Below are 57,671 nucleotides of genomic sequence, written 5' to 3' on the forward strand. Positions count from 1 at the left end.
GAGTTTGATCTGAAGACACTGAAGCGTTACCGCAAGGATTCATTCTACTGGTACAAGAAAGTGATTGCCACAAACGGTGAAGATCTGGCAGATTGATACAGGAATGATAAAAGGGCAAATGGTCATTGGGCTGTCTGCCTTTTTTCTTAGGCATAAATAAACCTTCAATGTAGGAACCCACTTATCAAGGGAATCCTATCACATTCCGTGTAAGACTGAAATCGTCAACCGCGAATTTTGTTGGTAAAACAAGAATTTAATATTACATTTTAGGAAAAAAATTGAAAAAAGGTATTGACCTTGAGTCGGGTTAAGGGATTAGACTGAATTCAGGATCGATTCTAACTACATAGGAGGAATACACTATGACCATCAAACAAGCATCGGAAATAACAGGGATATCCATTGACAATCTTCGCTATTATGAACGGATTGGACTGATTCCCGAAGTTCCCCGTAATGAGTCGGGGATCCGCAATTATGATGATATGAGCATAAGCTGGATTGACTTTGTTATGCGGTTTAAAAGAGGCGGAGTGGCGTTAGAGGCAATTCGGGAGTATGTGCAGCTTGCATTAAAAGGGGAAGAGACGAAGCCGGCAAGGAAAGATATCCTGCTGGAGGCGAAGGAGAACCTGGAGGCAAAGATGACGGAAATCCGGGAAAGTCTGGATGTGATCAACTACAAGCTGGATACCTACGACCAGAAATGCGGTCCCATCACCATGGAAATGGTAGATGCGTGGAAAAAATCAAAAGGTCAATAACGATAAAACATGATTGATAGAAAAAAATCAGGAGGATTTTTAAAAATGAAGAAAGATATTGGAAATTCACTGGCACTTTATCCTACCCCATTAGTCGTGGTTGGAGCCATGGTAGAGGGCAAGCCGAACTGGCTTTTAGTCGGGCATCTGGGAATAATGGGGCATGACCATATTATGGTCAGCCTGGCAAGCGCCCATTTCACAAACAAAGGCATCAAAGAGAATCAAAAGCTCTCTGTTGCAATTGTAGATGAAGCGCTGCTGCCAAAGGCGGACCATGTAGGCTGTGTCAGCGGAAGCAAGGAAGATAAGTCGGGGGTTTTTGCCTACCACATCAGCGAGGCAGGCGTACCGATTATTGACGAGGCACCTGTGGTGATGGAGTGCAGTGTGGAGGATATATACGAGACAGCAGGATTTGAAAGCTTCATCTGCACAATCGATCATGTTTATGCGGATGAAACAGTTATCAATGAGAAGGGGAAACTGGATTACCGCGCATTAAAGCCCGTGCTCTTTGAAATGCCAACCTATGAATACCTGCGTACCGGAGATATCATCGGTAACTGCATGACCATAGAGAGCGGAAAATAAAGAGAAGTATCATAACATGAAAATTAAGCGGATGCGTAAGGAGAAGATTGATTCATGAAAAATTTTGAATATAATGTGCCGGTTGATATCCTTTTTGGAAAAGGACAAGAGGAAAACCTGGCCGGTAAGCTGCAGCCTTTTGGAAAAAAAGATTCTGCTGACTTATGGCGGGGGAAGTGTTAAAAAAAGCGGCTTATATAATCGGCTGACTGCCATTTTAAAAGATTTTGTGGAAATTTTAAAGATGTGCCTTTAAGGGCAGACTGGAGGCCGCCGGTACGTTCCGGCGGTCTTCCTGGAGAACGGAGGTATTCGGTGATAAATAAGAAGCTTGTCGCTTTCTTTTCAGCCAGTGGTGTGACAGCTATCTCACACCGTACCAGGTGGTGTTCTTAGGGTTTCTTAAAATGGAGTATAGTATTTAGGTGTGTATAGAGTACATACAGTGAGAAAAGATGAGATATTGGTACAGAAGACACAGTTAATAGGAAAATATGTGTATACAGTAAATGAAACAATTAGCATGACTGGTATTAGAGAGTGAATCTAAGGACCAGTCTTTTTTATTGATAAATAGATATTGTTAATCTACTTATGGGTGCCAATATAATGGGTTCATTATGTCAAATTATTCTGGTATGTGATACAATAATTATATATTTCTTTTACACATGGAGGAAAAGAATGGATTGGAAAAATATCAGAGTATATAATGGCTCTCAGAATAATGCGTTTGAAGAATTAGTATGTCAATTGGCACGAAAAGAAAAAAGAGAACAAAATAAAAAATTTATTAAGTTGGTGCGCCAGATAGTGGAATAGAATGTTGCTGGGTCTTGGAGAGTGGCGATGAGATTGCATGGCAGGCAAAGTATGTTTTTGATATAGATAATACATTGAAAGAAGCAAGCAGTTCCTTTACAACAGTTTTAAAAGGTCATTCTAGAATGGTAGAGTTTATTTTATCAATACCATTTGATTTGCCTGATCCGACTTATAATAGAAACGGTAAGCCGATAAAGAGTGCGAAGAAAAAATGGGATGATAAAGTAGTGGCGTGGAAAACTCATAGAACTTTTATTCGGATGAAGCAAAACGGGGAACGGATGTTCTGCATTGGTATAAATGATTCGTAGGGGGAGTGATGATATACATAAATTATGGACATATGGATAATAAAAAAGGTAAGGAAAGCGATATTTATATTGGGAGGAAAATGAATGGCAGAAAACCAAAACACAGAATGGAAGGAATCCTGGCGTGATGAGTATTTGAAATGGATCTGTGGTTTTGCAAATGCTCAAGGCGGTAAGATATATATCGGAACCAATGACAACGGCAATGTCATTGGTGTGCCAGACAGCAAAAAACTGTTGGAAGATATCCCAAATAAAGTGCGGGATATTCTTGGCATTATCGTAGATGTCAATCTGCTGACACAGGCTGGGAAAGATTACATTGAAATATGTGTGAATCCGAGCAGTTATCCGGTAAATTATAAGGGAGAATATCATTATCGCAGCGGCAGTACAAAGCAGCTACTTAGGGGAGCCGCCTTGACGGAGTTTTTACTGTCTAAAACGGGATATAAATGGGACGCAGTTCCGGTGGATGGTGTTACAGTTGAAGATTTAGATAAAGAGAGTTTTGACATTTTTCGGCGAGAAGCTCTGCGCAGCGGTCGTATGACAGAAAAAGATTTGAACATGAGTAATGAACAGCTTCTGGACAGCCTCGGCTTTCTTGAGCATGGGAAGCTGAAACGTGCGGCGATTCTTTTATTTCATCGCAATCCGGAAAAATGGGTTACGGGCGCATATATCAAAATCGGATATTTTGGCGAAGGTTCTGATCTGCGCTATCAGGATGAGATTCATGGCTCCTTGTTTATACAGGCGGACAGGGTCATAGAATTGATTTATCTGAAGTATATGAAAGCCATAATATCCTACGATAACGTTACCAGAATTGAGACATATCCTCTTCCTAAAGCGGCAGTTAGGGAAGCGGTATATAATGCGATTATCCATTCCAATTATGCGGCGTTAATTCCAATACAGATTCGGATACATGAGGATGCGGTATACATCAGTAATGATTGTGTCTTTCCGGTAGGCTGGACAGTAGAAACTTTGATGGAAAGACATCGTTCACAGCCTTACAATCCCAATATAGCCAATGGATTTTTCAGAGCAGGATATGTGGAAACATGGGGACGAGGAATAGAAAAAATCTGCGAGACGTGTAAAAAACATGGTGTTCCAATGCCGGAATATACACTTCATTTAGAAGATATTATGGTAAAATTTACGCCTTTAGGACAGCAGAATGTTTTAAAAGATCACAATGTCCTAATAAATGACCGATTAAATGTCCTGTTAGATGTTTCGTTGGAGGAAACAGTATTATCAGCAATGAGAGAAAATCCTCACATCACACAGGCACAGCTTTCCAAAAAACTGAATCGTTCTGACAGGCAGATAAGACGGGTTATAAAAGAACTGAGAGAAAAAGGGATTATTGAGCGTATTGGTAGCCGCAAATCAGGACAATGGGTTGTTAAATAGCATTTTACTCAGAGAAAAAGATATGAAGAAAAAACTTCCGTTGAATCAAGGGATCTAAATAAAGGAATATCTTACATTGGGGAAATCGCTGTGTTTTGAAAAAGACAGTTAAAAAGACCGCTGAAATCAATATGCTTTTTAGGTATGATGAAGTATGTAATATAAGTATTTGATATTATAGTTTCCGTGAATTATAATCATGCTAAGAGAGGTGATAAAGATGGCGGACTATATTCGTGATAGCAAAACAGTTGTACAAAACCTAAAAGATGCCGGATGCAGCGAAGAAGTGGTGGAAGAGTTTATGGGACTGGCAGAAGCCGGAGAGAAGCAGCGGCAGTTCAAACTCTTAGAAAAGCAAAGAAGAACCCTGTTGGACAAAGTTCATCACAGTGAAAAACAGATTGACTGTCTGGATTATCTGGTCTTCCAGATGAAAAAAACACAGGAAAAGTAATTTCTTTAAAAACAGTAACCATAAATCAAATCATGCCGCCTGAATCTATACTACCGGATTAAGCGGTTCTGAGAGTATTCCACCTGAGACAGGAATCGGTGCTCTTATCAAGGAGGATTAAGATGTTAGGAAATTTCAGTTATTCAAACCCGACAAAATTATATTTCGGTGAGGACTCGTTAAGATACCTGAATGAAGAACTTCCCAAATACGGCGATAAAGTTCTGCTGGTGTATGGCGGCGGCTCTATCAAGAAGAATGGCATTTACAGCCAAATGATTCAGATACTGGCGGATAACAAAAAGACGGTCAGCGAGGTGCCGGGAGTCATGCCGAACCCTACCGTAGAAAAGCTGTATGAGGGATGTAAAATAGCAAAGGAAAATCAGGTTGATTTAATCCTGGCTGTTGGCGGCGGCTCCTGCTGTGATTATGCAAAGGCGGTATCCGTTTCCACGTATTGTGAAGAAGATCCCTGGGAGAAATACTTTGCGCGCATGGAAGATGTCAGCAACCCGATTATCCCTGTAGGCTGCGTGCTGACTATGGTGGGTACCGGATCAGAGATGAACGGCGGATCCGTGATTACGAATCATGAAGCCAAGATGAAGATTGGCCATATTTTCGGGGACAATGTGTTCCCTAAGTTTTCAATTTTAAATCCAACCTATACCTTTACACTTCCGGAGTATCAGATGGTGGCAGGGTTCTATGATATCATGAATCATATCACAGAACAGTATTTCTCCGGTACAGATGATAACACTTCCGATTATATCATGGAAGGGCTGCTGAAATCCCTGATCCATAGCTCCAGGATTGCCAAAAAGGATCCGGCCAACTATGAGGCCCGCAGCAATATCATGTGGATTGCCACCTGGGCGCTGAATACACTGGTTGCCTGCGGAAAAACCAGCGACTGGATGGTGCATATGATCGGGCAGGCGATCGGCGCCCATACCAATGCTACCCATGGCATGACACTGTCTGCCGTGTCCATGGCATATTACCGGCATATCTGCCCTTATGGCATTGCAAAATTCAAACGTTTTGCCACCAACGTGTGGGACGTAAATCCGGAGGGAAAGACAGATGCAGAGGTTGCCGGGGAAGGGCTGAACCGCATGGAAGCCTATATGAATGAATTAGGTCTTGTCATGAATGTTAAGGAATTGGGCGTTACGGAGGATATGCTGGAAAGCGTTGCCGATAGCACTATCCTGTTCCAGACAGATTATAAACCGCTTACCCATGATGATGTGGTCCAGATTCTGAGAGAGAGTCTGTAAACAGCTCCAATACCGATAATATAAAAATGGAATAAGTATAATAAGTAAAATATCAGCTTTACTTTGTAAATCGGGGACCGTTGGGACCTGTTTTGCGAGGGCTGATATTTTTTTGTGTTTAGAAAAAGTTTACTATTTCGTTAGGTAGATGTTATATCTATTTGTTAATCTAAAAATATCTCCCTAAATGCTTTATTGTATATTTACATGTTCTATGAAAATAGAAAATTTATATGATTAACCATGCTTTATTGGCATACGAGTATATTCAATATAAGTATTTGATATTTTGGGAGCCATGGATTATAATCGCATAAGAGTTGTAATGAATCGGCCCAAGCGGTTTCCCTAAGGGAAAATAATTCAGAAATGAAATCTGTGATTACAAAAAAATAGTAGGAGGTGAAGTGGGGAAAAGCTTAAAGATCGTGAAGCCTGGAGAGCAGAAGCCACGGCAGCGAAGCCGACAGAGGTTAAACAACGGCTGGGCTGTCACGACCAGAAGGACAGGATTGTCTGTAAAATTTTATGTACTCAAAAAGGAGTGAAAGGAAGGACTAAAATGAAAATGAACAGATTAAAAAAATATGTTATGGTACTTGCAGCGGCGATTGGTCTGTCAACTGCAATCTCAGGAGTGGCTGTCGCAGCAACCGCCGGAGAGAATGCAGCCGTCTCACAGCTGGAAGTACGGTTTGGTGATAATGGCTCCGCATTTACCATGAAGCTTGAAGATAATGATACCGCTGCGGCGATCAAAAAGCATGTGGGTACTGCGGATTGGCGCCTTCCTATTTATCACTATAATGATTATGATAATTGGGAGAAGATGCAGTATTATGACATTTCACGCCGGTATGATATTCCGTCTGATGATGCAAAAACAGTAACCTCCGAAAAGGCAGGCGAGGTATATTATTCCCACCCCAACAGAATTATTCTGTTCTATGAGGACGCAGAAGTGACTGGGGAGTATACAAAGATCGGGGAAATCGAAGCTACCGATGACTTTAAAAAGGCGGTTAAGGACAACCCGGTTTTGAGAGGCTGGGGCAACAAGATTGTGCAGATAAAAAGTGCGAAGTAACCGTTCCATATGATGTATATATAAAACCGGAACCGAAAAAAGCTTCTATCTCATGAAATACAGGCATTCATAGCAGAGTGTCTGTATTTTTTATACGAAAACAGGCTATCTGAATGATAAAAGTCATGGTTTAGAAAAAGTTTATTATTTTGTTAGGTAGATGTTATTTTAATTGTTTATGATGGCTTATGGAAAGATGAAGTACAGGAAATTGAGAGAGATAACCCTGACAAACAGGAATTCGGCATGAATGCTTTAGGAAAATGGAAGTATGCTTTTTTATATGCTTGATAAGCATATTCGACTATTTAATATAGGCATTTGATATTAAATGGCTGATGAACTATAATAAAAACAACGAAAGGGTATCACAAAAGACAATACAAAAAATGCTTGTAAAATCAAATGAAGCAGACAAAAGAGCGAGTAAAGGAGAGAGGAAAATGGCCAAGAAAATTTTAGTGATTTCTACCAGCCCACGTTTGGGAGGAAATTCAGAGACACTGGCGGATGAGTTTATGAGAGGAGCAAAAGAGGCCGGCCATGAAACTGAGAAGGTCTGTCTTTACGATAAGACCATTGAGTTCTGCAAAGGCTGCCTGGCCTGCCAAAAGACAGAAACATGCATTCTTCATGATGATGCGGCCGTGATTGTGGAACGCATGCGGCAGGCAGATGTAGTCGTATTCGCAACGCCGGTGTATTTTTATGAAATGTCCGGCCAGATGAAAACACTGTTAGACCGTACAAATCCACTTTTCCCCGGAGAATATTCCTTCCGTGATGTATACCTTCTGGCAGCCTCTGCCGATGAAGCGGAAAGCTCCATGGATGGTGCGGTAAAAGGTCTTGAGGGCTGGATCAGCTGCTTTGAACTTTCACGTCTGGCCGGAGTTGTGCGCGGTACCGGGGCTGATAAAAAGGGAGACATCAAGGGACTGCCGGAGGTTTTGGCAACGGCCTACGAGATGGGAAAGAACGTTTAATTGATTGGATGACCGGGGAGTTGAAAATATGAAGAATGTTCTATTAAGTACATGTCTGGCGATTTCGCTGATTCTAACGGCATGTGGGAATAAGAGGGCTGCGGTAATTGAGCCGGAAACAACTGCAAACCGGGAATCCGCCGTTATAGCAGCCACGGAAGCGGAAAGCAGAGGGGAGACAACAGAGACAATTCCTGAAATCCAGGAAACTGGCCTTGGCATGGAGCCAACAGAAACATTGCTGACAATCAATATATCCGTTGGAGGCAGAGTTTTTCCGGCAAAGCTGTACGACAATGCAGCCACAAGGGAACTGATGGCCCGAATGCCCCTGGAACTGGATATGAGTGAGCTTCATGGCAATGAAAAGTATTACTATCTTCCGGAAGTGCTGCCGACAGATTCTGAAAATCCGGGAAGCATCCACACCGGTGACCTGATGCTCTATGGATCGGATTGCCTGGTACTGTTTTATGAGGATTTCCAATCCTCCTTCAGCTATACACGGCTGGGATATCTGGAGGATCCGGCAGGATTATCAGAAGCGGCAGGAGCCGACAGTGTCACCGTTACCTTTGAAACAGCAGAATAAAAAATTAAGACGATTGAACTAATAACATGAATGATTGACCGGGATTACATACAGGAGAATCCACGGCCGCCATATAAGAAAGGAAATATAAAATCATGAGAGAGATTACACAGGAATTTTTAACTGGAGAGAGAGCCTTATTCCAGGGAAATAACTTAAAGATTACCGATACCACGTTTGCCGACGGGGAGTCCCCATTAAAAGAGAGCAGCAACATTGAACTTTACCGCAGCATGTTTAAATGGAAATATCCGCTGTGGTATAGCCGCAATATCAAATTAGAGGATTGTGTGCTCTTTGAGATGGGGCGCGCAGGCATCTGGTATACAGAAAATATTTCCATGAAAAACTGTATTGTCGAAGCGCCAAAGAATTTCCGCCGTACAACGGGAATTGACTTAGAACAGGTCACTATGCCGAACGCAGGTGAAACCCTCTGGAACTGTGACCAGATTAAAATGAAACAGGTTTCGGCAAAGGGCGATTACTTTGCCATGAACAGCAGCAATATTTATATTGATGGCTTTGAACTGGTAGGCAATTACTCCTTTGACGGTGTAAAGAACATGGAAATCCATCACGCGAGACTGCTCTCCAAGGACGCTTTCTGGAACAGCGAGAATGTGACGGTCTATGACTCCTTTATCTCCGGTGAGTATCTGGGCTGGAATGCAAAGAACCTTACCCTCATTAACTGTACCATTGAGAGCAACCAGGGATTTTGCTACATTGACAATCTGGTCATGAAGAACTGCCGGCTGTTAAATACAACCCTGGCTTTTGAATATTCCACGGTGGACGCAGAGGTGGTAAATACCATTGACAGCGTATTGAATCCATCCGGCGGCAGAATCCGGGCAGCGAATATCGGGGAACTGATTATGGACGCCTCCAAAGTGGATGTCACAAAGACCGTTGTCCAGACGGCAGCATTAAAGGAAGAAGCATTAAAGGAGGCGGCATTAAAGGAGGCGGTATAATATGCCATATAATTTTGATACCCTGACGGACCGGCGCGGGACTAATTCCATGAAGTGGGATGTTCCGGAACAGGAACTGCCCATGTGGGTGGCAGATATGGATTTTGAGACGGCTCCCGAAATTCGGGAAGCATTAAAAAAACGGGTGGACCATGGGATTTTTGGTTATACCGTTGTGCCGGATGCATGGCGGGAAGCAGTGGCCGGCTGGTGGGACCGCCGCCATGGATTCCGGATGGAGAAAGACTGGCTTGTATTCTGTACCGGTGTAGTCCCGGCGATTTCCAGTGCGGTCCGGAAGCTGACGTCAGTTGGGGAGAATGTACTGGTTCAGACACCGGTCTATAACATCTTTTTCAATTCAATCCGGAACAATGGACGCAATGTGATGGAAAACAGGCTCTCTTATGACGGAACGAATTACCATATCGACTGGGAGGATTTAGAGAGAAAGCTGTCTGAACCCCAGACAACACTGATGATTCTCTGCAATCCCCAGAATCCGGCGGGCTGTATCTGGACCAGAGAAGAGCTTGGCCGGATCGGAGAACTCTGTGCGCAGAATCATGTGCGTGTACTATCGGATGAAATCCACTGTGATCTGACGGAACCGGGATACGAATATATCCCCTTTGCCTCGGTATCGGAGGTAAACGCCCAAAACAGCATTACCTGTATTGCCCCCACGAAGGCATTTAATCTGGCCGGTCTGCAGACGGCAGCGGTGATTGTCCCAAATGCTGATTTGAGACATAAGATTGACAGGGGCTTAAATACCGACGAAGTGGCGGAGCCCAACGCATTTGCGATTGATGCGGCGGTTGCGGCATTTACCCGGGGCGATGAGTGGCTGGATGCCCTGCGGGCTTATCTGGCAGAAAACCGTCTGCTGGTGAGGGATTTCCTGGAGAAAGAAATCCCGAATGTGACGCTTGTTCCCTCCCACGCCACCTACTTACTCTGGCTGGATTGCAGCAGGGTGATTGGAGATGCGGCAAAGCTTGGCCGTTATCTGCGTTGTGAGACAGGGCTCTACCTGTCGGCCGGTGTCACATATGGGGGCAATGGAAACCAGTTTCTGCGTATGAATACCGCCTGTCCAAAATCACGGATCACAGATGGGCTGGAACGGCTGAAAGAGGGCGTAAAAGCTTATGAAGCCTTTGTGGCCAAAAGCTGTTAAACGATTGAATATTCTGGGAAACAATCTGGCGGTGCGGCGATTGCTGCACTGCTAAATTGCAATGAGGCGCTGTGACGGACTGTATTTGTCCGTTCATTTCGTTATTGCAGGGGTTATGAAAGGAAGGAATAGGGGATGTATTACAGGAAATTTCACGATTTAAATATTTCAGCGCTGGGATTGGGGGCTTTGCGTCTGCCCATGGAACCGGGAAATACAGGCCGTATTGACCGCAAAGAGGCACAGCGCATCCTTGATCTGTCGTTTACATGCGGTATTAATTACATAGATACTGCTTATACCTATCAAAACGGGGATTCAGAGCGCTTTCTTGGAGAAGCGCTGTCCGGGTATCCGCGGGACAGCTATTATCTTGCCACAAAGTTCTATGCCGCAGCCAATCCAGACATTGAACAGGTTTTTGAGGAACAGCTGAAACGCCTCCGAACCGATTATATTGACTTCTATCTTTTCCATGGCATGGATGAAAACTTCATCTCGGCCTATATGGACAAAGAGAGAAATTATCTGGGCTATCTCCTGAAGCAGAAGGAGGCCGGGCGGATCCGGTATCTTGGATTTTCCTCCCATGGGGCGCCGGATACGCTGACTCGCTTTCTCGACTGGTATGACGGTTTTGATATGGCCCTGGTTCAGATGAATTATCTGGATTGGACCATGTTAGAGGCAGCAAAGCAGTATGATATATTGACAAACCATGGGATTCCGGTCTGGGTTATGGAACCGTTAAAAGGCGGACGGCTGTCCGGCCTGAACCGTGAGGCGGCAGAAATTTTAAAAGCTGCTGCCCCGGAGCGTTCCCTTTCGTCCTGGGCATTCCGGTTCCTGATGGGGCTTCAAAATGTGCAGACGGTTCTAAGCGGGATGTCATCTGCAGAACAGCTTCTGGATAATGTGAGGACATTTGAAAAACCGGATCCCCTGTCGCCATCAGAACAGGAAGTGCTTAAAAGGGCGGCAGGAGTATTTTTAAAGGATCTGGGCGTCCCCTGTTCCGGCTGCCGTTACTGCTGCCCGGTATGCCCGGCCGGTCTTGATATTCCGCTTCTGATTAAAGGCTATAATGAGCGCAGAATCAGTGGAGAAACATGGAGGATTGCCAGCCTTGGCCGTGCTGCCGGGCCGGAACACTGCCTGGGGTGCGGGGCATGCCGGAAACACTGTCCGCAGAAAATTGATATCCCGGGCATTATGAAACAATCCGCTTCTTTGTTGGCTGGGAAAAAATAAACCACACAATACGGTTATGAAAATGGAGGAAATGGTATGGCTGAATCCATCAGGCGCGAGTTCATCTATCTCTGGTATTACTTTGATCTTCAATTCCGCCAGATCTTTGCTTTTTGGGCGCTGGGTATCTTGATTGGCTCAGTGGTATCTGTTTTTCTGAAAAAACAGATACACAGCCGTATGGCGGGCCTCCAGAATAAAAAAATAGGATTATGGGGCATTCTCCCGGCATCGGCCCTGGGGATTCTTTCTCCCCTCTGCATGTATGGAACAATACCTATTGTCGCTTCCTTTTCGAAAAGCGGTATGCGTGAGGACTGGATTGCTGCTTTTATGATGAGTTCCATTCTTTTAAATCCACAATTATTTTTCTACTCCTTTGCCCTCGGTACCGAAATAGCGGTGCTTCGCCTGGTTGTCTCATTTATGGGAGGCTGTATTGCCGGTATACTTGTATATCTGTTTTTTAAAAAACAAAATTTTTATAAGTTTACCGAATTTAATCTGCCGGAGAACAGGGACCGTGATTCCAACATGGTTTTGCGTCTGATTAAAAATATCTGGCGCAATGTGAAAGTAACATTTCCTTATTTTTTGCTGGGCGTCTTGCTCACCGCTCTCTATCAGAGGTATATCCCCTCACAGTGGATTGCCGGTCTGTTTGGCTCCAACCGCGGTCTGGGGGCTTTGATGGCGGCGGCTCTGGGTGTTCCGCTCTATACCTGCGGAGGCGGGACAATCCCGTTAATCTCGGCCTGGCTGGGAGAGGGAATGAGCAAAGGAAGCGCAATGGCATTCATGATAGCGGGACCGGCGACGAAGCTTACGAATCTGGGAGCTGTTAAAATTGTGTTGGGGATGAGGAATTTTATTTTGTATATGGTTTTTTCAATCCTGATGTCAACCGCCTTTGGTCTGGCGATTAATCTGTTTTTATAAATATGGAGGTGTACGATGAAAGGAATAATACCGGTTATGATTCTGTTTTCCATACCACTCCTTGTACTTGCAGGGTGCAGGAATCAATCATCAGGCAGTCATTCAGATCCAATACAGGAGAGAGATGCTGCAACAACCCATGAGCTCACACAGGAAATACAGGAGAGTAATTTCATGGAAGCCAGCGCCATGGTGCTAGAGAATTTGTCCGGAAATCATCCGTATGATTCCGTATTTCCTCAGCATGAGCCCTATGGTACCGGTGTGGGTGCGAAACCAGGCCGCGTGGTCTGGACTTATAATCCACAGTCAGTTGACTGGGATGGCTCCGGTTACTGGTGGGAACCAGGCCACTTCAATGAGGAAGTGATACAACAGATGGTCAATCAGGGAATCGCAGAACTGGCGGGAGCGCGGGATGTCCGTACCGGCTGGGATATCCTGTTCAGGGCCCACAATTCTATCAGACAGGCAGATGGCGGCTATGAGAGCGGGCAGAAGATTGCAATAAAGACCAATATGAACGGAGCGGGCGCCTATGGTGATGATACAAAGGGAGAGACGCAGGAGAGCTATACGAACCCTGTACTATTGAAATGCCTGCTGAAATCGCTGGTAACAGAGGCAGGTGTAACGCCCGGTGATATCACTGTTTATGACGCGGGGAGGGTGATACCGGATTATGTGCGGGAACTTTGCAGCGAAGGTTCCCTGGAGGGGATTCATTTCCGTTACCGGGATCTGCTTGGTGAAAACGATGCCAAGCCGGATTTGAATACTCCGGTGGTCTGGTCCCGGAATGTAGCTGGGGAGGTCAATTATCTTCCCGTTAGTGTAACAGAAGCCGATTACCTGATCAATCTCGCAAATTTGAAAGGCCATGTTTATGGTATTACCTTGACTGCAAAAAATCATTTTGGTTCTATCATGAATTCCAGCCGCATGCGGGCGCCGGAGGCAGCAGGCGTTCACCGCTATCTGACACAGAATCGGATGGAGGCCTACACGGTACTGGTTGATTTGATGGCAAATTACCAGCTTGGCGGTAAAACCATGTTATATATGCTGGATGGAATCATTTGCGCCCCGGGAGAAAGCGTTCCTATCACCGGTGATAATTCCCGCTGGCAGCAGACGCCCTTTGAGAATGGCTATACTTCCAGTGTTCTGTTTTCACAGGATGCCGTAGCCCTGGATTCAGTTGGAGCTGATTTCCTGATTAACGAACCCACTGTAACCGGAAGAAACGCAGCGCTCCGGGATAATCCAAACGTAGAAAACTATCTTCATGAAGCTGGCTTGATCGCCAATGCGCCCTCCGGGACGACTTATTATGATGGAAATGGAAAACCGGTGAGAAATCTAGGTGTTCATGAGCATTGGAATAATTCGATTGATAAGCAGTACAGCAGAAATCTGGGAAAAGAGGAAGGCATTGAACTGATTCGGATTAGCGGACAGGTAGATAAGTAAGGCATTGTACAGATAAACTTCTATCATTGAACAGGTAAGAAAGGTGGTTATTATGACTATATCAGAAGCCAGCAGCCGAATCGGCATCACTTGTGATACATTAAGGTACTATGAAAAAATAGGGCTGGTGGAACCGGTTGCGCGTTTAAATGGCGGGCGCCGTTCATACTCAGAGAGTGATTGTGTGTTTCAGTTTCCCTCTGTGGTCGGAACAGGATTATTCTACAGACAAAGGCAGAAATATGAAACTGAATGCCACTGGTCCGGTCACGGTTGCATTGATTGATACAGGAGTTGATGCAGGAGTTGATGCAGGACATCCGGAACTGCAGGATGCCGTATGGATAAATAATGGTGAGATTCCCGGAGACGGAATTGACAATGACATGAATGGATATGTGGATGATGTAAATGGCCTGGTGGCCACTGGTGAGATTTTGGATGCTTACGCGGCAATTACGGAATAGTAGAAGGAAAGAATATGAGCATAATTTTAATGTATACAAAAATAAGAATAGCAATTAAAACACAGTTGAAATAAAAAGTTTAGGCAATGTTTATTTTTTTGTTATCCGCATGTTATAAGATTCATCTATACTGTGTTCATACCCGGTGAGGGTAGCTTTCTCATAAAGCATTACACTCTAGTACAACTAATTGCATTAAAAAACGGTTTCCATAGGAAGCCGTTTTTTATGCCTATTTTTAATATCAGAAGCTCTCTTATTTTGACAGAAAAATGTAAGTGCCATACTGAAATGTACCATAGGGATTATATTTTATTTTTGCAGAGATCCGGAGCTTATCTTTACGGGTTGAATTCTGGGAAAAAGTGATGCTTTGTAATGAAACAGAAAACAAAAATAGCCGTAGTCCTTGGCGCTGCGCTGGTGTTGTCGGCGGCAGAGGCATTTACTTCCATGGCAGCATGGGAGCAAAATGGCGGGAACTGGATTTTTACAGATAACAGTGGAAACCGCATAAGGGACAGCTGGAGGCAGTCTGGAAACGATTATTATTATATGGACCACAATGGTATCATGGCGACTAACCGTTGGAACGGCAGCGGCTTGGTGAGGTGAATCACAGTGAACCACTGCCGGAGATTGCCTTTGATGAGGTTTATACACTGAGCTCCGCATCACAGTAGAAGCAGTTTTGTTTCTGTTGAGATAAATATAGACATGTCATAACCATATTTCAGTGGATTTCTGATTGTAATACTGCAAGCCTGTTTTAATGAAACCGGCTTGCAGTATTGTTTATACAACAGGATATAGTAGTGGAAAGGCGCTTGTGTCCGGCAAGAATTTATTTATTGTTTAGAAATTTGTTATCAGTATGTTATATCATGCGTTTATACTGCTTCATGTTTGTTAGAGCAATTTTATAAAGCGTTTGTTTTTTCACTGAATGGGGGGCACTTTTTTAATAAGACGCTTTTTTACCCTGCAGGTTTTAGATGGTGAAAGATATCAGCAGGCATTCCAGTCCCAGGTGGAGCGGAATGAGATTTACCCGGGAAGCAGGGGCATCATTTATGACCGGAATGACATTGTAGGAAAGACCGGGATTGAACAATCCATGGAGCAGGAGCTGCATGGCAGGAACGGCGGAGAGCAGTTTGACAGCTTGACTGGTGAGTATGTATTTGGGGCTTGGGGTGTAGTATTGAATGTGGGGCTTCAGAGGGGAGAACGGGCTCATGTGTAGTGTGGTTTGTAATGAGGTTGAACGGAGCAACATACGCTTAATCCTTGAACAACAGATGAAGCCGGAATAATCTATATGATACCTGGCTGGAGCCATGGTTTCATCTTCCGGATAATGATAGACAGAGGTGACGTACATGAATAAGATATTAATTGTAGATGATGATGAACAGGCCGTGAAGTTGGAAAGAGAGCACCTGGAAGCAGAAGGATATGAGGTCAAGGTCCTGGCAGATAGCAGTCATGTTGTTGGCGAGGTAAAAACAGGCCGATACTGTGCACTACTACTGGAGGTTGTACTTCCCGTTGGAAACGGATTTGAACTATGCCGTAAAGTGCGCGTGTTTTCAGATATTCCGATTCTTCTGGTGACTGTCAAGGAGAAAGTTGAGGACAAGATACGAGGTCTTACCCTTGGTGCAGATGACTATATTTCAAAACCCTTCAGCCCTGCGGAAATGGTCGCAAGGGTTCGCACGCATATTCAAATCCATAATATGCTGTTAGAGAAAAGAGACAAGAAGGAGGCAGACATAGAAATTGGGCAGTTAAAAATATTACCGAAAGAAAGGCGCGTATATGTAAAGGGGAAAGAAAAAATACTTTCAAATAAGGAGTTTGAGCTGCTGCTATACTTTGCGCAGAATATAGATGCTGTAATTTCTAAAGATACGTTGCTTGAGAAAATATGGGGAGAAAAATCCACTGATAAGACAGCTACAGTAACAGTGCATATAAACCGATTACGGGTAAAGATAGAGAAAAAGCCGAATGCCCCTCGATATATCCAGACTATATGGGGGGCTGGATATCGGTTTAGGTCCATGTAGAGTTGTTCTTTATTTGTATATTTGTATGATACGATTAATAGTTAATTTGTTTTGAAACGGCTTCTATATATAATAGAGGCTGTTTTTATTTGTATGGAGTAATTTTACAAAAGCTGTTTGTAAGAAAATCGAAAGGGGAGTTTAGAAAAAATTTAGCGGTATGTTAGCCCCGTGTTATTTCTATGCTTTAAGATGATATTGTTAAAAAAAACTAATTAAGGAGTTGAAGAATCATGAAGAAAAAAACAAGAGCAGCTGCGATTCTCAGTGCAGCAGCCGTACTATCAGCGGGAGCCGCCTTTACTTCCCTTGCGGCATGGCAGCAGGAGGAGGGAGCCTGGGTTTTCACAGACAATAGCGGAAACCGTGTAACAGACAGTTGGAGACAGTCCGGCGGAAATTACTATTATCTGGACAACGACGGGGTTATGGCAACCGACCGCTGGGTGGATGATTCCTATTATGTGGACGCCAATGGTGTGCGGGTGTCAAACCGGTGGATCCAGGTGGAGGAAGGAACCGAGGATGCTCCCAATTCTGATGGCGGCTGGTATTACCTGGAATCCAACGGCAGGGCAGCAGCCGACGGCTGGAGAACCATTAATAATCAGCGTTACCATTTTGACTCGGACGGAATCATGCAATATGGCTGGTTTAACGATGAGGACAACTTGTACTATCTGGGTGATGAGAATGACGGCGCGGCAAAAATAGGCTGGCTGCAGCTAGACTATGATGAAGATGATGGACAAGAAGATGGAGAAGTTGCCATGGTAGGTGATGGCGGAACCTGGTTCTATTTTCAGGCCAATGGAAGAGCGATAAAGGCAACTGGAGACAACAGCTATGTAAATAGGACAATCAATGGCTCCAGATATTATTTTGATGAGAATGGGGCCATGGCAACCGGCTGGGTAGCGATGGGAGAGAGAAGAGAGGGAGATGCAACAGGAATCAGTACTTTGAAATATTTCGGTGACGCTGACAGCGGCCAGATGGCCAGGGGCTGGAGATATTTAACGGATGATCCGGAAGATACGGATGATAATAATAATGACTTCAGCTTTGGACCGGCCACGTCAAGCAATGCAACCCCAAGCAATGCGAGCTACGATGGTGGGGACGGTGCATGGTATTACTTTGACAATAATGGAGTACCGGAATACCTTAATGAGAATTCCAGATCTATTACAGATGCCACTACCAGAATCAATGGAAACAGATATTTTTTTGACGAATATGGCCGGATGAAGAGCGGTCTGCTTGGCTTTACATTATCGGACGGAACAACAGTAAGCGCATACTTTGGCGCTGATGATAGCGATGGAAAGATGAAGACCAGCCGTCAGACCAATGTTATGGAGGAGGACGGGGAACGTTCCACCTTTTACTTCAGCAATAGCGGCAGCTATACAGGAGAACGCAGCGGATATCTTTACTATCAGGGCAAGCTGGTGCAGGCAGAAGACGGTGAAGATTTTCAGGTATTTGAGGTTGGCGAGCGTCTATATCTTGTAAATGAGGCTGGAAGAGTCCAGGACTCCAACCGTATATACAGGGTAGATGGAGAGTACCGGTATGAAGTTAATAACGGAACAATCTATACAGTAAATGAGAACAGAGAACAGATTGGCGAGGTGACCAGCGGTGAGGCACTGCCAAGCATTGCTTATGAGGAAGTTTATATATTGAATTCTGGAGAGTAATATACTTACTAGATAAAAATAGAGCCGTTCACATTGCAACGGCTCTTTTTTTGCAGTTAGAAGTGGAAATTTATATAAAGTTTATCTTTTTGTTATCCCCTTGTTATTTCTCTGGTCTATGATATATTCATACCTGATTCAAGTAGCTTTCTCATAAACTTTTTAAACTAAATTCAATACAATTTCACACATGAAAAATGCGGATTCTTAGAGGGATAGGAACCGCATTTTTTGTATTGGTTCAAGTGAATTGTATATAGATATAGTTTGTTTTATACTGATAAAACATAATAAGATTTAACTAAACTATTTTTGGGCAGTGCGCATGGGATGTTTCCTGCTTATACTGGCCGCTGCGATTTACCGCGGCTTAAATGCAGTGCACCAGGAATTGGATGAAACAAATGAGCAAAAAAAGAACGAGAAAAAGAAAAAAAGCTTCTGCGTATTTTTACAGGGGCGTCCCTGGCATGTATAGCTGCGACCACCTTGTATTACGGCGCGCTGATTTATCGTAGCGCCCAGCCCTACAACGGGAAACTATCATGGTATTTAGATGATTTGGCACACAAACGGACGGTTGTCATTGAACATGGAAATCTATATGATCATGGCATAGAGGGATTTCTCGGCGATTTGGTTCAGAAGCCGAATCTGCCGGATGAACTGTATCTGGCTACCAGCTTTAATCTTCATTTTTATGTAGATGGAACAATCCATACAGTAGAGACATTTTTATGCGGAGAAGATGAGAAGGGGGGGCTTTCATTCCTATCTGATTACTTATGACAGTGACAAATCCGACAGGTCAACGGTTTATCTGGACGGCACCGTATCGGATCCTCTGAATGAGGAAAAACGATTCCAGCCCATGCGGACCGTACTGGGGCAGGTAAATCTGAAGACAGCCGTGAGCAAGTGGGATGCCGAAGAATATGGAATTCTGTACTACGGAATGCGCCAGTGGGACGGCTCTGATGGTATTCTTTATATTAATGAGTCCGGAGAAACCAGGAAAGCCGGTATGGATGATGATAATATAAGCGGTTACAGCGTATCTCTGTTCGTTCCGGGCCGGGAAGACGAGGTGACGCCGCTCCGCTCTCTCCTGACAGAACCGACAGAAAACCAGGGGAATCTAGGCAGGGAAGATGCAGAAGCTCAAGAGATCCGGGAGTCCTTTGAACCGGAAAATATGAAAAGGCGCTCCAACTGGCTGAGCAGGATTGGATAGGAGAGAAGGAAAATTTGCCCAGTACTGTCACAGCAACCTGCGGTATCTATATTTTCGGAATCTGGGCAAGCCAGAGGAGGCAAAACAGGAGGAGGCAAAACAAAGGCAGATTTTACAGGCCAGGCCGGGACTTAAGAAAAATAAGGGCGTGTTCTTACACACTCAGACTATCAAAATATGGTTTCTCCCTTAAGAAGTATCCAAGAGAAACGCTGCCAGAGTATCCCAAGTATGTCTGTGCAGGAAATCACCGGAGATTCAGAAATATTGCATTCCCAAGAAAATCAGGAAATACTGGAATCTTCCGTGCCGGAAGAGGGAGTACAGAATGGAGAAAAGGAACAGGAGCAGTCAGAACGAGAACGGACTGATGAGGTAAGTAATCTGGCTCCCGCATATAGCCTGACTCTGCCTGAAACATGGAAGGATCGGGTCATTGATAAGAAAAGTGGGACTAGCGGGCAGGGCTTTTACCAGAAAAGCTCTTACGAACGTATGGGAGACGGCCTTCTGTTTTATATAGAAATATGGCAGAATGGGGAATATATCAATATGCCGGACTATGAGATATGGGGGCATGCAGGCCAGGTATTAACCCGGGAGCAACTATACAGCCAAGTCTGGGACAATGATAATACGTATAACGTAGACAACCTGGTAAAAGCCCATATGAAGCAACCCGTTTCCACCCAGGCATTGAGGAAGAAATTATCCTGGCAGAAGACATCAGCCGTTTGTATGATGCGCTGGACTCTTTGGAGGTAGAAGAACGGCTGCTGATTGATGAACTGTTTTTCCGAGGCGTCTCAGAGTGGGATCTGGCGAAACGGCTGGGGCTCTCTCAGCAGGCAGTCAGCAAGCGTAAGAAAAAGCTGCTTAAAAAGCTCCGTGAAAAAATAGAATAAAATATAAGTTTTACACTCCCCGGTCCTCATTGCCGTACAGGGATATACCGCTTCAATGTTTGTATTAATTCTACCACATTAACGGGTTTTGCAATATGGCCGTACATTCCTGCTTTTTTGCATAACTCAATGTTTTCCGGTAATACCTCTGCGGTCATGGCCAAAATCGGTACTGCCGTCTTTTCAACTGACATTTCACTGCAGATTATCCGGGCGGCCTCATAACCGTCTCTCACCGGCATACAGATATCCATTAAGATCACATCAAACTGGCCAGAGTACTCTTTAAATTTTCTACAGGCAATTTCCCCATTCTCCGCTTCGACTACTTCAATTCCTGTTTCATCCAAAATACTTTTGATAATTTCGCGGTTGATCTCCACATCCTCTGCCAACAGCATACGGCGCCCCCGAAAAATATCTTTTTCCGGCTCCCGAGCAGCAGCCGACTTGTTTAACACCTCTTCATCTTCACCCGGACACCGGCCGGCACACTCCCGCGTTACGGTTCCTTTTTTTACGCAAATATCAAATTCAAACGAAGAACCCTTACCGGGAATTGAATGGACCCATATGCATCCGCCCATCTTTCCTACGATATTTTTAGAAATCGCCAGTCCCAGTCCGGTCCCTCCAAAACGTTTGGAAATACTGGTATCTGCCTGCTCAAATGCCTGGAACAGATGGGCCTGCTGTTCCTGCGTTATCCCGATACCACTATCCTTGACCGCAAAGCGCAGAACCACATCCTCCCCTGATTCCTGCTGCAGCTGAATCGACAACTCAATATTTCCCTCATTCGGTGTGAACTTGGCCGCATTGGAGAGCAGATTGGTGATGACCTGAGACAGCCTTTGCTGATCTGTAATAATTGCAGACGGAACATTCTCCCCTACAACAATGGAAAAGTTCTGAGATTTTTGGTCAAAACGGATTTGATTAATGCTGATTAATCGCTGCAGAAGGTATTTCAAAGAAAAATCAGATTCTGACAGTTCTAGCTTACCCGCCTCTATCTTTGACATATCCAAAATATCGTTAATCACTCCCAGCAGATGTGAGGAAGCGTCATCAATTTTAGACTGACATCCCCTGATTCGCTCCAGATCATCACTTTTCATGGCAATTTCATTCATTCCTATAATCGCATTGATCGGAGTACGGATTTCATGGCTCATCATGGAAAGAAAGTCGCTCTTTGCCTTGGCAAGCTTTTCAGCCTCCTCTTTTGCCTGAATGAGTTTCTCTTCCGCCTGCATGATTTCAAGCATCTTACGGTTATCCGCGGCCTTTAGCCGTCCAACCAGAACCACGATAGCCGTAACCGCCAGAATGATTATCAGCAGCTTTTGCCATGCCGCATCATCCTTAGTAAATACAATAAAAAAATAGGCAGAATATACAACCGCGGTCCCTCCGCTCATGCCGCCACTGATATACCCCTCCAGATATGTAAAAACAACAACCGGAATAATAAGGAGCATCATGGGATTAGGTATATGAAAGGCATATGCAGCCAAAATTGCAATAAAAGTAACGGGAATACTTAATATCCTATAAAAAACCGGATTGTGTCCCCACCCATAGGAAAGGGTACTGGTATTTTTCTCATCCGGCATATGTTTTACCTCCAATCGTCATCAGATTCAAATAACTGTCCTATATCATGACTCACTCTGAACTCGCTCAAAATAGCCTTTTAATTATAGTTCAATCAGAACAAAAACGCAAGGTACCATGTCATAACTACCTGCTAAAAAAATAGCAACCGTATTTGTCTATTGCTTTTATTGCAAAGCCCTATGTCCTATGGCAGTTTCGCGCCGCAGAATTCGGGATTTTCACGAAAAACGCGTGAAAACACCTCGCGGAATACATCCCGAGTGAACAGTAGCCGAGAAGGATGCCGGTATGATGTAATGCTCTCGTGTAAGGCTTTAAGGAAAACAGGATGTGGATTTTGTCTGTGGTCTGGTATATAATGGAGATATCGATGTGCGGAAAATGGTTATATGATAAAGCTCTTGGTTCTTGGGGCTTTATCTTTACATAAAGTGAGCAGCCACAGACTTTGATTATCAAGGTAGAACAAAAGGAATCCGGCGGCAATTAAGAGAGGTGGAATGGGATGCGGGAAGGAATCTGGAGCAGAATAAAATCATTGCTGGGATTTGGAGCAGAGATGGAGGAGTATGAAGAAATTTTATGTGCCCTTCATCAGGATGTGAAAAAGAGAGACTTCATTTTTTACCTTTTCATCATTGGGTTTGAATTGGTCATGGTGGCATCCATTTCCCTAAGACCGGGAGGGCCTTTTTTAAAACCGCGCAGGGAGGCCTATTTTATCATGTACCTGCTCCTGATCGCAATGACCCTTTGCGTGATTCTGTCAAAACATTGGGTTGACAAAAGCAAAGAAAAGGCCGCCCGCCGCTATTTCATAATCGAACATACTTATATGGCTTTTTTTGTATTTTGGGGAATCGCCATTACATTAAACGACCAACTGGGCGGTAATGGGCTGACAGTTTATACATATGTTGTACTGCTGGTAGCAATCATGTCCCTGATGAAGCCGTGGATGTCTGTGCTGCTGTTTTTAACCAGTGTGATCCTTCTCAACGTGCTGCTTCCGTATTTCCCGAATCCTGCTGGACTGGACCAGAGCTTTAACAATCTTATGAACAGCCTGTTTCTTTCGCTGGCATCCATCGCTGTCTCCGTCAGCCTGTACAATTCCAAGATACAGGCAAAGAGAAATGAAATTCTCCTGCGCAGACAATACCGGCAGGTCGAAACGGAGAAAATGGCATTAAGCAAAGAGGCGCTTTTAGACGTCTTGACCGGCCTTCAGAACAGGAACAGCTATAAAAGGATGCTCCAGGACTTCGAAGGTTTCGATTGTGTTTCCGTTGGCTGTATTTATATTGATGTGAACGGGCTGCACGAGATTAATAATCATCTGGGGCATCAGGCAGGGGATAGCATGCTTAAGACCGTTGCGCATATTCTCCAGAAAAATTTCCGGTCCGGGGAAATATTCCGGATCGGGGGTGACGAATTTGTTATTATCTGCCGCGACATAGACCGCCAGAGCGTGGAGCAGCGCCTGGATACGATTTGCGAGCAGGTAAAACATGCAAAGTATTCGCTTTCGGTGGGCCTTGAATGGCGTGACAGCAGGATTGACATAAAGGATATTATACAGAAAGCGGAAGATAAGATGCAGCAATACAAAAGAGATTATTATGCATCCCAGGGCGGCACCCGCCAGAGACGAGATCTGAACCGGCATATGGAGCGGATTCTGTCAGAAAAGAAGGATGCCGACCGTTTCCTGAGTGTGTTTGCCCCTGTGTTTAAAGGCGTATACTTTGTGAACCTGGAAACAGACACCCTGCGTCAACTGTTTATTCCTGATTATTTCAGCCAGATTTTGGAAGAATCGGATGGCTGTTTCAGCAAAGCCCTTCTTATGTATGCGAAGCAGTTGGTGGAACCGGAATATACAGGGCTATTTGAATGTTTCTGCGATTACAGCTATCTGGAAAACCTGTTGATTGAGGAGGATATTCCCGGTTTTACCTACAAGAAAAAGGACGGCAGCCACGTGAGACTGAGAATTTTATGCTTTAATCACTATCCTGGCAATGAGAAGGAAACCCTGTGGATTTTCTCTGATATAGAAGCCAACGAATTTCTTTGACGAAAAATGTCAACGCTCTCAGGACTATGGCCAAATGAACAGAATCTCTCTGCTATTTGGCTTTTGTCCTCACCCGGATTTCTGTGACTTCCGCCACGCTCCACTTACAAAAAACACCTCGTGGAATACTACCTGTGAACCAATGTCAGTTAGTTAAGCTAGAGGAGTAGATTTTTATTGGGGTCTAACCAAAATTCTCCTCAAATTTGGAAAACTTTAAATAAAGGATTGACATAGCTTCCAAAATATGCGGCCGCCCTTGTTTCAGATTGGTTTTTAGACGAAACAAGGGCGGCCCTTTAATCAGAAGTAAAATTGCTTTTGACTAAAGGAGGAACGCTTATGTCTTTACACCAAACGATTCAATCTTTATTTCACTCCGCTGTCCGCAGCGTGATCTCCCACATCTCGGATTTTGTCCTTCGACCCGGTAAAGATTTTACCAGGAACAGGAAATTCACAGCTGCGCAAATTATCTCGTTTCTTATTACCATGGGGGCATCCTCTACAAGAGTGGAGATGCTTGATTTCTTTGGAATGGATGCCCTTATGCCCACCTCTTCCGCTTTCCGACAGCAGCGGGCTAAACTCAGACCGGAGGCTCTTTCAGAAATCTTCCATACATTCAATACGGCCTATTTCTCTCTTGGCACTGTGAAAAAAACTATCGCGAGCGGTTACCGCTGTATTGCCGCTGACGGCTCCACGACTTCTTTTTTCAGCAGTGACAAGTTTCATACAGAGGATTATTTCGTTTCCGAAGGGCCTTCTGCAAAGGGCTTTTACAGTCTCCATATCAATGCGCTCTACGACCTGGACAGGAACATGTATGTTGCCTCCCTGCTCCAACCCGTTCATAAAAAAGACGAATTCCTGGCATTCTGCACCATGGTGGATACCTGCCCGGTTCTTTCTGATAGGAAAGACATCTACATCGGTGACAGGGGGTATTGTTCCTATAACAATATGGCCCATATCATTGAAAAAGAGCAGTACTTCCTCTTCAGGACCAAAGATGTCCTTTCCAAAGGCTTGGTCGGTAATTTCAAACTCCCCAAAGAAGGCATGTTTGACGAGACCGTAACGGTCACCCTTGTAAGAAGCCACTCCCGAAAAATCCGGATTCCTGACGGGAACTACCGCCGGTTCGTAGATCGGGCGGCCTCCTTTGATTTCCTGGAGTACGGTTCGGATGGCACCTATCCCCTCTCGTTCCGTGTTGTCCGGTTTCAGCTTCCGGATGGCTCTTTTGAATGTCTTGTGACAAACCTTCCGGAGGATGAATTCCCGCCGGCGCGGCTGAGAGACATTTACAATGCCCGATGGGGCATTGAATCCTCCTTCCGCAAACTGAAATATACGATCGGAATGAGCAATTTCCATTCCTGCAAGCCGGAACATGTGGAGCAGGAAATATGGGCAAAACTGATCGCTTATAATATAACGGAAGCCATGATACAGTCCGTAATCCTTGAAACGCATGATACAAAACATGCCTATAAGGTGAATTTCTCCATGGCAGTCCATATTTGCAGGGTCTTCCTCCGCCTGGCCGCAGAGGAAGACGTCATTGACACGGTGGCTTTGCTGCGTAAAGAGCTCCTCCCGATTCGACCCGGCAGGGCATATCCCAGACTTAAAACGGCCCATTTTCGTCGGCCAAAATATTTTGTCTACAGAGCCGCATAATCCAAAACCACCCTACTTATCATAGCTGATAAAAAAAGCAGGCGCAAGTCTGTTTCCTTGTTGTGCTCAAAAATCAGACCACACGGCAATACAGCTTCGGATACCAGAGAAGTTCTTCTGTATCGATATAATTTTCCCAATGCCCAACCGAATGAATCTATAAAATCTAAATCGTCATAAGCTTAACTAACTGACATTGACCTGTGAACAGTAACTAAAATAGATATGATTATAAGGCCGATCCCCTTCTCATTTGCAATTATTCGTAAAAAGTTTTATAATAAAAAGAGAGAAGGTGATTATATGCGTAATATAATTATAATTTCAAAAAATGATGAACTTCTGAATCAATTGACTACTATGTTAGCGCGTGCCGGCTACTCGCATGTATACTCGTCATCAGACTGCACAAAAATTCTATCATTGGCGTATCGCTTAAATCCAAAACTGATAATAATTGATATGGAACTACCTCCTGTAATCTTTAATGATCTGTTCAAACTTTTTTCTCAGCCTATGAAAAAAATAATGCTTTTTATTGCGCCCCATCGAGATATTGACCCTAATCTTTTAAGACTAATCAAAAAAGGATATTCTCATTTTGTGATACATCCTATCAATGAACGATTACTGATCAATCAGGTTAAAGAAATTATGAATCAAGATAATTCGTAAAAATTTGTTAGCTATCACGTATCCCTGGCTCCAGTTACATGAAGTCAGGGATTTCCATTTAACGGCCGCGGAGGGGGACGGCGGTTCCCCTGCCCTTCTGGAACATTGATGGGGCATTTCATTGCATGATTGCATAAAGAGTGGTACAATCAATTCAGTACCCAATGTGAGCAGGGTATATATGAAATCGAAGCGATTGGCCTTTACATCAATCAACATCAATTAATTGTTCAATAGATCATGAAAATACCAAAACGTGATGTTAAACAATATAAAGAAAGCGAGACAGGCGGAACCGGTCAGAGATAGTGCTGGAGGGCGGATGGAAAAAAATAATGGACTTTATGAACTGATTTATGAATATTATGAATCCCGCATTCTTTTCGGCGTTTACCGATATGGTGAACAGCTGTCATCGGTTCCGCAAATCTGCGCTTCTTTCCAACTGGCGCGGAACACGGTTCAGGCGGCTCTTAATAAACTGGAGAAAAAGGGTTATATCAAAACGGAAGAACGAAAAGCTGCGAGGGTTGAATATCGGGGAACGGAAGAAACATTTAAAGAAAATGCCGCAAAGTATTTTGTGCCCCGCAAAGAAGGAATCATTGATTTCCAGTATGCCGGTGAACTGCTTTTTTCACCGTTGTGGAAGATTGGGCTGCATAGCCTGAAACTGGATACGGGGAGCGGCAAATACTGGAATCAGCAGACGGCCGGAGTGGTATCAATGCCGGCAAAGGTATATTTCGATGTACTGCATACGTTCCATAATGATTTACTTCTTAATCTGTACTGGCAGTGCCTGCGTTATCTCAATTTCCTTTATCCCCGGCGAAACAGGGAAAAAGCCGGTAACTCCGCGGGCAAATTATTATCACCGGATAAAATTGATAATCTGAAGCAGGAGTTTGATGATTTTTTTACAGAAATACAGGATGAAGTGCTGGATTTTATCGAATCTTCAAGTAAGAATTACTGTACGGAGCCGGCTGGCCAGATACCTTTTACATGGACAATCTACCGCCGCCGGCCTCAGGTGCGTTATACCCTGGCCTCTTTAATTATCCGCGAGATTTTATGGGAGCGTTACCCTGTCGGCAGCTATCTGCCTTCCCTGCCCAAAATGGCGGAACAGTATCAGGTATCCTTAAGCACGGTTCGCCGTACACTGGAAGTCCTGCATTCCCTAGGCGTGACAAGAACCTATATGGGAATCGGAACAAAAGTCTGTCTGGAACCCGTAAATGATAAAATAATGAATGAGTCGGAAATCCGCGAAAATTTGCGGCTGTATGGGGAAGGGCTGCAGATTTTGGCCATAACGGTCCGCGGCGTGGCGCTTTTTACCCTGGAATCGGTTTCAAAGGAAAAGAGAGAGGAATTACTGCAGACGATCAGAAGACTTCATGGAAAAACGGGCAGTATTCTCTGTATTGATGTACTCTTAAGTTTTATTGCCAGAGAATGTCCCTCGGCGATTATACGGGAATGCTATGACAAACTGCGGGAACTGGCGGCCTGGGGGTATATACTGTCTGCCGTATTAATAAGAAGCGGACAGTTGGATAACGGTTTCAGTGATTTTATCTGCCGGTTGGAAGAGGATATGCAGACCGGCAATTTTACCGCATTTGCAGAACGGTGGCAAACATTTATTGAAGACAGGATGAATTTCTTTTACTCAAAATTTCCGATCTGTAATTCATGACAGGATATAAAATCCGGTTTGCCGTAATGTTGAGGAGAAAATATGAAGGGGTATAAAAAACGCTCTATAATCATTTTATCAGGTGTTGTCGTACTTTTGCTGTTGAGTGCGGTATTTATGTTTATCATGCTTGGCCGTATTACGGAAAAAATGGAACATAGTTCCAATCAGAGAATGCTTGACTCCACAAGGATCGTGCAAAGCAGCATACGGCATCAGCTGCGCAATGATGAGGAACGTTTAAATTCCTTTGCCGGTCTGTATGCATTAAGCGGCGATTCTTTAGAACCGGGCAGCATCCTTGCTAATTATGCCAATGCGACGGACTTCTACCGGTTCTTTTACATAGATCTAAACGGCGCCGGTATCGACAGCACCGGTGAGGCGGTAGATGCCGGTTCTCTGCCTTTTGAGGAGACGGCTCTGTCGAAGGGGCAGAATGGCTATTCTGATGCATATATCGGCGACAGCGGACGTCTGCAAATTACGTTTCAGTCTCCCGTTTGGCTGGATGGTGAACAGATCGGCGCACTCTACGCGGATAAGACGCTGTCCAGCTATCGGGATCCATCCCTTTTCACATTCAGCGGCGGCGCCGGGTATGCTTTTATTGTGGATGGCAGCGGTTTCTGGCTGATTGAAAGCACGGGCTCGGAGACGGATGATGTTTATGCTTTCCTGGGAGAAAATGGGAATGGCCCTGTCATTCAGGAAACATTGAGGGATTTGTTACGGAACAATCGGGCCGGAACGATGGATATAAAATTCCATGGAGAGGACAGCATTCTATGCTTTCTCCCAAAGGGAAATTCATATAAATGGTATCTTCTTTCAATCATGCCGAAAAGTGTCCTGCAACAGGAATCATCTGAAATAATCAATATGGTAGTTATTTCGTTTGCCGAGCTTGCAGGTGCCCTGCTGTTGATTACGGTGCTGCTTCTCGGCCGTGAATCCATGAAAGGGAGGGAACAGGGACGCATTTACAGGGAACGTCTTTTTCAAAATATTTCCTCCAATATTGATTTTGCTTTCCTTCTTTATACGCCTTCCGGCCGGAGAGTAGAAATGGTGTCAAATAACGTCGATGCATTATATGATGTCGAACCGGAACAGGTCGCTGCCCGGCCGGATATTCTGTTCGAACGGTGCGGAGTGCCGGAGAACGATGAATATCGGAATGCATTTCTAACCGGTGGTCTCAAAGAGAACATACAGAAAGAATACCGGACAGGTACGGAAGATGAACTTCAGAGATGGACGGAGGTGCACTTCCTTCTGGCGGACAACGGGCAGTATCTGGCAGTACTGAGGGATACAACAAGGGAACATCATATGCGGGCAGATTTGGCAGACGCCCTGTTGCAGTCTCAGGAAAATAACCGGGCCAGAACGGCCTTCTTTTCGTCCATGTCCCATGATATCCGCACCCCGATGAACGGAATCATAGGCATGACTGCAATCGCCCGGGTGAATCTTGGCAACCGGGAAAAGGTGGAAGACTGCCTTGATAAGATTTCCGCAGCATCGGATCATCTGCTTGCCCTGATTAATGAAGTGCTTGATATGTCACGGATCGAGAGCGGAAAACTCAGCTTAAAGTGTGAACCGGTCAATTTACCGGAACTGATTTCCAACGTGCTGCTCCTGATTAAACCGGAATTAATGAAAAAAGGCCACACGATGATCGTTAAATCTTCCGTGCTGGATTATGATTTTGTTATGGGGGACGCGCTGCATATACAGAAAATTCTTATGAATCTGCTATCTAATGCCGTCAAATATACCCCGGATGGCGGTGAGATATCCGTCGGGTTAAGGGAGAGAAAACGAAAAGACCGAATGATCGACATTATTTTCGAGGTGGAGGATAACGGAATCGGCATGGAGGAAGATTTTGTGCAGCGTATTTTTATCCCGTTTGAAAGGGCGGAGGACAACCGTCTCAGTAAGATTACCGGCACCGGGCTGGGAATGGCAATTACGAAAAATATCATCGATATTATGGGCGGTACAATCAACGTTGAGAGTATACCCGGCGCCGGCTCCAGATTCACAGTCATCCTGTCCCTGCCGCTGTCGGAATCCGGTGGTGTGGAGACTGAATCCCTGGCCGGATATACCGTTCTCGTTGTGGACGACAGTTCTGATACATGTGAAGGAATACAAACCATGTTAAAGGAGGCGGGCGTCTCTGTGGACTGCTCATTGAGCGGCCGTGAGGCGGTAGAGGCGGCAGAGAGGGCCCATCGGGCGGGCAGTGACTATTTTGCAGTTATTGTGGACTGGAAGATGCCGGAGATGGATGGGATAGAGACCACGCGCCGTATCCGTGAAAAACTCGGATCAGACATACCAATCATCCTGCTGTCCGCCTACAACTGGGAAGAGGTGGAGCAAGAGGCCTTAGAGGCAGGAATCAACGGATTTCTTACAAAACCCATATTCCGTTCGGAACTGATACAGAAACTGCGGTTGTATATCATGGGGACTTCCGGGAAAATCCAGGAAGCTTCCAGTCCGATGCCACAGTATCAGTTTAAGGGGTTTCGAATCCTTCTGGCGGAGGACAATGAGCTTAACCGCGATATCGCCGTGGAACTTCTTAATTTAGCAGGAATTGAAGTGGACAGCGCAGAGAACGGCCTGCAGGCGGTCAGGAAGATAGAACAGCGGGAAGCTGGATATTTCGATATGGTTTTAATGGATATCCATATGCCGGTGATGGACGGGCTGGAGGCGGCAAAGAAAATCAGGGAACTTCCCGGCCTTGATAAGAACGATATTCCGATTATTGCCATGACTGCCGATGCATTTGAGGAGGATATCCAGAGATGTAAGGATGCGGGGATGGACGGCCATATTGCTAAGCCGGTTAACATTGAAAAGATGTTTGCAATAATCAGGATGTACTATGATAGAAAAGTGGGGGGACAGGGAAAATGCAAAAAAGAAGATCCGGATTAGTCACAGCCGCCCTGGTGCTCTGCCTGCTTTGCGGCGGCTGCACGGGAGCGGAGAAGAATCCCAAAGTTTACCTGGATGAGAATGAAGCGGAGGTTGCGGTATCTCTGTTTGCCCAGGGGGCGGATATATCTGACCTAATTAATGACTGCTGTACCAATGTTATCAATCCCAAATATGACATTAATCTCATTGTGTACAGCGATTATGCCAATTTTTATGCAGATGAAGGATATTCCTACCGGGAGCTGCTGTTAAAGCGGTTGGAGAGTGGACTGCCGGACGACCTTTATGTTATAACGGCGGAAGATGTGCTGGAGATTGACAGGAAGGGCTATATTTATGATTTGTCCGCTCTTGCGTGTATTAATAATCTGTCCGAAGATGCTCTCCAGCAGAGTACATGCAATGGGAAAGTGTTTTCGGTTCCCTTATCCTATACAAGTTTCGGCCTGCTCTGGAATGTGGACATGCTTCACCGATACGGTCTGGAAATACCGGAGAATGTGGACGAGTTCTGGAACGTATGCGAAACACTGAAACAAAACGGGATTCTTCCCTACGGAGGCAACCGAGATTTTGGAATCAGTGTCCCGGCTATGTGTGCGGGATTGGGGCCGCTGTATCGTAATCCTAAAAGTGAGGAACTGGTGGAAGCGCTGGCCGACGGCGAAACTTCTGTCAGCACCTATATGAAAGACGGCTTCCAGTTTCTTCAGACTATGATAGAAAATGAATACCTGGATGTGGAAAGGACTCTTACCACGCTGCCGAATACGGAGGAAGAAATATCCTTTTTTGCAGAGGAGAAATGTGCTTTTATCAGTTCTATCTGCCGTAAAACGGCGTTTTCACAGGATTTTCCTTTTGAAGTGGAGATGACGGCGCTGCCCGTTCTTCCGGATGGCGCTGTCTGTGTTGTAGGGGCGGATCAGAGGCTGGCCGTAAATCCAAGATCCGATCGTTTAAATGAGGCATTGATGATAGTGGAAAACATGTGCACGATCGAAACGTTGAACGGAGTTGCAGAACGATTGGGCAAGGTTTCTTCGGCACAGGGAAATAAAGCGGCAACCCTGCCGCAGGCCGACAGGCTTGTAGCATGCCTTTCTGCCGGCCGCCAGGTTCCTAACCAGGATTTTTCACTGCATTTTAATACCTGGAATACCATTAAAGAACTGTGCGTCAAGCTCTGCGAAGGCGCAAGTGTGGACGAGGTATGCAGGGAATACGACGGGCGTCAGATACAGGAAATTGCTCTGTACGGGAATAAATAAAACCTGTTATTTAGCTGTCAGGAGAACCAGACTGCATATCAGGGTTAACAAATGGCGCCGCCGTGTATGGTAAATTACGGTGAGATATGTATCACCGGAGAAAAAAGTGCAGAAAAAACATATATTCTGCCATTTTATCTGTCACAAACGTCACATTTGAAACGTTTAATAAATGGGAGTCCCCAACCCCGAGTATTTTTTTCATTTGTAAGAGCACCGGTTTCCTTCGGCCGGTGCTCCCTCTCCTTCAGGAAGAAGCCGGCAGGAGCAGGAACCGGGGGGCAGCCTATGAAGTTCGCGAAAAGCGCTCATCGTGTTATTGTTTACAGCGCAATGCGGTGTGAACAGCAACAAACAATAAAAGAATAATGCAGGCGGCAGGATATGATCTTGCCGCCTGTTTAAATGCCGGTTAAAATAAGAAGTAAATCCCATTGATCTATTCAGCGTCCGGCTGACGGAACCGTGCATATGCCCAATGAAGGTAACAAGAATGAAATGCTGAAGCTGATGAAAGACATATGCAGGGAATTCAACGAAGAGAGGAGAATGAAAATTTGATTGAAAAATCCGAATGTGAACTGATTTTAAATCTTGATAAATTGCATACGACGGAACTCGGGGTAAAACGGATCATAAGAAATCTGTCTTTAGACACGGAGGATGCGGTTGCCTGGTGCAGGGAGAAGATACAGGCCCCCGGAACCGTTATCTTTAGAAAAGGCAAGAACTGGTACGCGGACACGGGGAACTGTGAAATAACGGTAAATGCCTGCAGCTATACGATTATAACTGCCCATAAGATATCTACTGCCCATGAAATAAAATAAATACCGGCAAAGCCGCTTAAGGAGAACCGGTATCCGGGAGTGAAATTTCTTTTTCATAAGTGATTGAAACACGCCTGTCTTTTTGCTATAGTAGATCTAGATATTACCAAAAATGCGCTTTTTTTACCGGTTCTTAATAAGAAGCAGTTTTGGTTGGAAGAAAATTACGGGTATCTGTCCGAAGACTGATAAAATAAGAGAAATTGACAGAATACCTGTATGGAGGATGACATGCCGGACATGATAAAGCAAGAGATGTTTACAGCAAATACGATTATGGATCTGCTTTCCGAGACCACAGATGATTATTTATTCCTGTGGGATATTAAAAACGGAACTTTTTATATATCCGAAAATGCATTTGAAGATTTAGACATCGACCGCCTGATAGAGACAGATGTCGTAGCTGAATGGTCCAGGATTATGGTACCCGAAGATCTTCCCGTATGGCTTGAGGACATGGAACGAATCCAAAAAGGCGGCAGGGATTACCATGACATGGAGTACCGGGTCCGTAATAAATCCGGCCGTATCATCTGGGTTTCATGCAGGGGGACGGTAAAAAAAGATAATCAGAGCAGGCCTCTTTTCATGATTGGCAGGATCTCCAATATCGGGAGACAGAACAAATTCGACAATGTCACCGGGCTGAGGAACAGGAGCCAGTTTGAAATGGATCTGGAACTGCTTTTGAATCAGGACAGACCGGCTCGGGGAATCATAGTTGTTCTGGACATTGACAATTTTAGAAATATCAATGAGAAGCACGGTTACGCGTTTGGCGACCGTGTTCTCAATATTATTTCCACGCTGATTTCCTCGCTGCTGCCGGAAGGATGTCCGCTGTACCGTCTGGATGGAGACGAGTTTGTGTTCTTTATGCAGGGAGGTTCGGAAGAGAATGTCAGAGGAATTTATGAAAATATTCAGATATTTATAGGCAATCATTTCACGGTGGATGGGCAGCAGATTCCGGTATCCGTTTCAGCCGGAGCGTGTTTCTTCCCCAAAGACGGCATAACTTATCAGAAGCTGTTCAGAAATGCGGAGAATGCGGTTGAGATAGCCAAGATGAACGGTAAAAACCAGCTGGCTCTCTTTTCCGAGGACATCTATAAACGGAAGATGAGGATTATGGAACTTCAGGAGAGCCTGCATTCCTGTGTAAAGAACGGCTGCCGGGAGTTTGAAGTATATTATCAGCCTCAGGTGGAAGCAGAGACGGGAAAAGTGGTGGGGGCGGAAGCCCTGCTCCGCTGGCATTCGCCGGAACACGGGGAGGTTTCTCCGGTGGAATTCATTCCTCTTCTGGAGGAGAGCCGCTCTATTACTCAGGTCGGCAAATGGGTATTGGAGGAGAGCATCAGACAGCGTAAGATGTGGAAGAGCAGGTTCCCGGGATTTCTGATGAGTGTAAATGTCTCTTACATCCAGTTAAAAGAAAATGATTTGTTGGCATATCTGAGGGAAAAGTCCAAGGAAGGGCTGGAAGCGGAGCGGTTTATCCTGGAATTGACGGAAAGCTGCTGGGTGCCCAATTTACATATAATAAACCAGGAATTCAGAGGGCTTCAGGCTATGGGATTCGGAATAGCAATCGACGATTTCGGAACGGGATATTCTTCACTGAGCCATTTAAAAGGACTGCCTGCCAACGTTCTGAAGATTGACCGCAGTTTTATAAAGGGGATTGAGGAAGGCAGTTACGAATATATCTTTTTGGAGTACATTATCAAGCTTGCACACAGTATCTCAGCACTCGTCTGTGTGGAAGGTGTGGAAACGGAAACGGAGCTGGAGGTTGTGAGACAGGCGTCGCCTGATTATATACAGGGCTTTCTGTTCGGCAGACCTGTCAGCGCTTCGGAATTTGAACGTCTGTATCTGTAGGGCGCGCCGCAATAAGCGGGGAGGGGTCACATGTACCAATGCGAAAGTCAAATCACGATATTTGGCAGGAATCCGATGATTGAAACCGTGCTGGGCCGGCTTGAGCCTATGGAGCATTTTACCCATAAAATTGCTGCGGAATCCGCACCGGTGCCTGAATTACTGAAACAAAGCGATGTAGTGATCTGGAATCTGGAAGGGGAAACGCCGCCTTCTGAGATACGTACGATGTGCAAAGAGGGGGCGGTGCTGGTTTACTGCGCCTGGCATGAGGAAATTGATCATTTTTCATCCCCTGATTTAGAGGCTGCAGATGAATTTTGGGAGCTGCCGCTGAACGGGGAGCGGGTCAGGATCAGCCTGGCACGTATCATGGAGCGGATTAAGCTCCGCTATGACTTATATATGACACAGACTTATCTGGATACGGCTATTGACAGTATCCCGGATATGCTGTGGTTTAAGTCCCTTAAAGGAACCCATGTAAAGGTCAATAAGGCATTTTGCACAGTTGTGGGAAAGACAAGGGAGGATGTGACGGGGCGGGATCACTGCTATATTTGGGGAGTTTCCCCGGATGATCTGGAGAACGGAGAGGCGTCCTGCCGAGAGTCTGAGGATGCGGTAATTAAGGCGCTCCACACACTGCAGTTTACCGAGGCGGTAAAGTGTTCCAGGGGTCTGCGCCAGCTGCGCACCTATAAAACACCGATCCTGGACAGAGACGGAAAAACGGTTCTGGGAACCGTTGGAATCGGCCACGATGTCACGGATCTTGTCAATATGAGCGCGGAGATGGAAATTCTTCTCCAGAGTATGCCTTATGCAATTCTTTTATGGAATAACTGCGGGAAAATTATTAATGCCAATATGAAGTTTGAGGAATATTTCCATACGGACAGGCAGTCGGTCATTGGACATGACTATAATGAGTGGACGGCGCACGCGTTTGAAGAAAGGCATTCAATTAACAGCGAAGGATATGTCGAAGCCAAGGTAAGAATTGAGGACGGTTCCGGCAAGATGCTTGAAATCCACGAAAGTTCCATCTACGATGTGTTTCATAATGTGGCCGGAAAGCTGTGTATCTTCCGCGATGTAACGGTGGAACGTGATTTGGAACGGCAGATACGCCACAGCTCCAATACGGATTTTCTGACCGGGCTTTACAACAGGCGGTGTTTTTACCAGTATATCCATAATAACCGCGGCGATAAGACGGTCAGCCTGATGTACATTGATCTTGACCGTTTTAAAGAAGTCAATGATACCCGCGGCCATAAGGTGGGGGATGCGGTATTAATGTGCACCGCAAAGATTCTTATTGATTTCTTCCCGGATGATTTTGTGGCCAGGCTGGGCGGAGATGAATTCCTGATGGTTCGGCTGGGGGAATGCAGCATCTCCCAATTGGAACAGGAGGCAGAACAGCTCATTAAAAAGATCCGGGACGATTTTTTCGGGAAGGAAGAAGTCGGCCGTTTATCAGCCAGTATCGGAATTGCCCAGAGCGCTGATCCGGAGATGGAAATCGATCTGCTGCTGCAGCGCAGCGACCAGGCCCTCTATCAGGCAAAAAATGAAGGTAAGTCCTGCTACCGAGTCTATCAGGAGAATTAATGCGGTGTAACATCCGGATGCGGCAATGCCGGACGAAGGTTTTCTTCTGTCGGATTTTGTGATATGATAGGGGAAAATGGGAAGGGAGAATATACATACCATGTATTTAAATTCAGAAGTGATCAGTGTGATAGTATCCATCGCCGCCGTAATAATCGCGGTATATGTCCTTATAAAGACAAACGGTTCCAGAGAGAGAAATTGCCGCAGCCTATATCTGTACGAGCAGTATGCCGGGAGCATTGGAAAATGCATTTCAGACAATACGCCCGAAAACAAAAAAGAGTATAAGGTGAATTACTATCAGCTGTACGTTTACATCGAGCCCACGCTCAGAACCCAGATGGAAACCATAGACGAACATATGGACGGCGGTGACATGGAGAGCGTAAAGGGCGAGTTATCCGAGTTGAGCAAAAAATATGGCGAGATATATGATATTACCCAATTCAGCCCACGGCGGAGAACGCAGAAGGGCAAAGCTTTAATACAGATTAATATCAATAAATGAATGCCTGTGGGCAGGGAACAACAGCGGAATCTGGAAGTAAAAGTGGAAGAAAACTAAATTTTTAAAATATTTTGAAAAAAGTTGTAAAAACCTGTCACAAAACAAAAATTAAAACGTTTATATAAGGTAGACTTTTCCAGGTCTATCTTATATTCTTTCAAGGAGCCAGGCTTAAACGCCTGGCTTCAACCCTATTCTGAGGAGAATTCCATCCTGAACATAATCCATTTTTCATTTGAATTATCTCCTTCAAACATTTCAGGTATACCATGAGCGGTTTATCCGATCCCGGTTAGAATGAGCAAAAATTTCGATAAATATATTCAAAATAAAGATTAGTTTTATCAAAACGAATCCTGTATAATGAAAGCAAACGGCAAAATAAAAAATTCCGGCCGTCAGGAGGTTGGGTTATGGATCTCAAATGGAACGCGGATAAATATACACAGGACTTTTCATTTGTGCACGAATATGGCAATGACGTCATTAAACTGATTGACATGGAGAACAGGACATCCGTACTGGATTTAGGATGCGGAAACGGAGCTCTTACAAACAGGCTGGCAGAGCTGGGGTTAAATGCAACCGGCCTGGATGCTTCTCCCGAACTGCTTAAAATCGCCGGGGAAACTTATCCAGAGCTTACTTTTTACCAGGGAGATGCGTCCGATTTTACACTTCCGGAAAAGGTAGATATCGTCTTTTCCAATGCGGTGCTTCACTGGATTGCCGAAGAAAAACAGACGGATGTGCTGCGCTGTGTGTACCGGGCGCTGAAAGACAACGGGCAGTTTGTCTTTGAATTTGGAGGATGCGGAAATAATGTCCTGATTCACGAGGCGCTCAGGCAGGCTTTTACAGACAGGGAACTTGCTTACAAAATGCCTTTTTATTTCCCTACCATCGGCGAATATGCCTCTTTGCTTGAAAAAACCGGCTTTAAAGTGGTTTACGCCGTATTATTTGACAGACCAACCGAACTGAAGGGGGACGACGGGCTGTATGACTGGATTGACATGTTTATAAAGACTCCCTTTGACGGAGCGGATAAAGAGGTGAGAAGTGAAATCATCAGTGATGCGGTGGAACGGCTGAAGGAAAAGCTGTACCGTGAAGGAAAATGGTATTCGGACTATGTCAGAATAAGATGTAAGGCGGTAAAGGATAAAGGTTAAAGAGACAGATAACAAAACTGTAAGTGCAGAAAAAGGCAAAGCGGGTTCACAGAAAAAATATGATTGCATTTTAAACAAGATGTGAAGAAGATGAGCAGATATGCCTGACACGCAGGGAGGAATAAAAGATGGCATCCATACTGGGAATTGATATCGGGACATCGGGAACAAAAGTTATGCTGCTGGACGAAAAGACAGGTGTCCTAGGAGTGGAGAGCGAGAAGTACGATGTTTCCATACCTCAGATCGGGTATTCGGAACAGGAGCCGGATTTGTGGTGGGAGGCTGTGCTGGCCTGTCTATCCCGCCTCGGGGAGAAGCACGGCAGGTATTTTGAAGCGGTCTCTGCCGTGGGATTTTCAGGGCAGATGCACGGTCTTGTGATGACAGACAGAAACGGCCGTCCGATTCGACCTGCCATCCTGTGGCAGGATCAGCGCTCGGGGGAAGAGTGTCTGGAGCTTGAAGAACGGATCCCGGAGCGGATCCGAACGGACAGCCTGCGCAACAGAATTTTTCCCGGATTTGCACTGCCGTCGCTTTGCTGGGTGAAAAAGCACGAACCGGAATGTTTTGACAGAATTTACAAAGTCATGCAGCCGAAAGATTATATCCGTTATAAGATGACCGGCTTATTTGGTGCGGAGGCCACAGATGCATCGGCTTCGCTGATGTTTGATATCGTAAAACGCGATTGGGCCTGGGAACTTCTCGGCTTGTGCGGCCTGCCGGAAGAAATCTTCCCGAAGTGCAGCGAGTCGGGTGCGGTTCAGGGACGGATAAGCCGCGAATGTGCTGCGCAGACGGGACTCGGTGAGTCGGTGCAGGTCATCTTCGGCCTGGGAGATCAACAGGCCCAAAGCATAGGGAACGGAGTGTTTAAAGAGGGTACCTTTATCTGTAATATCGGAACCGGGGGACAGGTATCTGCTTTTTCCAAAAATCCGGTCTACGACCCGTCGTTCCGGACCCAGACTTTCTGCCACGGCGTGAACGGGGGTTATACCATATACGGCGCGGTCCTGAACGCCGGGATGTCCCTCAAATGGCTGAAAGACAACATTCTGAAAGTGGAAGGCTTCGACATGCTGAATGCAATGGCAGGGGAGGTTCCCGCGGGAAGCGAGGGCCTGATTTTCCTGCCTTATCTGACAGGGGAACGGACTCCGCATATGGATACCCATGCCAGAGGGATGTTTTTCGGCCTCCATCTGGCCCACACGGGAAAACATATGGCGCGGTCCGTTATGGAGGGCGTAACCTTCGCGCTGCGTGACTGCATGGAAATTCTGGAACAGACGGGAAACCGCTGCGACCGGATCATATCCTCCGGAGGCGGGGCATCAAGTCCCGTGTGGCTGCAGATTCAGGCAGACATATTAGGAAAAGAGATTTTTGTCAGCAGTGTAACGGAGCAGGCCTGTCTCGGCGCCTGTCTTCTGGCCGGTGTGTCCGCGGGCCTGTTTACCGGCCTGGAGGAAGCCGCCGCACGGTTTGTGTCGATGAAGAAAGAGACATACAAACCGATTCCGGAAAACGTCCTGCTTTATGACCGGATTTATTCGTCATATCGGAGTCTGTACGGCAGAACGGCGGATTTAGTTGTCTAGCCGAGCTCTAAGTCCTCCTCTAAGATGGCGTCCGAGTCATATGAATGATTCTTCAGGCCGGGTCGGAATGGATCGCGATCGTCCCGGCTGCGTTCTTCGTTCTCAATCATCCCCCCTTAAGCATATTGCATTTTTAGGAATTCAGTGGTAGGATATAAAACATATCGAGTTAAGAACATCCGGTGCCGTTGTCCGTGTTTTGCGGATAGCGGGTAATAGGGAAACAGGTGAAAAACCTGTGCGATCTCGTCACTGTGAGTAAGGAGCGCGCAATCTGCGTTATGTATGGCCACTGATCCGGGTTGGATTGGGAAGGCGATTGCGTGTGCTGATGTACAAGTCAGGAAACCTGCCGGATGTTGGTACAGGAATAAACTTCCAAATCACGAGCAATTGGTTGTGCCGATTTACGGTTTTCAGGCCGCGAATCTCTGACTCAGACGGGAAAAAATCTTTTGCACCGGGGAAAATGCATCCTGCGGTGTGAACAACCGTGCATGTTTCTATGATGCAGGGTGATTTAGTGCCGCGTATTTGTGCGTGAGTGCCGCCGGTTTGAGATTCCATCAGAGGATGATGGCATATTCCTATACCTTCTATATTCCGATATCGTGTTGCAGAAAAAAAGGAGGATAAGGAACATGAAGATCAAAAAACTGGTGGCATTATTTGCATTTGCAGCTTTGTCGGCCGCAGTGGTGACAGGCTGTTCAAGCGGGCAGAAGGAAACGGCCGCGGACGTGACGGCGGAGACTGCGGAGGAGACCGCCACTGAGGAGGCTGCGGCCGCGGAGGAGACAGTGGAAGCGGAAGAAGAGGACGAAGAGAATTATGATACGGGGGATGCATCATTGGATAATGCCAGAAATCAGGATGGAATTGGTGAGAACGAACTTATGGTAGTCAGTTTTGGCACAAGCTACAATGACAGCAGACGTCTCACCGTAGGGGCAATCGAGAATGCAATGGAAAATGCATTTCCAGATTATTCCGTAAGAAGAGGTTTTACAAGCCAGATTATCATCGACCATGTTAAATCACGCGATAACATTGCTATCGACAATGTGGGCGAAGCGCTCGGCCGCGCGGTAGATAACGGAGTTAAGAACCTTGTGATTCAGCCTACTCATCTGATGAATGGCCTGGAATATACCGATCTTGTCAACGAGGTGGCTGAGTATTCCGATTCGTTTGAGAAAGTCGCAATAGGAGAACCGTTACTCACTTCCGATGATGATTTCAAAGCAGTTATCAAAGCTGTCACAGAGGCAACCGCTGAGTATGATGACGGAGAAACAGCCATCTGTTTCATGGGCCACGGCACGGAAGCGGATTCCAATCAGGTATATGCGAAGATGCAGGATATGCTGACGGAATCGGGATATAAGAATTACTTTGTAGGCACCGTAGAGGCAGCGCCAAGTCTGGATGACGTCCTTGGGGCAGTCAAGAAGGGTGAATACAAAAAGGTGGTTTTAGAGCCTCTTATGATAGTTGCAGGCGATCACGCCAACAACGATATGGCAGGCGACGAGGAAGGTTCCTGGAAAACGGCGTTTGAGGGCGCAGGTTATGAAGTGACCTGCCTTGTCCGCGGACTCGGTGAGATGGAGCCGATTCAGCAGCTTTTTGTAGAGCATGCAAAGGCAGCAGTGGACAGCCTGAATAAGTAATAACGGAAACTGGAATAAGAGAAATAAATCAGGAAGAAAAACGGGCGGTCGGGATATTTTACTGATCGCCCTTTTAAAGGTGGAAGACAGATGAGAATTCAGAGAAAAGGGTGGCCGGCGGCGTTTCTGGCTCTGTGCCTCCTGACGGCAGGCTGCGGTTCCAAAACACCGGCCGCAGATGCGGGAAAGATGGTATCAGAGACGGTGGGATCCGGCGCGGATGAAAGTAAAAGCTCCGGCGGGGAGACACTGGGAGAATCCGGCGCAGCGTCGGAACAGGGAGATGACAGACTTGCCTCGGCTCAGGAGACCGGCAGTCAGATAGACGTTGTGCAGGCCGGAATGGAGCCCGTTTACGGCAGCGAAGTAAAGGACGGCGTTTACTTTGTAAAGGTGGATTCCAGTTCCAGCATGTTCCGGATTGAGGAATGTGAGCTTACGGTAAAAGAGGGCGCGATGAGCGCGGTGATGTCCATGAGCGGAACCGGATACTCGAAGGTATATTTGGGAACGGGAGAGAAGGCCGTAAAGGCGTCGGAGGAAGACTATATTCCGTACACGGAGCTTGCGGACGGAACCAACACATTTGAAATTCCGGTTAAGGCCCTGGATATGGGGATTGACTTAAGCGCATTCAGTAAAAGGAAGGAAAAATGGTATGACCGTGTCCTGGTGTTCCGTGCCGATTCCCTTCCGTCCGCTGCGTTTGCGGACGGGAAGATTGCCACGGTGGAGAGCCTTAAGCTCACAGACGGAAATTATACGGCGGCTGTTACCCTGGACGGCGGCTCCGGCAGGGCGTCTGTGGAATCTCCGGCCGCTGTCCGGGTGGAGAACGGCAAGGCCTTTGCAACGGTTGTCTGGGGCAGTTCCAATTATGATTACATGAAGGTGGACGGCGTGAAATACGAGCTGAAAAATAAAGAAGGAAATTCAACTTTCGAAATTCCCATCGGAGGCTTCGACTGGAAAATAGCGGTCATTGCGGACACGATAGCCATGAGTGAGCCTCACGAGATTGAATATACGCTGACCTTTGATTCCTCCACTCTGAAAAAGGCTGAATAATGAGAATGAAAAAATATTTATCCATTTTTGTAATGGGGGCGCTTTTGTGCTTTGCCTGCGGCTGCTCTTCACCGGGTGGGACAGTGTCCGGAACGGCCCGGGGGCAGTCCGCCGCAGAAGAGGCATCCGCAGGCCAGACCGATGCGGAAGGGCCATCTTCAGGGCAGACCGATGCAGAAGGAGTATCTTCAGAACGGACAGCCGCGGAACAGGCCGGTTTTCAGGAGGAACGCTTAAACAATCTGAAGTTCGATCACAGCATGGAGCTTCTCTATGCGGATCAGTTTTCCGTGGACTATTATGAGGGCGGGTTCATTCTGATTTCAATCAGGAACAGCGGCCGTTTTCTCGTTGTACCGGAGTATTGTGAGCCTCCGGCCGCTCTTCCTGATGACGTGACGGTGCTCAGGCAGCCGCTTGAAAACATTTATCTGGCGGCCACCTCGGCAATGGATTTGTTCCGCAGCCTGGATGCCGTCGATCGGATAACACTCTCCGCTCTGGATGTCTCCGGCTGGTATATCGGGGAGGCGAGAGAAGCGCTGGAAGAGGGAAGGATGTTTTATGCAGGCAAATACCGCACGCCGGATTATGAACTGATTCTTTCCAAATCATGCGGCCTGGCGGTGGAATCTACGATGATTAACCATTCCCCCGAGGTGAAAGAACAGCTTGAAAAACTGGGAATCCCCGTTCTGGTGGAACGTTCCAGCTATGAGAGCCATCCTCTGGGAAGGATGGAGTGGATGAAACTTTATGGGGCTCTGCTGGGAAAAGAGGAACTGGCGGAGGCGCGTTTCGACGAACAGATGGAGCATCTGGCCGGTGTGTTGGAACAAAAAAACACAGGGAAAACAGTGGCATTTTTCTATATCAGCTCAAACGGATATGTGAATGTGCGTAAACCGGGGGATTACGTGGCACGTATGATAGATATGGCGGGGGGAACCTATGTCCCTCAGAATATCAAGACGGATCAAAACGCACTGTCCACAATGAACATGCAGATGGAGGCGTTTTATGCCGCGGCGAAAGAGGCGGACTATATTATCTACAACAGCGCCATTGACGGTGAGATTAAATCCGTCGATGAGCTTCTTGCAAAAAGCGGACTTCTGGCGGATTTCAAGGCCGTGAAAGAAGGGCATGTATGGTGCACGGAGAAAAACATGTTCCAGGAAACCACGGGTCTGGGAGATATGATAGTGGACATTCACACAATACTGACCGAAGACAGTCCGGAACCAGACAAAATGACATACATATACAGGCTCAAATAGCAGGCCGCAGACATGTCTGCCGGCCAAATAGGAGTTTAACATATGACGAATAGAACAAAGATGAGATATGGTATTTCATTTGCCTTTCTGGCAGCCCTTTTGTGCATTCTGCTTCTGTGGAACATAGGCTCGGGCAGCGTCGGCCTGTCCGTGCGGGAAATATGCAAAATCCTGTTTTGGAAAACGGGGGAGGATACAGCTTATCATATTGTATGGGATATCCGTCTGCCGCGCATTCTGGCGGCCGTGATACTGGGGGGCGGGCTTTCGGTATCCGGATTTCTGCTGCAGACATTTTTCGCAAACCCGATCGCAGGCCCGTTTGTGCTCGGCATCTCTTCCGGTGCAAAGTTAGCGGTATCATTGATGATGATCACGATGCTGGGAAAGGGGATTGCCGTGGGCTCGGCGGTCATGATCCTGGCGGCATTTGCAGGAGCCATGATTTCCATGGGGCTTATCCTTCTGATCTCCGGAAGGGTGAAAAAGATGTCCATGCTTGTTATCTGCGGGGTTATGATAGGTTATATCTGTTCCGCCGTAACCGATTTTGCCGTGACATTTGCGGATGACGCCAATATCGTCAACCTCCACAACTGGTCGATGGGCAGCTTTTCCGGGATGTCCTGGGAAAATATCAGAGTAATGACTGCGGTGATTTTTGCATCGTTTATCCTCGTTTTTCTGATGGCCAAACCAATCGGCGCGTATCAGATGGGAGAGGTTTACGCACAGAATATGGGAGTGAATATCCGTTTGTTCCGGGTGGCTCTCATCCTGCTGTCCAGTATTTTATCGGCCTGTGTCACCGCCTTTGCGGGTCCTGTCTCCTTCGTCGGGATTGCAGTGCCTCACCTGGTGAAGAGCCTGTTTAAAACGGCAAAGCCGATTCTTATCATACCGGGGTGCTTTCTCGGAGGAGCGGTGTTTTGCCTGTTCTGTGATCTGATTGCCAGGACGGTATTTGCCCCCACCGAGCTTAGCATCAGTTCCGTTACGGCCGTCTTCGGCGCACCGATTGTCATTTATATGATGGTAAGAAAAAGTATACGGTAAGGAGGGATTTTCGTGGCAGAGGATTATATTTACACCGATCACATGGCTGTGGGATATGGAAAAGTCCCTCTGATTAAAGAGATTGAAATCCATGTAAAACAGGGGGAGATTGTTACCCTGATTGGCCCGAACGGAGCGGGAAAGTCTACGATTTTAAAAAGCATTATCCGGCAGCTGGGACTGATTGGCGGAACTGTTTTTCTGGACGGCTTATCCATGCACGGTATGCCGGAAAAGGAAATCGCGAAGCGGATGTCTGTCCTGATGACGGAGCGGATCCAACCCGAACTTATGACATGTGAAGATGTGGTGGCTACAGGCCGATACCCCTATACCGGCCGTCTGGGAATCCTTTCCGGCGCAGACAGGGAAAAAGTCCGGGAGTCCATGGAGCTTGTCCATGCCCGGGAGCTGGCCGGGCAGGATTTTACGGAGGTCAGTGACGGCCAGAGGCAGAGGATTCTCCTTGCCCGCGCGATCTGCCAGGAACCGAAAGTCATCGTACTGGATGAACCGACATCATTTCTGGATATCCGCCACAAGCTGGAACTTTTGACCATTCTTAAAAACTTGGTGCGCGATAAAAATGTGGCGGTCCTCATGTCGCTCCATGAATTGGATTTAGCACAGAAGCTCTCTGATTATGTTGTCTGTGTCAATGAAAATTCCATCGAACGCTGCGGAACGCCGGAAGAAATCTTCACCACCACCTACATTACAAAACTTTATAAAATCACGAAGGGCAGCTATCATGCGGAGCTTGGCTGCCTTGAGATGGAGCCGGTGGGAGGCAGGCCTCAGGTATTTGTCATAGGTGGAAACGGGAGCGGAATTCCTGTTTACAGGCGGCTGCAGCGAAAGGGGATCTCCTTTGCGGCCGGAATCCTTGGAGAGAATGACATCGATTACCCGGTGGCAAAGGCATTGGCGGCGGAGGTGATTTCCGAGGCTCCGTTTGAAATGATCAGGGAGGACACGTATAGCAGGGCGGCGGAAGTCCTTGATTCCTGCAGTCAGGTCATCTGCTGCCTGTCGGAATTTGGGCCGGTCAATGAAAAAAACCGCGCTCTGGCAGAACGCGGAAAGGACAGACGAATCAGCGCTGATTTTATTTGAGGAAGATGATGCGTCCTCATCTTTGGTCTCAACTGTTGTTACTGTTCCAAACACTTCTATGAGGTATCGTAAACGAGTTGAATATTTAATCTGCCGATGTTAAAATAATAGATATAGGATGCCGGATTGCTGGAAAAGCGCAGGATGGTTCTTTTGTATTATGTTTTGGATACGTCAGGCCGGTATAGGGACGAAGTGCCCGGGCGGCCTGCAATAACAGACAGGTAAGCGGAAGACGACAAGGAGGCATAGCGATGAAAATTGTAGTTTTAAACGGCAGCCCGCGCAAGGGTGGAAATACGGAACTGATGGTGGATTCTTTTATAAAAGGAGCGTCGGAGCAGGGGCATGAGGTACATAAGGTAAATCTGGGGGAGAAAAAGGTGGCCCCATGCCTGGCCTGTGAATACTGTTTCTCCCATGACGGAGTCTGTATTCAGAAGGATGACATGAAAGAAGTGTTGGAGCTGACGGACGGCGCAGATATGATTGTATTTGCTTCTCCAATCTACTGGTTTACGGTGAGCGCACAGTTAAAGGCGGCTATCGACAGACTCTATGCGAGAGCCAGAAAAGGATTTACAATCCGCTATGCAGCCCTGATGCTGGATTCCATGTCAGACGGGGTATACAAGTCAGCTATCGATGCATATGAGGACACCTGCAATTATCTCGGCTGGAAGAGCAAAGGGATTCTGACCGTTCCGGGAATGAGCGCCAAGGGCGCTATGAAAGATTCCAGAGGGGCTGAGAAAGCCTATGAGCTGGGCAAGGGACTAATAGGATGAGAATGAGGCTGCTGCCTGGATGGTGGGAGCAAGCATTTCTGAGGATATTCTGAAAGTGAAAGAAAAGATCAGGAAAAAGACGGTATCTGTTCCGGCCGGGAGTGATGTCAGAGGCTCCTTGCCGGATGACGGATGCTGTTTTTTTGTGGGGAAAATCAGAGCATGGAGCAAAAGTCGGTGGAAAAGAATCTCCGCCATGAAAACGTAAGAATAGATTAATTAATATTCAATAAGTGAAAAGACAGAATATGGTAAAATTAACTTTATAATTATCAGATATATAACCGGAGTACAGGAAATGCAGGAAACAGACAGTGGGATTAATGAAAAATAGCGTCATCGTCCTCATTGATCCCGTCATTTCTTTTTAAGAGGAATTAAGGAGGTTTTTTATGAAAAAGGGGAAAATAGCAGCGCTTGCGGTAATTTTATGCCTGTCTTCTACTGGTGTTTTGTCCGGCTGCAGCGGTTCGGGGAAAGACAGTGGGGAGCATAATTCTGAAGCTCCGGCAGATCAGAGAGAAAATACGGCAGAGAGTGAGGATGTAGAACGGAGAAACGCGGAGGATGGCAGGGAGAAGGACGGAGCCGAAGCAGACGCGGAAGTGGTGAAAGGATTTCAGATTGTGGACGGCTACGGGATATGTGAACCCGGCAGTCCGGCTTTTTACCAGTTATCGCGCAGTGAGGATGCCGGGGGAGGCGTCTGTTTTGAGGTAGATAACGGGATGGCAACACTCAGGCTGTTTGGCGCGGTGCGCCAGGGACAGAGTATGACGGTGAAATTTGAGATTACCGACTATTCCGTGAAAGTACTGCCAGAGGAAGAGACGAAAAAGATCAGGGAGCAGGAAAAGGAAAACCGGGAGAAGCAGGAGCGGGGAGAATCCGTGGAATGGGACTGGAGTTACATCTGCCTGGACGAGGAGAAGGGAATTTACGGAAGAAGTGACTTTGAGACAAAAATATTTGAGAATAAAAAACCGGGACTTTATACGGGGAATGCCAGAATTTACGGAAACGGGATGCAGACGGGCGGGACGACGTTCACGACGGGAGCTTCGGGAACCGAGTATGAAAAATTTTTTGAGGACGGAGCGCTGACGAAACTCTGTGTCAAGAGTGTTGAGGACGGCGGCTTCACAACCAAGGAGCCGGACGGATTATATAAACTCGAGGTAGAGGGATTCGATGAACCGCTTGTATTTGCTTTTGAAAAGGCGCCTGAATACCAGACTCTCGAGGAGATAGACGGGATAACCACACAGGACGGATTCCACGTTTTCGCTGTGGGAAAGGAAGAGGAAGGCAAACTTAAGGTGACGGTGAATACCTATTCGGAGGATGGATTCCGTCTTCAGCCGGGAAAGGCACAAATCAGAGTCGTGCCGGAGCCGGAAAAGAATAGGCAGGAAGAGGCTGTAATGGTTAATGCAGACAGGGTGCGTTATGCGTCTGTGAAAGAAAATTACCAGGGCGTAAAAGCAGGAAGTTATACGGAGTATACGTGCAAACTGCCGGAGGGCGTAACGCCCCGGTCGGCAGAATTTGTTCCGGAAGCGATGATTGCTGCCTCCGAGGAAGTTTCACCGGTAATCAAAGTGGAAATTCCTGAAAAGGAGATAGAGATTGAACAGAAAGTAGAATTCAGGGACTCTGTAATTACTCTCACGGCGGTGCATAAAACGGAGGAAAAACAAGAGATTGGAGTAGATGAAAACGGAGAAAAGGTGACGAAACCCATAGTTCGAATTGATGCAACGGCAAGTTCCACTAATCCGGCTCTGGAATTTTATATGGTTAGCGGCTTCACGGGAGAAGAGACGGAACGTAACATGTATTTTAACGGCGGCCTTACCCCGCTCTTGAAGGATGAGGAAAACGGCGTCGGGCTGGAGGGCTTCAATATCGCATATGAAGAGGGCGGCAGTGAGGTGACATTCCAGCTGGCATCCCCCTACTATAAACTGGTAAAGAAACTGGAAATTCCGGTCCGGCTGCAATAAAAATACAGTAAAGTAAAAATATGTGTTAAGAAAGCGCTAAAAATGTAATTGCAATAGACGGGGGAAAAGGATAGAATAGAAGAGTGCACCAAAAAGAAAAGACGACAGGAAATTCAACAGAGGAAATGTGCTGTTAGGCATCAGACAGAAGAACAGGAGAGTGAAAATGTATACAAACAGAAATCCTTTTGGCGGAAACCAATTCGGAAACCAAAATCCGTTTGAAGATTTACTGAAGAAGAAAAACAAGGAAAAGGAGCCTGAAACCTTCGACAGTAACGGAAAGAAGATCAGGAAAAAACCTCCGTATAAGAAAATGCTGGGGGTGGTTTTTCTCTTTTTCGTAATTATTGCAGGTATTAATTCCTACTATATGCTGGACGAGGACAATTACGCGGTTGTCACAACCCTGGGAAATCCTCAGGCAGTATCCAAGGCGGGACTTCATTTTAAGATACCGTTCATCCAGAACGTCAAGATGGTTTCCAAGGTCATTACGGGTATGCCTATCGGCTACAGCCTTGAGACAGGGCAGTCCATTGACGAAGAATCGGTTATGATTACAAAGGATTTTAACTTTGTAAATACAGATTTCTATCTGGAATACATGGTGAACGATCCTGTTAAATATCTTTATGCGTCCCAGGACCCGGAGGCGACACTTAAGATGCTCGCCCAGTCTTATATCCGTGACACGGTGGGAGTATACAATGTGGATGATGTCATCACCACGGGAAAGGCTGCAATCCAGTCGGAAATCAAGGAAAAGCTGACCAACCGGATGATAGAGGAGGATATCGGACTCTCGGTTGTAAATATCACGATACAGGATGGATTTCCGCCGACAGAAGAAGTTCTGAGCGCCTTTAAAAACGTGGAGAATGCAAAGCAGGGTAAGGAAACTGCCATCAATAACGCCAACAAGGACAGAAATGAGAAGATTCCTCAGGCGGAAGCCGAGTGCGACCAGATCATCAAGAACGCCGAGGCGGAAAAACAGTCCAGAATTAACGAGGCGCAGGGCCAGGTATCACGTTTTGAGCAGATGTATGCGGAGTACAGCAAATATCCTCTGATCACAAAGCAGAGAATGTTCTATGAGACGATGGAAGACGTTCTGCCGAGCCTGAAGGTCTATATCGTGGATGAAAGCGGGACGCAGAAGATGCTTCCGCTGGACAGTTTCATGAATGTCCCTCCGGCTCAGTCAGGCACGGTCAATCAGCCCGGCCAGACGGCCTCATCTTCGCAGAAGGCAGCTGAAGGTGATGCACAGCAGAAACCGCAGAACACAGAGCAGGACAATTAAGGAGGACTCAAATGAAACGAACAGGGAATAAGGTGATCGGTGTTTTTATAGCATTGGCGGCGGTTGTAATTCTGGCCTCTTCCATTGTTGTGACATACCCGAATGAATATAAATTAATTAAGCAGTTCGGCGAGATTGTCAACGTCATTGAGACGCCGGGAGTATCTCTCAAAATACCGTTTATACAGGAGAGCGCTTCCGTGCCGAAGGAACTTCAGATTTATGATATCCCGAAATCCGACGTAATCACAAGAGAAAAGAAGAGCATGATTGCCGATGCATTCGTACTCTGGAAAATTTCTGACCCGGTGCTGTTTACAAGGCATTTGAACGGTCAGATTGCCCAGGCGCAGTCGAGAATTGCAGCTTCGGTTTTCTCCTCGATGAAATCTGTTATCTCCAATATGGATCAGGCCGAGATTATTGAGAACAGAAACGGCAAACTGGCCCTTGATATAAACTCCAATATCAGCAGTTCGCTGGACGGCTACGGCATCACCGTGCTGGCCGTGGAGACAAAATCCCTGGACATGCCGGATGACAATAAACAGGCGGTTTATGACCGTATGATTTCAGAACGTAACAATATCGCGGCCTCCTATTCGGCCCAGGGTAATTCCTCTGCCCAGATGATTAAAAATAACACGACAAAAGAAGTATCCGTTATGAAGTCAGAGGCCAGGGCAGAGGCGGAAAAGATTAAGGCGGAGGGTGAGGCCCAGTACATGCAGATCCTCTCCAACGCGTATAATGATTCCAGCAAGGCGGATTTCTACAATTTTGTCCGCTCACTGGATGCGGCGAAAGCGGCTCTGAAGAACGGCAATAATACGCTGATTCTCGATAAGAGCTCGCCGATTACACAGATTTTTTACGGGTATTGATTTGAATGATTTAAACACAATCATATAAAGAATTCAGGAGGTGCATAACATGCCGCATATCGCAATTACAATGTATCCGGGCAGGGACCACGACACCAAGGCTGCCCTGGCAGAAAAAATGAGGACAGCTATTGCCGGTGAACTGGGAATCAGTGAATCGGTGGTTTCCGTATCCATTCAGGATATCGAAAAAGAGAACTGGGATAAGGAAATGGAGAAGATACCGGACGAGGCCATGTTTATCAGAGTCTGATACCGGCGCCGGAAGAAAGAATCTGAAATTATGTTCTTGAAAAAAAGAATAACTTGTGGTATTCTGATAGCAATTTCAAAATACAAACACAGTTATTTGCCACCGGGTAAATAATTCAGTGTCTGAACACACTCCGTTAGGTCTAAGCAGGAGTGGGTTCAGACATTTTTTATATCACAGGAAAGTATTCCTATGATATAAAAAGCCCTCCGGGCAGGATCGCACTGCGGCGGAGAGGAATCATGCCGCTAAAGCGACCCGCCGCAGGCGGAGAATCCCGCAGGCGGGATTCTTTATATCACAGGAAAGAGCAGGGAAAGGGCAGGGAGGAGCAGAGTGATGTCACACACAGAAGCAATAAAAAATAAGCGCAGCCGCAGCGGCGGTAATGGAGGAGAGAGTGTACCGGCTCTGTTTGCACGGTATGTGAGCCTGAATGTGATGGGAATGATAGGATTGTCCTGTTATATACTGGCCGATACTTTTTTTGTTTCCAAGGCGCTCGGGGCGGCGGGACTTGCATCCCTGAATCTGGCAATTTCCGTATACAGTATCATCAGCGCGGCCGGGCTGATGTTCGGCATTGGAGGGGCGACACGTTTTGCCATCTTAAAGACACAGGGGGAGGAGGAAGAGGCCAACCGTGTCTTTACATGGACTGCAGCGATGGGACTTTTTGCAGGCCTGTTATTTGCATTTCTGGGAGTGTTCTTTGCCGGCCATATTGCCGTCTGGCTGGGGGCAAACAGCGAGACGCATGAAATGACGGCCACCTACCTGAGGGTTATCCTGTGCTTTGCACCCTGTTTTATCCTGAATAACGTCGTTCTGGCATTTGTCCGCAATGACAGGAATCCGGCCCTGTCCATGGCGGCGATGCTGACCGGGAGTATAGGAAATGTAATTCTGGATTACCTGTTTATGTTTCCGCTTTCCATGGGGATATTCGGAGCTGCTTTCGCGACCGGGCTGGCGCCTGTCATGAGCCTGGGAGTGCTTTCGCTTCACTTTGTAAAGAAAAGAAATACATTCCATCCGGCGGCGGTGCGGCCGGAACTGAGAAGAAGCGGAGCCGTTCTGATGCCTGGGCTGTCCTCCTTTATTACCGAGGTATCTTCGGGGATTGTATTGATTGTATTTAACCTCGTTATTTTAAATCTGGCGGGTAATACCGGAGTTGCGGCATATGGGATTGTAGCTAATCTGGCTTTGGTCGTGATTGCCGTGTTTACCGGTATCGCACAGGGAATTCAGCCGCTGGCCAGCACCGGATACGGCAGGGGAGACGGAAGGATGCTTTGGCAGGTTGTCCGGTATGCCGTCGGTCTGGCGGTCTTTCTTGCGGTTGCGGGCTATCTCATTGTCTGCCTGTTTACGGATCCAATCGTCCATATCTTTAACAGTGAGGGGAACCGGGAGCTGGTAGCGATTGCAAAGACCGGAATCAGGCTGTACTTCACGGGCTTTTTATTTGCCGGGATCAATATCCTGGCCGCCGCGTTCCTGAGCGCCGTTATGAGGCCGAAACTGGCCTTTATTATCTCGGTCACAAGGGGCGGCGCGGTTATTATTCCTCTCGTACTTCTGCTTTCCCTGGCGTTTGGCATGGAGGGCGTGTGGCTTTCGTTTACCCTTTCGGAATTTATCACCTGCCTGCTCTCTGTGGGCGGAGTGATTAAATGCGGGGCGGAGCTGTTCGGTAAAAGTGAAATTTCCTATGGAAATGAGGCACAAAATACGGTATAATTTGCCTGGATGAAGATGGCGGCGGTTTTGGCCGTCATCGCAGAAAATGCTTCTGACAGAGAGGCGGAGGGCGAAAGGAAGAGTGAGATGACAGGACGGACAGCAGGGTATGTAAGGAACAGCAAATGGCAGATGTCGGAATCTCTGGCGCTGGGCGTGGTCCTGACCCTGGCGGGCGGATTCCAGGATGCATATTCCTATAACTGCAGGGGAAAGGTTTTTGCGAATGCCCAGACCGGCAATATTGTATTGCTGGGACAAAACCTGGCAACGGGAAACTGGGGGAGCGCGATCCGATACCTTTTTCCTCTCCTTGCATTTATCGGAGGCGTCTATGTGACGGAGTGGATTCATGAATTGTATAAGGAGCACCGGCTGCTGCATTGGAGGCAGATTGTCCTTTTAATTGAGATTGTGATGCTGCTGATTGCAGGATTTCTTCCTCAAAGCATGGACACCCCGGCCAATATTCTGCTTTCTTTTGCATGCGCAATGCAGGTTAACAGCTTCCGTAAATTCCGCGGAATTCCATGCGCTACGACAATGTGCATCGGCAATATGCGCAGTGCGACGGAGATGCTGGGACGGTATCATATTACAAAAGACCCGGAGCTGAAACGGAAGGCGCAGCACTATTACTTTATTATTTTCATTTTTGCCATTGGAGCCGCGATTGGAGCCGTCATTTCCATGAAATGGGGAAATCGGGCAATTTGGATTGCGGCAGCGCTGATGTTTTCCGGATTTCTCATGATGTTTATTAAAAGCGAGATAGAGGAAAATCCTGCCATAAGGAAAGAAATCGAAAAAATTGAGGAGCAGGCGGCGGAGATGCTCCATGAAGAAATAGAAAACAGCAATTCGGACAGACAGTAAATAGCGTTCAGTAGAGGAGATTAAGATGAGACGGAGATCAGGAAGTGTGGCGCTTGTGGTATTAGGACTTCTGATGGCGGGCTGCGGCAGCCATCAGGAGGCATCGGGCACCATAACGGCAGCCGCAGCGGTAGAGAGCGGTTCGGAAGCGCAGGAAGATAACAGCATAGAAGAAAATGGGGGGAACATTACCGGAGATAATAATGAGCTGAGTAAGGAGACACTGGAAACAACAGTGCTGAAAACTGCCGGTGAGAGCCCGGAAACAGCGCCAATGCTGTCGGGCGAGATACATATGGAGAATCCGTCCTGGGATTACTACAGCTTAGAGGTGTCGGAACCGGCGGCATCACCCCTGAGTCTTGTAAAATTGACGGAGGAGGCCAATCAGATCACGGACACAGAAGCGTGGTTTGAGAAAAACAATCTTACCACGGATGTAGAAAACACGGGAAATTATACCTGCGATATTCTTACGGGAGAAGGGGGAGAGCCCTACCTGATCCGGGTAACGAAAAAGGAGAGCGGCGAAAGCTATATCCTGAATTTTTCAGATTACCAGTTTGCAAACGATTTTAAGGAGAGCGATGCATTTATCGTAAGGCAGACGATCCGCTCTGCACAGGTAAAGGATGACATCCTGTACCTCTCAATTGGCCATCTCACCTATGCGGAAACATCCCCGCATAATGCCTATGTGGCTGCGGTGGATTTGAAACAGGGGAAACTTTTATGGAAGAGCAGACCGCTGGTGAGCAATGCGCGAAATTTTGTAATAAAGGGAGATGTCCTTCTTTGCGGCTACGGATTCACGGCGGAGCCGGACAACCTCTACCAGCTTGATCTGGCCACGGGTCAGGTCATTGCCCAACTTCCTTTAAAGTCTAAGGCGGATTATCTGATTCTGAAGGATGATACTCTGTATGTGAGGACTTACAATACCGATTATACGTTTCGGGTGGAATAACGATTTAAATTTAACAGGCGGGTAAGAGGATGCGGTGCGGACTCTTACCCGCCTGTTAGAAGTGATTGTCAATATATTTTTTATCATCCGCAAAACAAGTATGGTAAAAAAACAACAAAAATGGTAAGATTAAGATGCTCATATGGGCTGGAGGAACAAGACGTATTATTTTTGTATGTTTTTACTATAGTTTGTGGGAAAAGGTGCGGCATGAGAAAAAAAGACAGAGGTTTCAGCTTAATCGAGCTGATTATTGCGATTGCAATTCTTATCATATTGACAGGGCTTTTGGCGCCTCAGTTTATGAAGTATATTGAGAAGTCCAGGAAGGCGGCATGTCTGAATAACATTGATGTTGTGATTCAGGAATATCAGGTAGCATTGATTGAGAATCAGAAAGTCACTCCAGAGGAGGTGCTAGATGATATTAAGCCCAAATGTCCGTCAAAAGGATTTTATTCAATAATACATAAGGGAGAAGAACTTTTTGTGATTAATTGTAGTGAACATGGAAATAGTGATGGCATTAGTACAGATCCGGCCGTGGCAGCGGCTCAAAAGGCATATAATGAAATGAAAGATTTTGTGGGACTAACCCATGATGAGACTATAAAAATTACAGGAACAAATTCTAATAATACAGCAATACGCGATTATTTGTTAAATAAGCAAGGAGGCAGTTGGCCTGAATTTGATAAGCAATACACACAAAAAGCTGGATTTAACAAGAACCTTTATGTACAACCATATATTTTTAAAGGTACTTCCGATTATAAAAGGACGGATGATATTATAGTTTATGCAGGGGCAAGTAAGGATAATACTGGTGATGCTTGGGTGGCTTATCTTATCTATAATCCACAAAATGGTCTGTGGTATCATGCACCGGATAATAAATCAACGTATCGAATCCAGGATAAACCCTGGGATGTAATTCAAAAAGATACTATTGACAATGGGTGGCTCCCTGTTAACTAAATAAAGAAGGCAGGGTATAATCCATGACAAAAAAACGAAAACTTTTCCCCGCGTGCCTCACCGGCAACGCACTGAAATTTATAGCGGTCTTTACAATGCTGATCGACCATATAGGAGCGGCTCTCATCGAATATGGGATTCTCTGCTCTTACGATATCGATCGTATGATGATGATTTTAGGGACGGAAGAGGGCATGCGCTGGTATCTGCTTGATCTGGTGTTGCGGATCATTGGCAGAATTGCATTCCCGATATTCTGTTTCCTTTTGGTGGAGGGATTCCTTCACACACGGGATGAGAGAAAATATGCAAGAAATTTGCTTTTGTTTGCATTTATCTCGGAAATTCCCTTTGACACCGCATTTTTCGGCAGTCAGCTATACTGGGGAGCACAGAACGTGTATTTTACACTGTTTATCGGTGTGGTCATGATGTGCTTTCTCAGAAAGTATGAAGGAAGACTGGGGATGCAGGCCGCCGCGGTTGCCGCTGCCTGCGTGGCTGCGTTTCTGATTAAGAGTGATTACAGCTATTTTGGAATATTAATCATTGCGGCGCTGTATCTTCTGAGGAACCGGCGTTCTAAGCGCTTTATTACAACCGGCGTCCTTGCCGCCCTGGAATCCCTGCCCCTGTTCGGTACGGCTGCGCTTTCTCTGATACCGATTGCCTGTTACAATGGGGAGAGGGGAAAACTGCGCATTAAGTATTTCTTTTACCTGTTTTACCCGGTACACATTACGCTGCTGGTCGGTCTGAGATACCTTTTGTTTTAAAATAATAAAAATATGATTTAGGAGTTGTTATTTTGGATTTACATTTAGAACCCATTACACGACGCAACCGGAAAGAAGCTTTAAAGCTCAGGGTTGCAGCAGGTCAGGAAACTTTTGTAGAGACTGTTTCCCAGTGCCTTTCAGAGGCCGGACGGAATCCGGTGTGGAAACAGGTCGGAATCTGTGCGGAGGAACGGATGGTGGGATTTGGATGATTTATCAACAGTTTAAGGCGTGCTGAAAGGCACGCCTTTTATGATGCAAAGTGTAATGCAAAATATGATGTAGAGGAAGGTTTCGCAATTTCCCGAGAGCTGGTTCCGGCCATCGCAGAGATGGCCGCGGAGGAAAGAGGATCCCTGCGACCGTCAATTGTTATCCCGGATGACACGGCAGGGATTTCCGCAGGCAATCTTATTTGAGGGGATATTTCTTGTCACGACGCTTCCCGCGCCGATTACGACATTATCTCCGATGGTAACTCCCGGCATGATAATCGCTCCGCCGCCAATCCAGACGTTATTTCCAATGGTGACAGGGGCGGTCTGTGTCTTGCAGAATGCAAAAGAACCATCTTCCTTTGGCCCGCTAAACCGGTCCTTTGCATTTGTTGGGTGAAACGCCGTGTATATCTGGACATTGGGCGCAATGAGTGCATTATCTCCAATGGTAATTTTATTGTCGTCCA

The 57,671-nt window shown here is 46.2% G+C and carries 57 protein-coding genes and 1 riboswitch (2 of these 58 only partly in view); of the genes, 55 read left to right on the forward strand and 2 right to left on the reverse strand.

What is annotated here, in order from left to right; all coding sequences use genetic code 11:
- The 27 genes from EJL91_RS18390 to EJL91_RS18510 form a co-directional block, all read left to right on the forward strand.
- Positions 1 to 96, forward strand: partial view of a glycoside hydrolase family 1 protein gene (locus EJL91_RS18390; protein ID WP_125143421.1) — the final stretch only. Its footprint begins 1,320 nt before the window's first position; the window shows 96 of its 1,416 coding nt (coding positions 1,321-1,416); its start codon lies beyond the left edge, outside the window; the stop codon is at positions 94 to 96.
- 269 nt (positions 97 to 365) lie between these two features.
- On the forward strand, positions 366 to 767 hold the full coding sequence (locus EJL91_RS18395; protein ID WP_125143422.1) for a MerR family transcriptional regulator: 402 nt from the start codon (positions 366 to 368) through the stop codon (positions 765 to 767).
- Positions 768 to 812: 45 nt separating this feature from the next.
- On the forward strand, positions 813 to 1,361 hold the full coding sequence (locus EJL91_RS18400; protein WP_125143423.1) for a flavin reductase family protein: 549 nt from the start codon (positions 813 to 815) through the stop codon (positions 1,359 to 1,361).
- Between the two features lie 54 nt (positions 1,362 to 1,415).
- On the forward strand, positions 1,416 to 1,544 hold the full coding sequence (locus EJL91_RS25165) for an iron-containing alcohol dehydrogenase (RefSeq protein WP_164516882.1): 129 nt from the start codon (positions 1,416 to 1,418) through the stop codon (positions 1,542 to 1,544).
- 501 nt (positions 1,545 to 2,045) lie between these two features.
- Positions 2,046 to 2,183: a hypothetical protein gene (locus tag EJL91_RS24655; protein WP_164516883.1), complete on the forward strand. Its 138-nt coding sequence runs from the start codon at positions 2,046 to 2,048 to the stop codon at positions 2,181 to 2,183.
- A 14-nt stretch (positions 2,184 to 2,197) separates the two neighbouring features.
- Complete coding sequence (locus EJL91_RS18405) at positions 2,198 to 2,497, forward strand: hypothetical protein (RefSeq protein WP_125143424.1); 300 nt, start codon at positions 2,198 to 2,200, stop codon at positions 2,495 to 2,497.
- Positions 2,498 to 2,581: 84 nt separating this feature from the next.
- The gene (locus EJL91_RS18410) at positions 2,582 to 3,928 is read left to right on the forward strand and encodes an ATP-binding protein (protein ID WP_125143425.1); all 1,347 of its coding nucleotides are present in this window, start codon (positions 2,582 to 2,584) and stop codon (positions 3,926 to 3,928) included.
- Between the two features lie 220 nt (positions 3,929 to 4,148).
- Positions 4,149 to 4,385, forward strand: a complete 237-nt coding sequence (locus tag EJL91_RS18415; protein ID WP_125143426.1) for a hypothetical protein — start codon at positions 4,149 to 4,151, stop codon at positions 4,383 to 4,385.
- A 122-nt stretch (positions 4,386 to 4,507) separates the two neighbouring features.
- Positions 4,508 to 5,674, forward strand: coding sequence for an iron-containing alcohol dehydrogenase (locus EJL91_RS18420; RefSeq protein ID WP_125143427.1), 1,167 nt, complete (start codon positions 4,508 to 4,510; stop codon positions 5,672 to 5,674).
- A 562-nt stretch (positions 5,675 to 6,236) separates the two neighbouring features.
- Positions 6,237 to 6,761, forward strand: coding sequence for a cyclophilin-like fold protein (locus EJL91_RS18425; RefSeq protein WP_125143428.1), 525 nt, complete (start codon positions 6,237 to 6,239; stop codon positions 6,759 to 6,761).
- Positions 6,762 to 7,204: 443 nt separating this feature from the next.
- On the forward strand, positions 7,205 to 7,747 hold the full coding sequence (locus EJL91_RS18430) for a flavodoxin family protein (RefSeq protein WP_125143429.1): 543 nt from the start codon (positions 7,205 to 7,207) through the stop codon (positions 7,745 to 7,747).
- 28 nt (positions 7,748 to 7,775) lie between these two features.
- Complete coding sequence (locus tag EJL91_RS25030; RefSeq protein ID WP_243125471.1) at positions 7,776 to 8,339, forward strand: cyclophilin-like fold protein; 564 nt, start codon at positions 7,776 to 7,778, stop codon at positions 8,337 to 8,339.
- 95 nt (positions 8,340 to 8,434) lie between these two features.
- A complete protein-coding gene (locus EJL91_RS18440; RefSeq protein WP_125143430.1) occupies positions 8,435 to 9,319 on the forward strand; it encodes a DUF3737 family protein in 885 nt (294 codons plus the stop codon).
- A 1-nt stretch (position 9,320) separates the two neighbouring features.
- Positions 9,321 to 10,502, forward strand: coding sequence for a MalY/PatB family protein (locus tag EJL91_RS18445; RefSeq protein ID WP_125143431.1), 1,182 nt, complete (start codon positions 9,321 to 9,323; stop codon positions 10,500 to 10,502).
- Positions 10,503 to 10,637: 135 nt separating this feature from the next.
- On the forward strand, positions 10,638 to 11,753 hold the full coding sequence (locus tag EJL91_RS18450) for an aldo/keto reductase (RefSeq protein WP_125143432.1): 1,116 nt from the start codon (positions 10,638 to 10,640) through the stop codon (positions 11,751 to 11,753).
- A gap of 36 nt (positions 11,754 to 11,789) precedes the next feature.
- The gene (locus EJL91_RS18455) at positions 11,790 to 12,692 is read left to right on the forward strand and encodes a permease (protein WP_125143433.1); all 903 of its coding nucleotides are present in this window, start codon (positions 11,790 to 11,792) and stop codon (positions 12,690 to 12,692) included.
- A gap of 15 nt (positions 12,693 to 12,707) precedes the next feature.
- Positions 12,708 to 14,165 carry a DUF362 domain-containing protein gene (locus EJL91_RS18460; RefSeq protein WP_206429521.1) on the forward strand — a complete coding sequence of 486 codons (1,458 nt, stop codon included), beginning with the start codon at positions 12,708 to 12,710 and terminating at the stop codon, positions 14,163 to 14,165.
- A 52-nt stretch (positions 14,166 to 14,217) separates the two neighbouring features.
- Positions 14,218 to 14,451 carry a MerR family DNA-binding transcriptional regulator gene (locus EJL91_RS18465; RefSeq protein ID WP_125143434.1) on the forward strand — a complete coding sequence of 78 codons (234 nt, stop codon included), beginning with the start codon at positions 14,218 to 14,220 and terminating at the stop codon, positions 14,449 to 14,451.
- Positions 14,408 to 14,632 carry a hypothetical protein gene (locus EJL91_RS18470; RefSeq protein ID WP_341467032.1) on the forward strand — a complete coding sequence of 75 codons (225 nt, stop codon included), beginning with the start codon at positions 14,408 to 14,410 and terminating at the stop codon, positions 14,630 to 14,632. The genes EJL91_RS18465 and EJL91_RS18470 overlap by 44 nt, the downstream gene beginning before the upstream one ends.
- A gap of 378 nt (positions 14,633 to 15,010) precedes the next feature.
- Entirely contained in the window at positions 15,011 to 15,247 is a 237-nt protein-coding gene (locus EJL91_RS18475) for a hypothetical protein (protein ID WP_125143435.1), read from the forward strand.
- 415 nt (positions 15,248 to 15,662) lie between these two features.
- Positions 15,663 to 15,878, forward strand: coding sequence for a hypothetical protein (locus tag EJL91_RS18480; RefSeq protein ID WP_164516884.1), 216 nt, complete (start codon positions 15,663 to 15,665; stop codon positions 15,876 to 15,878).
- Between the two features lie 136 nt (positions 15,879 to 16,014).
- The gene (locus EJL91_RS18485) at positions 16,015 to 16,707 is read left to right on the forward strand and encodes a response regulator transcription factor (RefSeq protein ID WP_125143437.1); all 693 of its coding nucleotides are present in this window, start codon (positions 16,015 to 16,017) and stop codon (positions 16,705 to 16,707) included.
- A gap of 233 nt (positions 16,708 to 16,940) precedes the next feature.
- A complete protein-coding gene (locus tag EJL91_RS18490; protein WP_125143438.1) occupies positions 16,941 to 18,413 on the forward strand; it encodes a PspC-like choline-binding domain-containing protein in 1,473 nt (490 codons plus the stop codon).
- A 561-nt stretch (positions 18,414 to 18,974) separates the two neighbouring features.
- Positions 18,975 to 19,202, forward strand: a complete 228-nt coding sequence (locus tag EJL91_RS18495) for a hypothetical protein (RefSeq protein ID WP_125143439.1) — start codon at positions 18,975 to 18,977, stop codon at positions 19,200 to 19,202.
- A complete protein-coding gene (locus EJL91_RS18500; RefSeq protein WP_125143440.1) occupies positions 19,162 to 19,647 on the forward strand; it encodes a hypothetical protein in 486 nt (161 codons plus the stop codon). The genes EJL91_RS18495 and EJL91_RS18500 overlap by 41 nt, the downstream gene beginning before the upstream one ends.
- Before the next feature lie 267 nt (positions 19,648 to 19,914).
- Positions 19,915 to 20,412 (forward strand): winged helix-turn-helix domain-containing protein, encoded by a 498-nt coding sequence (locus EJL91_RS18505; RefSeq protein ID WP_164516885.1) that lies wholly within the window; start codon positions 19,915 to 19,917, stop codon positions 20,410 to 20,412.
- Positions 20,373 to 20,552 (forward strand): sigma factor-like helix-turn-helix DNA-binding protein, encoded by a 180-nt coding sequence (locus EJL91_RS18510; RefSeq protein WP_243125486.1) that lies wholly within the window; start codon positions 20,373 to 20,375, stop codon positions 20,550 to 20,552. The genes EJL91_RS18505 and EJL91_RS18510 overlap by 40 nt, the downstream gene beginning before the upstream one ends.
- A gap of 26 nt (positions 20,553 to 20,578) precedes the next feature.
- On the opposite strand, the gene EJL91_RS18515 is transcribed toward EJL91_RS18510, so the two are convergent.
- Positions 20,579 to 22,171 carry an ATP-binding protein gene (locus tag EJL91_RS18515; RefSeq protein WP_125143443.1) on the reverse strand — a complete coding sequence of 531 codons (1,593 nt, stop codon included), beginning with the start codon at positions 22,169 to 22,171 and terminating at the stop codon, positions 20,579 to 20,581.
- A 509-nt stretch (positions 22,172 to 22,680) separates the two neighbouring features.
- On the opposite strand from EJL91_RS18515, the gene EJL91_RS18520 reads away from it, so the two are divergent.
- The 28 genes from EJL91_RS18520 (at position 22,681) to EJL91_RS18655 (ending at position 57,198) form a co-directional block, all read left to right on the forward strand.
- Positions 22,681 to 24,258 carry a GGDEF domain-containing protein gene (locus EJL91_RS18520; RefSeq protein WP_243125473.1) on the forward strand — a complete coding sequence of 526 codons (1,578 nt, stop codon included), beginning with the start codon at positions 22,681 to 22,683 and terminating at the stop codon, positions 24,256 to 24,258.
- Positions 24,259 to 24,600: 342 nt separating this feature from the next.
- Positions 24,601 to 25,947, forward strand: a complete 1,347-nt coding sequence (locus tag EJL91_RS18525; protein ID WP_125143444.1) for an IS4 family transposase — start codon at positions 24,601 to 24,603, stop codon at positions 25,945 to 25,947.
- A 303-nt stretch (positions 25,948 to 26,250) separates the two neighbouring features.
- Positions 26,251 to 26,622 carry an ANTAR domain-containing protein gene (locus EJL91_RS18530; protein WP_164516886.1) on the forward strand — a complete coding sequence of 124 codons (372 nt, stop codon included), beginning with the start codon at positions 26,251 to 26,253 and terminating at the stop codon, positions 26,620 to 26,622.
- Positions 26,623 to 26,944: 322 nt separating this feature from the next.
- Positions 26,945 to 28,330, forward strand: a complete 1,386-nt coding sequence (locus EJL91_RS18535) for a GntR family transcriptional regulator (protein WP_125143446.1) — start codon at positions 26,945 to 26,947, stop codon at positions 28,328 to 28,330.
- A gap of 42 nt (positions 28,331 to 28,372) precedes the next feature.
- Positions 28,373 to 31,297 carry a hybrid sensor histidine kinase/response regulator gene (locus EJL91_RS18540; protein WP_125143447.1) on the forward strand — a complete coding sequence of 975 codons (2,925 nt, stop codon included), beginning with the start codon at positions 28,373 to 28,375 and terminating at the stop codon, positions 31,295 to 31,297.
- Positions 31,273 to 32,571 carry an ABC transporter substrate-binding protein gene (locus EJL91_RS18545; protein ID WP_125143448.1) on the forward strand — a complete coding sequence of 433 codons (1,299 nt, stop codon included), beginning with the start codon at positions 31,273 to 31,275 and terminating at the stop codon, positions 32,569 to 32,571. Before EJL91_RS18540 ends, EJL91_RS18545 begins: the two co-directional genes overlap by 25 nt.
- A 557-nt stretch (positions 32,572 to 33,128) precedes the next feature.
- On the forward strand, positions 33,129 to 33,401 hold the full coding sequence (locus EJL91_RS18550; protein WP_243125475.1) for a DUF3781 domain-containing protein: 273 nt from the start codon (positions 33,129 to 33,131) through the stop codon (positions 33,399 to 33,401).
- 231 nt (positions 33,402 to 33,632) lie between these two features.
- Positions 33,633 to 35,291 carry a putative bifunctional diguanylate cyclase/phosphodiesterase gene (locus tag EJL91_RS18555; protein ID WP_125143450.1) on the forward strand — a complete coding sequence of 553 codons (1,659 nt, stop codon included), beginning with the start codon at positions 33,633 to 33,635 and terminating at the stop codon, positions 35,289 to 35,291.
- Positions 35,292 to 35,321: 30 nt separating this feature from the next.
- The gene (locus EJL91_RS18560; protein ID WP_125143451.1) at positions 35,322 to 36,911 is read left to right on the forward strand and encodes a sensor domain-containing diguanylate cyclase; all 1,590 of its coding nucleotides are present in this window, start codon (positions 35,322 to 35,324) and stop codon (positions 36,909 to 36,911) included.
- A gap of 100 nt (positions 36,912 to 37,011) precedes the next feature.
- Positions 37,012 to 37,422, forward strand: a complete 411-nt coding sequence (locus EJL91_RS18565; protein ID WP_125143452.1) for a hypothetical protein — start codon at positions 37,012 to 37,014, stop codon at positions 37,420 to 37,422.
- Between the two features lie 413 nt (positions 37,423 to 37,835).
- Positions 37,836 to 38,597, forward strand: coding sequence for a class I SAM-dependent methyltransferase (locus EJL91_RS18570; RefSeq protein ID WP_125143453.1), 762 nt, complete (start codon positions 37,836 to 37,838; stop codon positions 38,595 to 38,597).
- Positions 38,598 to 38,725: 128 nt separating this feature from the next.
- Entirely contained in the window at positions 38,726 to 40,207 is a 1,482-nt protein-coding gene (gene xylB / locus EJL91_RS18575) for a xylulokinase (protein WP_125143454.1), read from the forward strand.
- 163 nt (positions 40,208 to 40,370) lie between these two features.
- Positions 40,371 to 40,578: riboswitch (cobalamin riboswitch) on the forward strand.
- Between the two features lie 270 nt (positions 40,579 to 40,848).
- Positions 40,849 to 41,880 (forward strand): sirohydrochlorin cobaltochelatase, encoded by a 1,032-nt coding sequence (locus EJL91_RS18580; protein ID WP_125143455.1) that lies wholly within the window; start codon positions 40,849 to 40,851, stop codon positions 41,878 to 41,880.
- Positions 41,881 to 41,970: 90 nt separating this feature from the next.
- Positions 41,971 to 42,948 carry a hypothetical protein gene (locus EJL91_RS18585; RefSeq protein WP_125143456.1) on the forward strand — a complete coding sequence of 326 codons (978 nt, stop codon included), beginning with the start codon at positions 41,971 to 41,973 and terminating at the stop codon, positions 42,946 to 42,948.
- Between the two features lie 5 nt (positions 42,949 to 42,953).
- Positions 42,954 to 44,228: an ABC transporter substrate-binding protein gene (locus EJL91_RS18590; RefSeq protein ID WP_423243457.1), complete on the forward strand. Its 1,275-nt coding sequence runs from the start codon at positions 42,954 to 42,956 to the stop codon at positions 44,226 to 44,228.
- A gap of 42 nt (positions 44,229 to 44,270) precedes the next feature.
- Positions 44,271 to 45,284: a FecCD family ABC transporter permease gene (locus EJL91_RS18595; RefSeq protein WP_125143458.1), complete on the forward strand. Its 1,014-nt coding sequence runs from the start codon at positions 44,271 to 44,273 to the stop codon at positions 45,282 to 45,284.
- A gap of 12 nt (positions 45,285 to 45,296) precedes the next feature.
- Positions 45,297 to 46,400 (forward strand): ABC transporter ATP-binding protein, encoded by a 1,104-nt coding sequence (locus EJL91_RS18600; protein ID WP_125143459.1) that lies wholly within the window; start codon positions 45,297 to 45,299, stop codon positions 46,398 to 46,400.
- 254 nt (positions 46,401 to 46,654) lie between these two features.
- Positions 46,655 to 47,188, forward strand: coding sequence for a flavodoxin family protein (locus EJL91_RS18605; protein WP_125143460.1), 534 nt, complete (start codon positions 46,655 to 46,657; stop codon positions 47,186 to 47,188).
- 392 nt (positions 47,189 to 47,580) lie between these two features.
- A complete protein-coding gene (locus EJL91_RS18610; RefSeq protein ID WP_125143461.1) occupies positions 47,581 to 49,194 on the forward strand; it encodes a hypothetical protein in 1,614 nt (537 codons plus the stop codon).
- Positions 49,195 to 49,360: 166 nt separating this feature from the next.
- A complete protein-coding gene (gene hflK / locus EJL91_RS18615) occupies positions 49,361 to 50,503 on the forward strand; it encodes an FtsH protease activity modulator HflK (RefSeq protein ID WP_125143462.1) in 1,143 nt (380 codons plus the stop codon).
- Between the two features lie 11 nt (positions 50,504 to 50,514).
- The gene (gene hflC / locus EJL91_RS18620) at positions 50,515 to 51,387 is read left to right on the forward strand and encodes a protease modulator HflC (RefSeq protein WP_125143463.1); all 873 of its coding nucleotides are present in this window, start codon (positions 50,515 to 50,517) and stop codon (positions 51,385 to 51,387) included.
- A gap of 49 nt (positions 51,388 to 51,436) precedes the next feature.
- Positions 51,437 to 51,640 (forward strand): tautomerase family protein, encoded by a 204-nt coding sequence (locus EJL91_RS18625; protein WP_125143464.1) that lies wholly within the window; start codon positions 51,437 to 51,439, stop codon positions 51,638 to 51,640.
- A gap of 339 nt (positions 51,641 to 51,979) precedes the next feature.
- Positions 51,980 to 53,386, forward strand: coding sequence for an MATE family efflux transporter (locus EJL91_RS18630; RefSeq protein ID WP_125143465.1), 1,407 nt, complete (start codon positions 51,980 to 51,982; stop codon positions 53,384 to 53,386).
- 87 nt (positions 53,387 to 53,473) lie between these two features.
- Positions 53,474 to 54,262, forward strand: coding sequence for a YoaK family protein (locus EJL91_RS18635; RefSeq protein ID WP_125143466.1), 789 nt, complete (start codon positions 53,474 to 53,476; stop codon positions 54,260 to 54,262).
- A gap of 25 nt (positions 54,263 to 54,287) precedes the next feature.
- Positions 54,288 to 55,229, forward strand: a complete 942-nt coding sequence (locus EJL91_RS18640; protein WP_125143467.1) for a hypothetical protein — start codon at positions 54,288 to 54,290, stop codon at positions 55,227 to 55,229.
- 210 nt (positions 55,230 to 55,439) lie between these two features.
- A complete protein-coding gene (locus tag EJL91_RS18645) occupies positions 55,440 to 56,207 on the forward strand; it encodes a prepilin-type N-terminal cleavage/methylation domain-containing protein (RefSeq protein ID WP_125143468.1) in 768 nt (255 codons plus the stop codon).
- A 23-nt stretch (positions 56,208 to 56,230) separates the two neighbouring features.
- On the forward strand, positions 56,231 to 56,983 hold the full coding sequence (locus EJL91_RS18650; RefSeq protein WP_125143469.1) for a TraX family protein: 753 nt from the start codon (positions 56,231 to 56,233) through the stop codon (positions 56,981 to 56,983).
- Between the two features lie 32 nt (positions 56,984 to 57,015).
- A complete protein-coding gene (locus tag EJL91_RS18655) occupies positions 57,016 to 57,198 on the forward strand; it encodes a hypothetical protein (protein ID WP_125143470.1) in 183 nt (60 codons plus the stop codon).
- 153 nt (positions 57,199 to 57,351) lie between these two features.
- Here the strand turns inward: EJL91_RS18655 and EJL91_RS18660 are convergent, their stop codons facing one another.
- Positions 57,352 to 57,671: the 3' portion of a sugar O-acetyltransferase gene (locus EJL91_RS18660; protein WP_125143471.1), read on the reverse strand. Its footprint extends 265 nt past the window's final position; the window shows 320 of its 585 coding nt (coding positions 266-585); the start codon falls outside the window, past its right edge — the gene reads right to left on this strand; the stop codon is at positions 57,352 to 57,354.

The sequence above is a fragment of the Clostridium transplantifaecale genome (assembly GCF_900626075.1).
Classification (GTDB): domain Bacteria; phylum Bacillota; class Clostridia; order Lachnospirales; family Lachnospiraceae; genus Otoolea; species Otoolea transplantifaecalis.

Bases quoted from the DNA above. Each gene is read 5' to 3' on its own strand.
- EJL91_RS18395 (WP_125143422.1), top strand. From the start codon at position 366: ATGACCATCAAACAAGCATCGGAAATAACAGGGATATCCATTGACAAT.
- EJL91_RS18400 (WP_125143423.1), top strand. From the start codon at position 813: ATGAAGAAAGATATTGGAAATTCACTGGCACTTTATCCTACCCCATTA.
- EJL91_RS25165 (WP_164516882.1), top strand. From the start codon at position 1,416: ATGAAAAATTTTGAATATAATGTGCCGGTTGATATCCTTTTTGGAAAA.
- EJL91_RS24655 (WP_164516883.1), top strand. From the start codon at position 2,046: ATGGATTGGAAAAATATCAGAGTATATAATGGCTCTCAGAATAATGCG.
- EJL91_RS18410 (WP_125143425.1), top strand. From the start codon at position 2,582: ATGGCAGAAAACCAAAACACAGAATGGAAGGAATCCTGGCGTGATGAG.
- EJL91_RS18415 (WP_125143426.1), top strand. From the start codon at position 4,149: ATGGCGGACTATATTCGTGATAGCAAAACAGTTGTACAAAACCTAAAA.
- EJL91_RS18420 (WP_125143427.1), top strand. From the start codon at position 4,508: ATGTTAGGAAATTTCAGTTATTCAAACCCGACAAAATTATATTTCGGT.
- EJL91_RS18425 (WP_125143428.1), top strand. From the start codon at position 6,237: ATGAAAATGAACAGATTAAAAAAATATGTTATGGTACTTGCAGCGGCG.
- EJL91_RS18430 (WP_125143429.1), top strand. From the start codon at position 7,205: ATGGCCAAGAAAATTTTAGTGATTTCTACCAGCCCACGTTTGGGAGGA.
- EJL91_RS25030 (WP_243125471.1), top strand. From the start codon at position 7,776: ATGAAGAATGTTCTATTAAGTACATGTCTGGCGATTTCGCTGATTCTA.
- EJL91_RS18440 (WP_125143430.1), top strand. From the start codon at position 8,435: ATGAGAGAGATTACACAGGAATTTTTAACTGGAGAGAGAGCCTTATTC.
- EJL91_RS18445 (WP_125143431.1), top strand. From the start codon at position 9,321: ATGCCATATAATTTTGATACCCTGACGGACCGGCGCGGGACTAATTCC.
- EJL91_RS18450 (WP_125143432.1), top strand. From the start codon at position 10,638: ATGTATTACAGGAAATTTCACGATTTAAATATTTCAGCGCTGGGATTG.
- EJL91_RS18455 (WP_125143433.1), top strand. From the start codon at position 11,790: ATGGCTGAATCCATCAGGCGCGAGTTCATCTATCTCTGGTATTACTTT.
- EJL91_RS18460 (WP_206429521.1), top strand. From the start codon at position 12,708: ATGAAAGGAATAATACCGGTTATGATTCTGTTTTCCATACCACTCCTT.
- EJL91_RS18465 (WP_125143434.1), top strand. From the start codon at position 14,218: ATGACTATATCAGAAGCCAGCAGCCGAATCGGCATCACTTGTGATACA.
- EJL91_RS18470 (WP_341467032.1), top strand. From the start codon at position 14,408: ATGAAACTGAATGCCACTGGTCCGGTCACGGTTGCATTGATTGATACA.
- EJL91_RS18475 (WP_125143435.1), top strand. From the start codon at position 15,011: ATGAAACAGAAAACAAAAATAGCCGTAGTCCTTGGCGCTGCGCTGGTG.
- EJL91_RS18485 (WP_125143437.1), top strand. From the start codon at position 16,015: ATGAATAAGATATTAATTGTAGATGATGATGAACAGGCCGTGAAGTTG.
- EJL91_RS18490 (WP_125143438.1), top strand. From the start codon at position 16,941: ATGAAGAAAAAAACAAGAGCAGCTGCGATTCTCAGTGCAGCAGCCGTA.
- EJL91_RS18500 (WP_125143440.1), top strand. From the start codon at position 19,162: ATGAGAAGGGGGGGCTTTCATTCCTATCTGATTACTTATGACAGTGAC.
- EJL91_RS18515 (WP_125143443.1), bottom strand. From the start codon at position 22,171: ATGCCGGATGAGAAAAATACCAGTACCCTTTCCTATGGGTGGGGACAC.
- EJL91_RS18520 (WP_243125473.1), top strand. From the start codon at position 22,681: ATGCGGGAAGGAATCTGGAGCAGAATAAAATCATTGCTGGGATTTGGA.
- EJL91_RS18525 (WP_125143444.1), top strand. From the start codon at position 24,601: ATGTCTTTACACCAAACGATTCAATCTTTATTTCACTCCGCTGTCCGC.
- EJL91_RS18530 (WP_164516886.1), top strand. From the start codon at position 26,251: ATGCGTAATATAATTATAATTTCAAAAAATGATGAACTTCTGAATCAA.
- EJL91_RS18535 (WP_125143446.1), top strand. From the start codon at position 26,945: ATGGAAAAAAATAATGGACTTTATGAACTGATTTATGAATATTATGAA.
- EJL91_RS18540 (WP_125143447.1), top strand. From the start codon at position 28,373: ATGAAGGGGTATAAAAAACGCTCTATAATCATTTTATCAGGTGTTGTC.
- EJL91_RS18545 (WP_125143448.1), top strand. From the start codon at position 31,273: ATGCAAAAAAGAAGATCCGGATTAGTCACAGCCGCCCTGGTGCTCTGC.
- EJL91_RS18555 (WP_125143450.1), top strand. From the start codon at position 33,633: ATGCCGGACATGATAAAGCAAGAGATGTTTACAGCAAATACGATTATG.
- EJL91_RS18560 (WP_125143451.1), top strand. From the start codon at position 35,322: ATGTACCAATGCGAAAGTCAAATCACGATATTTGGCAGGAATCCGATG.
- EJL91_RS18565 (WP_125143452.1), top strand. From the start codon at position 37,012: ATGTATTTAAATTCAGAAGTGATCAGTGTGATAGTATCCATCGCCGCC.
- EJL91_RS18570 (WP_125143453.1), top strand. From the start codon at position 37,836: ATGGATCTCAAATGGAACGCGGATAAATATACACAGGACTTTTCATTT.
- xylB (WP_125143454.1), top strand. From the start codon at position 38,726: ATGGCATCCATACTGGGAATTGATATCGGGACATCGGGAACAAAAGTT.
- EJL91_RS18580 (WP_125143455.1), top strand. From the start codon at position 40,849: ATGAAGATCAAAAAACTGGTGGCATTATTTGCATTTGCAGCTTTGTCG.
- EJL91_RS18585 (WP_125143456.1), top strand. From the start codon at position 41,971: ATGAGAATTCAGAGAAAAGGGTGGCCGGCGGCGTTTCTGGCTCTGTGC.
- EJL91_RS18590 (WP_423243457.1), top strand. From the start codon at position 42,954: ATGAAAAAATATTTATCCATTTTTGTAATGGGGGCGCTTTTGTGCTTT.
- EJL91_RS18595 (WP_125143458.1), top strand. From the start codon at position 44,271: ATGACGAATAGAACAAAGATGAGATATGGTATTTCATTTGCCTTTCTG.
- EJL91_RS18605 (WP_125143460.1), top strand. From the start codon at position 46,655: ATGAAAATTGTAGTTTTAAACGGCAGCCCGCGCAAGGGTGGAAATACG.
- EJL91_RS18610 (WP_125143461.1), top strand. From the start codon at position 47,581: ATGAAAAAGGGGAAAATAGCAGCGCTTGCGGTAATTTTATGCCTGTCT.
- hflK (WP_125143462.1), top strand. From the start codon at position 49,361: ATGTATACAAACAGAAATCCTTTTGGCGGAAACCAATTCGGAAACCAA.
- hflC (WP_125143463.1), top strand. From the start codon at position 50,515: ATGAAACGAACAGGGAATAAGGTGATCGGTGTTTTTATAGCATTGGCG.
- EJL91_RS18625 (WP_125143464.1), top strand. From the start codon at position 51,437: ATGCCGCATATCGCAATTACAATGTATCCGGGCAGGGACCACGACACC.
- EJL91_RS18630 (WP_125143465.1), top strand. From the start codon at position 51,980: ATGTCACACACAGAAGCAATAAAAAATAAGCGCAGCCGCAGCGGCGGT.
- EJL91_RS18635 (WP_125143466.1), top strand. From the start codon at position 53,474: ATGACAGGACGGACAGCAGGGTATGTAAGGAACAGCAAATGGCAGATG.
- EJL91_RS18640 (WP_125143467.1), top strand. From the start codon at position 54,288: ATGAGACGGAGATCAGGAAGTGTGGCGCTTGTGGTATTAGGACTTCTG.
- EJL91_RS18645 (WP_125143468.1), top strand. From the start codon at position 55,440: ATGAGAAAAAAAGACAGAGGTTTCAGCTTAATCGAGCTGATTATTGCG.
- EJL91_RS18650 (WP_125143469.1), top strand. From the start codon at position 56,231: ATGACAAAAAAACGAAAACTTTTCCCCGCGTGCCTCACCGGCAACGCA.